The organism is Amycolatopsis sp. cmx-4-54 (assembly GCF_046548895.1).
Taxonomy (GTDB): domain Bacteria; phylum Actinomycetota; class Actinomycetes; order Mycobacteriales; family Pseudonocardiaceae; genus Amycolatopsis.
On the sequence record NZ_JAEBEJ010000015.1, the window covers coordinates 173,015 to 222,143 of the forward strand.

47 protein-coding genes, 4 tRNA genes and 1 pseudogene (1 of these 52 only partly in view) are annotated in these 49,129 nt (G+C 67.4%); 27 read left to right on the forward strand and 25 right to left on the reverse strand.

What is annotated here, in order from left to right; translation table 11 throughout:
• The 4 genes and pseudogenes from ACLJQ7_RS36915 to ACLJQ7_RS36930 all read right to left on the reverse strand — a co-directional run.
• On the reverse strand, positions 1-1,359 hold the start of the coding sequence (locus tag ACLJQ7_RS36915) for a type I polyketide synthase (RefSeq protein ID WP_410652812.1). The gene continues 4,890 nt to the left of window position 1, outside the view; the window shows 1,359 of its 6,249 coding nt (coding positions 1-1,359); its start codon is at positions 1,357-1,359; its stop codon lies off the left edge, out of view.
• 193 nt (positions 1,360-1,552) lie between these two features.
• Positions 1,553-1,993, reverse strand: a pseudogene (locus ACLJQ7_RS36920) (helix-turn-helix transcriptional regulator); the annotation flags it as partial.
• A gap of 369 nt (positions 1,994-2,362) precedes the next feature.
• Complete coding sequence (locus tag ACLJQ7_RS36925; RefSeq protein WP_410652813.1) at positions 2,363-2,914, reverse strand: hypothetical protein; 552 nt, start codon at positions 2,912-2,914, stop codon at positions 2,363-2,365.
• Between the two features lie 555 nt (positions 2,915-3,469).
• Complete coding sequence (locus ACLJQ7_RS36930) at positions 3,470-4,132, reverse strand: hypothetical protein (RefSeq protein WP_410652814.1); 663 nt, start codon at positions 4,130-4,132, stop codon at positions 3,470-3,472.
• A gap of 680 nt (positions 4,133-4,812) precedes the next feature.
• On the opposite strand from ACLJQ7_RS36930, the gene ACLJQ7_RS36935 reads away from it, so the two are divergent.
• Positions 4,813-5,031: a hypothetical protein gene (locus ACLJQ7_RS36935; RefSeq protein WP_410652815.1), complete on the forward strand. Its 219-nt coding sequence runs from the start codon at positions 4,813-4,815 to the stop codon at positions 5,029-5,031.
• An 869-nt stretch (positions 5,032-5,900) separates the two neighbouring features.
• Here the strand turns inward: ACLJQ7_RS36935 and ACLJQ7_RS36940 are convergent.
• The 5 genes from ACLJQ7_RS36940 to ACLJQ7_RS36960 form a co-directional block, all read right to left on the reverse strand.
• Positions 5,901-6,623 (reverse strand): ATP-binding protein, encoded by a 723-nt coding sequence (locus ACLJQ7_RS36940; RefSeq protein ID WP_410652854.1) that lies wholly within the window; start codon positions 6,621-6,623, stop codon positions 5,901-5,903.
• Positions 6,581-7,036: a hypothetical protein gene (locus ACLJQ7_RS36945; protein WP_410652816.1), complete on the reverse strand. Its 456-nt coding sequence runs from the start codon at positions 7,034-7,036 to the stop codon at positions 6,581-6,583. The genes ACLJQ7_RS36940 and ACLJQ7_RS36945 overlap by 43 nt, the downstream gene beginning before the upstream one ends.
• The gene (locus ACLJQ7_RS36950) at positions 6,969-7,661 is read right to left on the reverse strand and encodes a hypothetical protein (protein WP_410652817.1); all 693 of its coding nucleotides are present in this window, start codon (positions 7,659-7,661) and stop codon (positions 6,969-6,971) included. The genes ACLJQ7_RS36945 and ACLJQ7_RS36950 overlap by 68 nt, the downstream gene beginning before the upstream one ends.
• A 194-nt stretch (positions 7,662-7,855) precedes the next feature.
• Positions 7,856-8,344 (reverse strand): ANTAR domain-containing protein, encoded by a 489-nt coding sequence (locus ACLJQ7_RS36955; protein WP_410652818.1) that lies wholly within the window; start codon positions 8,342-8,344, stop codon positions 7,856-7,858.
• Positions 8,345-9,064: 720 nt separating this feature from the next.
• The gene (locus tag ACLJQ7_RS36960; RefSeq protein WP_410652819.1) at positions 9,065-9,712 is read right to left on the reverse strand and encodes a helix-turn-helix domain-containing protein; all 648 of its coding nucleotides are present in this window, start codon (positions 9,710-9,712) and stop codon (positions 9,065-9,067) included.
• Between ACLJQ7_RS36960 and ACLJQ7_RS36965 the strand changes: the two genes are divergently transcribed.
• Together ACLJQ7_RS36965 and ACLJQ7_RS36970 are read left to right on the forward strand one after the other, a co-directional pair.
• The gene (locus tag ACLJQ7_RS36965) at positions 9,711-10,103 is read left to right on the forward strand and encodes a hypothetical protein (RefSeq protein WP_410652820.1); all 393 of its coding nucleotides are present in this window, start codon (positions 9,711-9,713) and stop codon (positions 10,101-10,103) included. The genes ACLJQ7_RS36960 and ACLJQ7_RS36965 overlap by 2 nt on opposite strands.
• Entirely contained in the window at positions 10,100-10,462 is a 363-nt protein-coding gene (locus ACLJQ7_RS36970) for a DUF4345 family protein (protein ID WP_410652821.1), read from the forward strand. Before ACLJQ7_RS36965 ends, ACLJQ7_RS36970 begins: the two co-directional genes overlap by 4 nt.
• 472 nt (positions 10,463-10,934) lie before the next feature.
• On the opposite strand, the gene ACLJQ7_RS36975 is transcribed toward ACLJQ7_RS36970, so the two are convergent.
• The 4 genes from ACLJQ7_RS36975 to ACLJQ7_RS36990 all read right to left on the reverse strand — a co-directional run bounded on the left by ACLJQ7_RS36975 (position 10,935) and on the right by ACLJQ7_RS36990 (position 15,021).
• Positions 10,935-11,096 (reverse strand): hypothetical protein, encoded by a 162-nt coding sequence (locus ACLJQ7_RS36975; RefSeq protein ID WP_410652822.1) that lies wholly within the window; start codon positions 11,094-11,096, stop codon positions 10,935-10,937.
• Between the two features lie 466 nt (positions 11,097-11,562).
• Positions 11,563-12,768 (reverse strand): FAD-dependent monooxygenase, encoded by a 1,206-nt coding sequence (locus tag ACLJQ7_RS36980; protein ID WP_410652823.1) that lies wholly within the window; start codon positions 12,766-12,768, stop codon positions 11,563-11,565.
• A 67-nt stretch (positions 12,769-12,835) separates the two neighbouring features.
• Positions 12,836-14,359 (reverse strand): MFS transporter, encoded by a 1,524-nt coding sequence (locus ACLJQ7_RS36985; protein WP_410652824.1) that lies wholly within the window; start codon positions 14,357-14,359, stop codon positions 12,836-12,838.
• 125 nt (positions 14,360-14,484) lie between these two features.
• Positions 14,485-15,021: a MarR family winged helix-turn-helix transcriptional regulator gene (locus ACLJQ7_RS36990; protein ID WP_410652826.1), complete on the reverse strand. Its 537-nt coding sequence runs from the start codon at positions 15,019-15,021 to the stop codon at positions 14,485-14,487.
• 111 nt (positions 15,022-15,132) lie between these two features.
• On the opposite strand from ACLJQ7_RS36990, the gene ACLJQ7_RS36995 reads away from it, so the two are divergent.
• The 3 genes from ACLJQ7_RS36995 to ACLJQ7_RS37005 all read left to right on the forward strand — a co-directional run bounded on the left by ACLJQ7_RS36995 (position 15,133) and on the right by ACLJQ7_RS37005 (position 16,941).
• The gene (locus ACLJQ7_RS36995; protein WP_410652827.1) at positions 15,133-15,567 is read left to right on the forward strand and encodes a VOC family protein; all 435 of its coding nucleotides are present in this window, start codon (positions 15,133-15,135) and stop codon (positions 15,565-15,567) included.
• Between the two features lie 331 nt (positions 15,568-15,898).
• Positions 15,899-16,192 carry a hypothetical protein gene (locus ACLJQ7_RS37000; protein WP_410652828.1) on the forward strand — a complete coding sequence of 98 codons (294 nt, stop codon included), beginning with the start codon at positions 15,899-15,901 and terminating at the stop codon, positions 16,190-16,192.
• A 440-nt stretch (positions 16,193-16,632) separates the two neighbouring features.
• Positions 16,633-16,941 carry an Imm53 family immunity protein gene (locus ACLJQ7_RS37005; RefSeq protein ID WP_410652829.1) on the forward strand — a complete coding sequence of 103 codons (309 nt, stop codon included), beginning with the start codon at positions 16,633-16,635 and terminating at the stop codon, positions 16,939-16,941.
• A gap of 224 nt (positions 16,942-17,165) precedes the next feature.
• On the opposite strand, the gene ACLJQ7_RS37010 is transcribed toward ACLJQ7_RS37005, so the two are convergent.
• Positions 17,166-17,360: a hypothetical protein gene (locus ACLJQ7_RS37010; RefSeq protein ID WP_410652830.1), complete on the reverse strand. Its 195-nt coding sequence runs from the start codon at positions 17,358-17,360 to the stop codon at positions 17,166-17,168.
• On the opposite strand from ACLJQ7_RS37010, the gene ACLJQ7_RS37015 reads away from it, so the two are divergent.
• Positions 17,360-17,620: a hypothetical protein gene (locus tag ACLJQ7_RS37015; RefSeq protein WP_410652832.1), complete on the forward strand. Its 261-nt coding sequence runs from the start codon at positions 17,360-17,362 to the stop codon at positions 17,618-17,620. The two genes, ACLJQ7_RS37010 and ACLJQ7_RS37015, sit on opposite strands and share 1 nt — an antisense overlap.
• Positions 17,621-17,628: 8 nt before the next feature.
• Positions 17,629-17,772, forward strand: a complete 144-nt coding sequence (locus ACLJQ7_RS37020; RefSeq protein WP_410652833.1) for a hypothetical protein — start codon at positions 17,629-17,631, stop codon at positions 17,770-17,772.
• A 49-nt stretch (positions 17,773-17,821) separates the two neighbouring features.
• On the opposite strand, the gene ACLJQ7_RS37025 is transcribed toward ACLJQ7_RS37020, so the two are convergent.
• The 4 genes from ACLJQ7_RS37025 to ACLJQ7_RS37040 all read right to left on the reverse strand — a co-directional run bounded on the left by ACLJQ7_RS37025 (position 17,822) and on the right by ACLJQ7_RS37040 (position 18,627).
• Positions 17,822-17,896, reverse strand: a tRNA-Val gene (locus ACLJQ7_RS37025).
• A gap of 1 nt (position 17,897) precedes the next feature.
• Positions 17,898-17,968 (reverse strand) — tRNA-Cys (locus ACLJQ7_RS37030).
• A gap of 25 nt (positions 17,969-17,993) precedes the next feature.
• Positions 17,994-18,066: transfer RNA gene (locus ACLJQ7_RS37035), tRNA-Gly, on the reverse strand.
• 135 nt (positions 18,067-18,201) lie between these two features.
• On the reverse strand, positions 18,202-18,627 hold the full coding sequence (locus tag ACLJQ7_RS37040; RefSeq protein ID WP_005159130.1) for an SsgA family sporulation/cell division regulator: 426 nt from the start codon (positions 18,625-18,627) through the stop codon (positions 18,202-18,204).
• A gap of 400 nt (positions 18,628-19,027) precedes the next feature.
• On the opposite strand from ACLJQ7_RS37040, the gene ACLJQ7_RS37045 reads away from it, so the two are divergent.
• The 5 genes from ACLJQ7_RS37045 to ACLJQ7_RS37065 all read left to right on the forward strand — a co-directional run bounded on the left by ACLJQ7_RS37045 (position 19,028) and on the right by ACLJQ7_RS37065 (position 24,991).
• Positions 19,028-19,099 (forward strand) — tRNA-Val (locus tag ACLJQ7_RS37045).
• A gap of 892 nt (positions 19,100-19,991) precedes the next feature.
• Positions 19,992-21,518 (forward strand): sugar transferase, encoded by a 1,527-nt coding sequence (locus ACLJQ7_RS37050; RefSeq protein WP_410652834.1) that lies wholly within the window; start codon positions 19,992-19,994, stop codon positions 21,516-21,518.
• A gap of 108 nt (positions 21,519-21,626) precedes the next feature.
• The gene (locus ACLJQ7_RS37055; protein ID WP_410652835.1) at positions 21,627-22,241 is read left to right on the forward strand and encodes a malonic semialdehyde reductase; all 615 of its coding nucleotides are present in this window, start codon (positions 21,627-21,629) and stop codon (positions 22,239-22,241) included.
• Between the two features lie 138 nt (positions 22,242-22,379).
• On the forward strand, positions 22,380-24,458 hold the full coding sequence (gene thrS / locus ACLJQ7_RS37060; protein WP_410652836.1) for a threonine--tRNA ligase: 2,079 nt from the start codon (positions 22,380-22,382) through the stop codon (positions 24,456-24,458).
• Entirely contained in the window at positions 24,455-24,991 is a 537-nt protein-coding gene (locus ACLJQ7_RS37065; RefSeq protein ID WP_219151431.1) for an HIT family protein, read from the forward strand. The genes thrS and ACLJQ7_RS37065 overlap by 4 nt, the downstream gene beginning before the upstream one ends.
• Positions 24,992-25,377: 386 nt before the next feature.
• On the opposite strand, the gene ACLJQ7_RS37070 is transcribed toward ACLJQ7_RS37065, so the two are convergent.
• The gene (locus ACLJQ7_RS37070) at positions 25,378-25,920 is read right to left on the reverse strand and encodes a YceI family protein (RefSeq protein WP_034307837.1); all 543 of its coding nucleotides are present in this window, start codon (positions 25,918-25,920) and stop codon (positions 25,378-25,380) included.
• A gap of 116 nt (positions 25,921-26,036) precedes the next feature.
• On the opposite strand from ACLJQ7_RS37070, the gene ACLJQ7_RS37075 reads away from it, so the two are divergent.
• From ACLJQ7_RS37075 to ACLJQ7_RS37100, 6 genes are all read left to right on the forward strand, one after another.
• Positions 26,037-26,579, forward strand: a complete 543-nt coding sequence (locus tag ACLJQ7_RS37075; protein WP_410652837.1) for a MarR family winged helix-turn-helix transcriptional regulator — start codon at positions 26,037-26,039, stop codon at positions 26,577-26,579.
• Positions 26,580-26,681: 102 nt separating this feature from the next.
• Positions 26,682-27,323 (forward strand): phosphatidylinositol phosphate synthase, encoded by a 642-nt coding sequence (gene pgsA, locus ACLJQ7_RS37080; RefSeq protein WP_410652838.1) that lies wholly within the window; start codon positions 26,682-26,684, stop codon positions 27,321-27,323.
• A complete protein-coding gene (locus ACLJQ7_RS37085) occupies positions 27,320-28,237 on the forward strand; it encodes a phosphatidylinositol mannoside acyltransferase (protein WP_410652839.1) in 918 nt (305 codons plus the stop codon). Before pgsA ends, ACLJQ7_RS37085 begins: the two co-directional genes overlap by 4 nt.
• 22 nt (positions 28,238-28,259) lie before the next feature.
• Entirely contained in the window at positions 28,260-29,405 is a 1,146-nt protein-coding gene (locus ACLJQ7_RS37090; protein ID WP_410652840.1) for a glycosyltransferase family 4 protein, read from the forward strand.
• Positions 29,402-29,884 (forward strand): NUDIX hydrolase, encoded by a 483-nt coding sequence (locus ACLJQ7_RS37095; protein ID WP_410652841.1) that lies wholly within the window; start codon positions 29,402-29,404, stop codon positions 29,882-29,884. Before ACLJQ7_RS37090 ends, ACLJQ7_RS37095 begins: the two co-directional genes overlap by 4 nt.
• A gap of 12 nt (positions 29,885-29,896) precedes the next feature.
• Positions 29,897-30,370 (forward strand): XdhC family protein, encoded by a 474-nt coding sequence (locus tag ACLJQ7_RS37100; RefSeq protein ID WP_410652842.1) that lies wholly within the window; start codon positions 29,897-29,899, stop codon positions 30,368-30,370.
• A gap of 58 nt (positions 30,371-30,428) precedes the next feature.
• Here the strand turns inward: ACLJQ7_RS37100 and ACLJQ7_RS37105 are convergent, their stop codons facing one another.
• Positions 30,429-32,537: an elongation factor G-like protein EF-G2 gene (locus ACLJQ7_RS37105; RefSeq protein WP_410652843.1), complete on the reverse strand. Its 2,109-nt coding sequence runs from the start codon at positions 32,535-32,537 to the stop codon at positions 30,429-30,431.
• Between the two features lie 164 nt (positions 32,538-32,701).
• On the opposite strand from ACLJQ7_RS37105, the gene ACLJQ7_RS37110 reads away from it, so the two are divergent.
• Both ACLJQ7_RS37110 and pdxS read left to right on the forward strand, forming a co-directional pair.
• Entirely contained in the window at positions 32,702-34,120 is a 1,419-nt protein-coding gene (locus ACLJQ7_RS37110) for an FAD-binding oxidoreductase (RefSeq protein ID WP_410652844.1), read from the forward strand.
• A gap of 193 nt (positions 34,121-34,313) precedes the next feature.
• Positions 34,314-35,228 (forward strand): pyridoxal 5'-phosphate synthase lyase subunit PdxS, encoded by a 915-nt coding sequence (gene pdxS / locus ACLJQ7_RS37115; RefSeq protein ID WP_034307818.1) that lies wholly within the window; start codon positions 34,314-34,316, stop codon positions 35,226-35,228.
• Between the two features lie 98 nt (positions 35,229-35,326).
• Here pdxS and ACLJQ7_RS37120 read toward each other — a convergent pair whose 3' ends face one another.
• Complete coding sequence (locus ACLJQ7_RS37120; protein ID WP_410652845.1) at positions 35,327-40,222, reverse strand: RHS repeat-associated core domain-containing protein; 4,896 nt, start codon at positions 40,220-40,222, stop codon at positions 35,327-35,329.
• 356 nt (positions 40,223-40,578) lie between these two features.
• On the opposite strand from ACLJQ7_RS37120, the gene ACLJQ7_RS37125 reads away from it, so the two are divergent.
• Entirely contained in the window at positions 40,579-40,800 is a 222-nt protein-coding gene (locus tag ACLJQ7_RS37125) for a hypothetical protein (RefSeq protein ID WP_410652846.1), read from the forward strand.
• 341 nt (positions 40,801-41,141) lie between these two features.
• On the opposite strand, the gene ACLJQ7_RS37130 is transcribed toward ACLJQ7_RS37125, so the two are convergent.
• The 3 genes from ACLJQ7_RS37130 to ACLJQ7_RS37140 form a co-directional block, all read right to left on the reverse strand.
• Positions 41,142-42,395 carry a DUF222 domain-containing protein gene (locus ACLJQ7_RS37130; RefSeq protein ID WP_410652847.1) on the reverse strand — a complete coding sequence of 418 codons (1,254 nt, stop codon included), beginning with the start codon at positions 42,393-42,395 and terminating at the stop codon, positions 41,142-41,144.
• Positions 42,396-42,608: 213 nt separating this feature from the next.
• Positions 42,609-43,676, reverse strand: coding sequence for a P1 family peptidase (locus tag ACLJQ7_RS37135; RefSeq protein ID WP_410652848.1), 1,068 nt, complete (start codon positions 43,674-43,676; stop codon positions 42,609-42,611).
• On the reverse strand, positions 43,673-44,284 hold the full coding sequence (locus ACLJQ7_RS37140; protein WP_410652849.1) for a TetR/AcrR family transcriptional regulator: 612 nt from the start codon (positions 44,282-44,284) through the stop codon (positions 43,673-43,675). Before ACLJQ7_RS37140 ends, ACLJQ7_RS37135 begins: the two co-directional genes overlap by 4 nt.
• A 142-nt stretch (positions 44,285-44,426) precedes the next feature.
• On the opposite strand from ACLJQ7_RS37140, the gene ACLJQ7_RS37145 reads away from it, so the two are divergent.
• Positions 44,427-45,803 carry an APC family permease gene (locus tag ACLJQ7_RS37145; RefSeq protein WP_410652851.1) on the forward strand — a complete coding sequence of 459 codons (1,377 nt, stop codon included), beginning with the start codon at positions 44,427-44,429 and terminating at the stop codon, positions 45,801-45,803.
• On the opposite strand, the gene ACLJQ7_RS37150 is transcribed toward ACLJQ7_RS37145, so the two are convergent.
• Positions 45,804-46,370 carry a helix-turn-helix domain-containing protein gene (locus ACLJQ7_RS37150; RefSeq protein ID WP_410652852.1) on the reverse strand — a complete coding sequence of 189 codons (567 nt, stop codon included), beginning with the start codon at positions 46,368-46,370 and terminating at the stop codon, positions 45,804-45,806.
• Positions 46,371-46,438: 68 nt separating this feature from the next.
• Between ACLJQ7_RS37150 and ACLJQ7_RS37155 the strand changes: the two genes are divergently transcribed.
• From ACLJQ7_RS37155 to ACLJQ7_RS37170, 4 genes are read left to right on the forward strand one after another with little or no spacing between them, the layout of a single operon-like run.
• Entirely contained in the window at positions 46,439-47,152 is a 714-nt protein-coding gene (locus tag ACLJQ7_RS37155; RefSeq protein ID WP_148106601.1) for an AzlC family ABC transporter permease, read from the forward strand.
• Positions 47,152-47,472, forward strand: coding sequence for an AzlD domain-containing protein (locus ACLJQ7_RS37160; RefSeq protein WP_007034928.1), 321 nt, complete (start codon positions 47,152-47,154; stop codon positions 47,470-47,472). The genes ACLJQ7_RS37155 and ACLJQ7_RS37160 overlap by 1 nt, the downstream gene beginning before the upstream one ends.
• Positions 47,473-47,526: 54 nt before the next feature.
• Positions 47,527-48,156, forward strand: coding sequence for a pyridoxal 5'-phosphate synthase glutaminase subunit PdxT (pdxT, locus tag ACLJQ7_RS37165; RefSeq protein WP_410652853.1), 630 nt, complete (start codon positions 47,527-47,529; stop codon positions 48,154-48,156).
• Between the two features lie 50 nt (positions 48,157-48,206).
• Entirely contained in the window at positions 48,207-48,956 is a 750-nt protein-coding gene (locus ACLJQ7_RS37170; RefSeq protein WP_016334762.1) for a YebC/PmpR family DNA-binding transcriptional regulator, read from the forward strand.
• The last annotated feature ends 173 nt before the right edge of the window (positions 48,957-49,129 follow it).

Genomic DNA, 49,129 nt, shown 5'->3' on the forward strand with positions numbered 1-49,129 from the left:
CAGGGCGACCGGCTCCGTTGAGCGCGGACGGGGCCGCCGAGGGGTCCTTTCCCGGGTTTCCTCCACGATCACATGGGCGTTGGTGCCGCTGATTCCGTAGGCGAGCGCCCCGCCCCGGCGGACACGCGATCCCCTCGACCACGCACGCGACCGCTGAACCAGCCTCATCGGGCCGTCAACGCCATCGATTTCCGGTGTGGGGACTTCCGCATGGAGTGTTCTCGGCATTTTCTCGTGCTGGAGCGCGAGAATTACTTTGATCAACCCGGCGAGCCCGGCGGCCGCCTGGGTGTGCCCGATGTTCGATTTGGCCGAGCCGACCCACACCGGCAGTTCAGCGGGTCGTGATGACCCGTAGACGGTCTGGATGGACCGCGCTTCGATCGGATCACCGACCTTCGTGCCGGTGCCGTGCGCCTCGATCAGATCGACCTGCTGTGACGCCAGCCCCGCGTCCTTCAGCGCCGCCTGCATCAGGTCACACTGAGCCGAGCCACGTGGCACGGTCAGCCCTTCACCGGTCCCGTCGTTGTTCACCGCGCTGCCCCGCACAAGGGCCAACACTGGTCGCCCGGTGGCCACTGCTCGTTCCAGCGGCATCATCACCAGCGTCACGACACCTTCAGAGGGTGCGAACCCATCGGCGTCGGCCGCGAACGCCTTGCACCGGCCATCGGCGGCGAGAGCGCCGGCACGGCCGAGTCCCACCAGCACGCCCGGGGTGGCCATCACACAAGCGCCTCCCACGATCGCCGTTTCGCAATCACCCGCACGAAGCGCCCGCAGCGCCAAGTGAGCTGCGACCAGTCCCGAAGAACAGGCCGTGTCCACGGTGAAAGCCGGACCGCGCAGGTCGAGCAGATAGGAGATCCGGCCGGAGGCCACGCTGTCGGATCCACCGGTCGCGATGAAGACGTCCGCCTCAGAGAACTTGGCCGCCAGCTCTACTGGCGGCAGGTAACTGGAGTGGCTCATCCCGATGTACACACCCGTCCGCGATCCCCGCAACGAATGTGGCGACACGCGCGCTCTTTCCAGCGCTGCCCACGAGCTCTCCAGCAACAACCGCTGCTGGGGATCCATGAGCGCCGCTTCGCGGGGACCCACGCCGAAAAACTCGGCATCGAACCCACTGACATCCTCGAAGAACCCGCCACACAGGATGCTGAACTGACCGGTCGCCCGTGCCATCGGATCCCGCAACCAAGCCAAGTCCCAACCTCGGTTCGCTGGAAGCGGCGCTGAGAAGTGTCGCCCGGAAATCAACATCTCCCAGTACTTCTCCGGCGAATCCACCCCGCCGGGAAAACGGCAATCCATACCGACAATGGCGACAAGCCCCGAACCGTCAGTGGTCATCTGCAGCTCCTCGAAGGCCGATCAGGCTTTCCGGTCTCAGCGCGGTCCAGGGATCCGTGCGCCACACCATTAAGCAAGCCGACCTCAGGGACCGGTCCGCCGCCGCGCGTGCTGACACCGGGCAGGGATGGGCATTCGGCGGAATCGGAGTTCGTGCGTTCTCGATGGCCGCTCTCGTGCGAGCCCGGCATCCGGCGATGAGGTCGGTCAACGCCCGGTCCTCCGGATGCGCGGCCACGCGGCGCGCAGGTGGGTGATCCCGTCCCGCACGACGCGTTCGCGTTCGACGTAGAACTCCCGTATCTCCGGATGCATCAGACACAACCACATCGCATTGCGCTGCGACGGCGGCAGGGCTCGAAATCCAGTAGCAGCCTCGCCATTTGGTTGTTCCAGGCCAAGATGTCGGAGCGGTGGTTCATCAGCATGGCCGGCGACAGGTCGGCGACCAGCTGGGCCGGCGGCGGCGCTGCAGTGGTGGCGAGCTTGTCGGCGTCGCGGGGGCGTTGCCGGGCCAGGCCGAAGAGGTAGGCGCGTTCGTCGGGGTCAGGCGCAGCGCCCGAGCCAGAGCCTCCACCACGTCCGCTGAGGGCCGCAGCCCGCGGGCCTGTTCCAGTCGCACTATGTAGTCGACCCACCCGGGCACCAGGGAGAAGCTGTCACGGTGCGGCTTACACGCCATTCCGCGCCTCCCACGCCCCAGAGGCGACGGGGTTCCGCCGCATGCACATCGGCCCGCAAGCGCGCATTGCCAACGTCCTCGAGTCCCTGAGCGGATCTCGTTGTTCCGACCAGCGTGCGTAACGGCTCAGATGCAGAGCAATTTCGGGCCTGACTGAATGGCCTACTCGTCCGAAGCAGACCAATCAACTGGCCGACATTTCGGCCTGCGTCGTTGGTGCCGATGCCTGACCAGTTCAAGGAGCGCGGGAGTTCGCTGGTCGTCAGGCTGCCTCTCTCTGCCTGTAAGACACGGGCAGAGAGAGGCAGTCCACACGGATTCTTAGGCGTGTGCCTTGGTCAGTCCGACGTTGTTGTCCCATTGGCCCAGGTAGGCACCTTCGGCTCCGAAGTCGATGTTGAAGTCATGCGCCGAGTTCAGTGCGCGGTTGGTGACGTGCGCGTAGTTGCAGTTGTTGTCGCCGAGAATCGACGACATGTTCGCTTTCCAGTACGAGTCGGGTTCGACGCGGTAGCCGGCCGAGTCGCACGGTCCCGCGTTTCCGTAGATCGTGGTCATGCTGCCCGCGGCGTTGCGGTTGTAGTTCCCGTTCAAGTACCAGTACATCAGGGGAGTGGCCGCGGCGATCGCCGAGATGGCGTGCCTGTCACTCTGGGGCGCCAGTCCGGCCGCGGCCGCGGCCGGTGATACGTCGGAGCACGACTTCGCCAAGACGGGGGACACGTCGTCGTTCTGGGCCGGCCCGACCACCCAGGCGCAGTAGCGTCCCGCCGAGTCCTCGCTCGCGGTGACCGCCGAAGCGGAGGTGCCGCTCAGCGACGCGAGCGCAAGCGTCGCCACACCAATGGTCAGCATCTTCGATACGCGTTTCATTTCAACCCTCTCGACATACCTCAATTGGATGCAACCCTCGAAATCGAACGCATAGCGCCCCTGGCAGGCTTCCACATTCCCCGGCAGGCACACTGAACGTGACGAAGGGAAGAAGCCAGGGGGTTGCTGGCGGCTCAAGAGCTAAAGAGAAGACTGCCACAATAACAGTAGCTCAAACTGGCTCAGCATTGTCAGTGGCAGTTCAGTGCGAGTATGAGCTGAAGTGCACTCAGAACGCAGATGCACCTTGCATTGGAGCCCTCCCCAGTAGAACCGCTTCGTGCTAAAAATTGCGCTCAATTAACCCTGCCACTAGATCAAAATGTCCGAACACCACCGAACGAGTGTGACCGGGGCCACTGAACGATATTTGTCATTTTCTTATGATTGATGAGTGCTGTCGCTGATTCGTCACGGATTCCTCTAGTCCTGACTCGATGGACTGAGTTTCTCGGACATTCTAGGATCCAACATGTCGAATCACGACAAGGGGAGTGGGGTTTCGTGGCCCGGGCTTGGCGGTCGTCGACGAGGCTTCCTGGCGCGGAAGGAATGCTAGTGCTCCAGTCTGATCAGGACTTCCTCGAGGATGTCCGGTGCCGATACGGCAATGAAGCCGAGACCTCCCAGCGGGATTGCGCAGGCTGCAACCTGGATACCCTGGCGCACCGAGCGAATCCCTCGAAAACCCACGAAGCCGATCGCGACTACCGTCGCGAGCAGTAGGACGCCGATGCCTGAGCGGCCGGACTGCCGGACAACGTCAGCTGCCAACAGTCCGACTGCGGTGGCGGTCGCCACGGTGCCGCGGAGATCGGTTCGCCCGATCGCACTCAGCAGGAACCCGGCGAGCAGGCCTCCGGCGATCGCCAGCGCGCACCACAGCACTGTCGTCGACACGTCGATCTGGTACTGCATTCCCGCATATTTGACGCCATAGACCAGGGCCTTGCCCCAGTAGAAGGCGAGAACAGCCGCGATCAGCGCTCCAACCGCCCGAGTCGCCGCGCGCCGACGAGGTGCGCCGGCGGTCACCGCGACGACCAGCACGATCCAGATGGTGAAGCTATGCGCCAGGGGCCTCAGCATGTCGCTGTAGTAGGCGTAAGCACCTACCGCCCCCGATATCACACCGGCCAGGATCGCGCCGAGATCGGAGACACGAAAAAAGTCCGACCGCGGCGTTCGCGTCTCATCGTCCTCAGTCTCAACCGTCACATCTACCCCCAGCTAGTGCGTGTAGCGACTTGTTACGGCGTCCTGCAAGGAGCGACGAGTCGGACACCATCCGTAGTCGCCCGGGAAGCATACCGTCATGATCAAAAACTGGGCGTGACGTGGGCGGTCGCACGACGTCGCGTCGGCGAATTGGCGACAATGCCGGTAATGCGCGGTCATGCAGCGTGTCGCCGCCCGCCTGGCGAAGCTCGGGGAACCGGGTAGCAGGCGCGCACGTCGGAATTTGGCTCGTCAGTCGCTGGGTTGTCCGCCGGATATCGGCGTCGGAACCGATCGCCCGCTAACCGCACCGGCTGCGGTGCCGGTTCGAGAGTTTGCGGCCGTCGGTCATGGTGCCGGCTCGCGGGCTGCTTGTTGAGCTCGGGGATTGACGAGACACGGGGGTGAGATTCCCGCTCGGCCGGTTACGCTCGTGTAGTGATCGCGGGCTACGCGGTCGTGCCGTGGGGACGGCTGCGAGGGGTATGTCGGGTTCCCGAACCGGGCCGCGGATCGGTGACCGAGCATCGGGAGGACCCTGTCCGGCCGCCTGTACCCAGAGCTGGGACGGCAGCCGAGCCGCGCGCAGTTCGCCGAGATGCTGATGAGGTCGAGGAGGAGAGTTTCGATCAGCTCGACTTTCTGGATGCTGATCTCGAGGATGAGGGGCGGGGTCGCTGGTGAGCTACGAGGACGAGCTGTATCACCTTGCGCGAGAGATCGACGCGACGGTGGCCGCGGTCGAGCATGCCTCGGGGGCCGCGGCGCGGGATCGTGTCACGTGGGCGTTGCCCGGTGAGCTGGGGTCGGTGACGGTGACCAGGGCGGGCGAATTGGTCGACGTGCAGGTGGACGTGGCCGCGATGAAGGCTTACAGCGCGTCCAGGTTGTCTCGTTAGCTGCTGCTGGGGATCCAACAGGCCGAGGAGACCGCGGCCCGCCGGCGTCGAAGGCGAGCGATCAAAACTCGGCGGGGACCCAGGTGGGCCGATCCCTCAGCCTTACGCGTCAGCCCCGCTCCAATGCGTGTTGTCCGGTGAGAGTCCGTTCGCGCAGCAGGTGATGACGGGCGAAGTGCTGTTCGCTCCGGCCGGGAGCGAATTCGGCCAGCCAGTCTCCGTGTTGGCCGCTCCGGGCAAGGACAGGACGGCGGCTGCCACCGTCGCGGCGAGCACGGTTGCCGAAGCAACCCGACGAATCCGGGACATCTCTCGCTCCTAGGACTCGCGGCGATCAGGCCGCGTACTGGGCCCAGGCGTCTGCGGACACGAACACCACAGTGCTCGTGTCCAGCAGGTCGCCGCTACCCGTCTGCCCTTTAGGACACCGAGTTCTGGCCCAACAGTGATCTTCGAGTGGTGCGAGACAGACAGGGCCAGGTCGCCGATCAGGGACGCCTCTCCTTCGCGCAGCGGTCTTACTGTCCCCGCTGATCTGGGTGTTTGTACCGAGATCGCGAAGTGCAGGTTTCGTATGCGAGACCACCGTCGCGGTCTTTGTGCACGCGCTCCCTGGTGACGTTGACTCCCTGCCCAGATCAGAGGGTAGATTTGCCCGCGCGCCCAGCCCCAGCAGCCGAGCGCAAGGACTGAGACCTGTGCTGAGACACCTGTGGTTCGACCCAAATGCCGAATCTGTCGCGTGGCACGACGACTACGTGCGCATCCTCAACGCGGCTGGTACGAGCGCGGACCCGGATGATCTGGTGTACGACGTCGATGAGCTGACGGTTTTCGCCTTTCGATGGGGGCGACGCAGTGGGTGTCGCTCAGGGGGCCATGTTGGACAAGCTGGCCGTCCTTCCTGAGGTGCAGGGACGCGGCAGCTGGAGACCGGCGGGGTAGCGGCTGTCTCCGTCGTGCTGTCGGAGGTGAGCCTCTCGGTTGAGCAGCACCGCGCGCAGGGATTCCTGTGCGGAGGTGGCGAACTGGTCCAGGTCGGGGGCGAAGAGCACTCCGTGATGCGCTCGGCTGACCTGGCCCGGTTGGCGTCCGCCGATCAAGGACGCGAGCCGATCGCTGTGGTGGGGGACGGTCATCGGTGGTGTGGACACGAGGTGTAGTCCGCCCGCGTCGTGCGGCGTCTCGCACAGCAGGTGGTGCCCGCCGGCGGCGGCGACCGTGACCGCGCGCAGCACTTCCGGAGTGAGCGGGATGACGGGCCAAGGCTGGCGGGCTGCCACGGGCATGATTGGTGCGCTGGGACGGTGCAAGACGAAGTCATCGCCGCGCAGCCAGTCGGCGATTTCGGTGAGGGTGTGCGCGCCGAGCACATCCAGCCCGTCGACAACTGAGGCCTCGTCGAGGGTGGCGGCGGGCACGATGATCCGGTGGATGCCGAGCGCGCGGGCGGTCTGTGCGGCTCGGAGCACGCCGCGGATGGGCTGGAGACTGCCGTCGAAGCCAAGCTCGCCGAGTACCGCGGTGGGTGCGCTGGTTGGCCGGGTTTCTAGGTTCGTTGGGCGATCCGCGCGCAGGCTTCTCGTTGGAATGGAAGCCCGGCTCTATGGAATACCAGGGATGAACTGCCGTTGGTGTAGTCCCAGATGCCTGGGTTGGCGACCAGGGCGGCGAGAACGTCGCGTTGCTCCGTGGACGGGCTGGTCCGCTGGTTGTAGGGGGTGCGGAAGGCGGCCAGGAGCAGCGGGCCCCAGGTGGTATCGAACCCAGCCCAGCTCGCACTGCGCACGATCGTGGTTGCTGGTTCGGCGATGTGCCGGAAGTCGTCGACTCGGGTGGTGACGGCTTTGATGAGTTCACCAAGTGTGTAGAGGTCTGTGCTGCCGACGTCTCGCTCAAGGAGGAACTCGACCAGGGAATCGAGCGCTGTCCCGTGGTTACCGGCCGTGTTCTGCAGGTGGTCGGCTTCGCGCGACAGCGCGGCGATGATGATGTCGGTGGCCATGTCGTTGTCGCCGCCGCGCGGGTGCGAGCGCGGCGCAGACGCGCACCTTCGTGCTGGGGTCGGAGAGGAAGTGCTGGGTGTCGTCGCCGAGTTCGCCGAGACACCGCACCCAGAAGGCTCGGTCCTGTGATGGTTCATCGGCCCACGTGCGCAGGCGTGCGGTAAGGAGAGGCTTCTCGTCGGCCAGAACACGTGTATTGACGTGTGATATCGCGGCGCCGAGGGCTGTCTTCCGCACCGATGAGTCGCTGTTTTCGAGAAAGCTGAGCACCACGGGATATGACTGGTGGATTGCTTGTTCCAGACCTGGGAGGAGATTTTCCCAGAATCCCTCCCTCTCCTCTGCCATTGCGGTCGCGTTGGCGACCGCTCCGAGAAAGTCGATGAGTGCGTGATGGACCTCGGAGACAAGGTTGCCGTCAGCGAGCAGTTGAGTGACGACGCGGGCTGCCGGCGCCGTCGCTGACTCGGGGAATCCTTGGTGCAGCACCGCAACGTCCAAGTGATCAAGGGCAGCGCGCTGCGCGTCTGGGTCCGTGGAGGCGAGGGCCGCCAGATGTGTCGGGGTGTCGGTGGCGGGACCATAGGCATGGTCGAGCGATCCCCAGTCGATCCCGTCGAGCATCTGCGCATACTTTCATCCGGACCTGATGACGGGCGAACTTGATTTGTCATGTGTTTCCCCGAACTGGCGGGCTGCTATTGATGGAGATGACGGTCGCCTTGCGGCCCAGTTGGCCGCGGAGTGCGGTGTTCTCGTGGTGCAGGGTCGCGATGGCGGTGGCAGCGGCTTCGAGACGTCGGCGGAGTTCGGCGCATTCATCGGTCTTCTTGGCGAGGCTGGCGCGCAGAGAGTTGGTCTCGTTTGCGTGGCGGGCTTGTTGGTTGGTTCGTTTGCCGAGCCCGGGACTGGACACCTACGGGGACAGGGCGTTGTTCAGAGGAGAGCGGCGCTCTGGTCCCGCCGGTCCAGTGTTGTGTCCGGCGGGACGTAATCCTTATTCGCCGAAGGATGAGCCCAGTACGGATCTTCGGGTCTCGGTCAGCACGGCCCGCACCGCCTCGCGATCGGGCAGGGGACGGCTCGACGTGGCTGCCCGCGGCGACGATCACCGTCGCGACGTGGTGCAGCTTGACGTTAGTGTGCTGGGAGATCGTTTTTAGCGCCGTAAATGCCTGATCTGCTGACCAGCCGCGTAATAACATGAACATCCCTTTGGCCTGTTCGATCACCGGCAGGGTCTCCATCGCCCGGCGCAGCTGGTCCAGCTCGGCCGAGGGGTCCTTCAGCTCCTCGTGTGCCCTCATGATCTCTATTTCAGCGCACCACACGTGTGGGCGGGCTACCACCGTGCTAGTCGTCAGCCTCGACGGGCCGTCCCCCGTGTGAAAACTGGTAGTCGATCGCGCCGATCTCGGCCTCGCTGCGGTAGATCCGGTGGGCGTGGAAGGTGCCGTCTTGCCGTGGTACCGGGGCTGAGACGGGCTGAGCCAGACCTCGTCGCGAGATCGACCCTGCGGGTGGCCGGGTATACGGACCAGGCGGCCTTGTCCACGCCCCCAGCGTCCGTTACGCCGATCAGTACTGTCCACTCAGGACATCGACCAGGTGATGCCGCTGGCGACGGCGGCATGGGGGGAGTGCGCCCGGGAACCGGCCACAACGGCCACGCGGCACGAACGAGGGGGAGTGGCATGCCGCGGCCCTGGTGGTCCCCGTCCTGGGACCCCTTGCTGGTCTACCCGCCTCCGAGGACGGAAAGCCGCTCTTTCAAGCGGCGCACGTGCCCCAGTGCCACGCCACGGGCATGACGGCGATCAAGGCCTCGACGTCGGCGACGATGGCCTCGGCCTCTTCGGCCGGGAGCCAGAGCTCGCGAACCCGGGCCGCTCGCGAGCAACGCTGTGTACCCCGCCCGAGACGGGAATTCGGACGGGAGTCGTCGACGGAGCACACGGCGATTCGAGTCCTGCCGGTTCGGCAACGTGCAGGCAGGACCCACGACTAGCTGGTTCGTTCGATGTGGTCTATGCCGTTGGAGCGCCGCCCGGCCTCGGGTCGAGGACGATTCGGGTGTTTGTCGCGAGGACCGTGCTCGCAGTCAGTCCGAACATGTCGTGGAAGGCGTCGCTGAAGTGGCTGGGGGAGGCGAATCCGGCTTCCGCCGACGCCCTGGTGAGGTCCGCGCCTTCCACCGCGGCAGCCGCGACGCGCAGCATCCGCGCCCACAGCCGGTAGCGGCGGAAGCTCGTGCCGGTCTGCGCCGAGAACAGGTGCAGGAACCGCGACGTCGACAGGCTGATCTCGGCGGCGACTTGCGGCGCGCTCAGGCACGGGTGCGCGCGGAGCAGGCCCAGCGCGGTTCGGATCCGCTCGTCGGCGAGGTCCGGCTCCAGGTAGAGGTACAGCATCCGGCCATGGGAGACGACTTGGTGCCGCGTCCTGGCCGGGATCATCGCGCTGCGGACTTTCTGCTCGTTGTCACCGATGCGCAGCAGGAACGGGGCGTCGACGCCGACCGCGAAGCAGTGCACGGAGCCGAAGTGGGGGTGGAGGTCGAGCGATGGGCCGAGGTAGGCGGCGTGGCCGGGCCAGATCCAGATCGTGGCCCGGTCCTGCGGGCAGCACGTTTCTGGAAGCGCGGCGTAGTCCATGCACCCGATGATTCCACGCATGCAGAGCAGACGAAAAAGACTGGGGCAGGCGTTGCTCGTGGCGGTGGGGCTGATCAACGTCGTGCCTGGGGCGGGAGCGGTGTCGCCGGGGGCGATGCGATCGGCCTACGGCGTCGAGATCGGGAGTGCGGACCTGGAGGTGTTGCTGCGGCACCGGGCGGTTCTGCTCGCCCTGGCAGGAGCGTTCGTGATCGTGTCGGCGTTCCGCCCGGCACTGCGCCGTGCCGCGATCACCGGCGGCGCCGTCAGCATGGGTTCGTTCCTGCTCTTGGCGCTGACCACGACGCCGGTGAACGAGCAGGTGCTCCGGGTTGCGCAGGTTGACGCCGCGGCGCTGCTGCTCCTGGCCGTGGGAGCGGTGCTGGTGCGGACGTCCGGGGAGGGCGCATGACGACGGCCATTATCGTCCTCACCGCGGTGTTCTTCCTCGGCATGGGCCTCTACGCGCTCGCCATGCCAGCAGCAATCGGCAAGCCGTTCCGCATCGTCGTCGAGGCGCCGGAGAGCCGTTCGGAGATCCGGGCCGTCTACGGTGGTTTCGGGCTGGCGATGGCCGCCGTGCTCATCACAGCGCTGTTCCTCGACGGCCTGCGTACCGGCGTGGTCGTCACGGTCGCGGCCGCCCTTGCCGGGATGGCCCTGGGCCGGGTCATATCCCGGCTCGTCGACGCCCCCACGCGGTTCTACCCGGTCTGGTTCTACTTCGGAGTGGAGGCGGTCGCGGCCGCGTTGCTTTTCGCCGTGGCGTGAGGTGCAACCGCTCGGTCGCAGGAGCTATATGCGTGCCGCCCTCGTGGTCGAGTGCGTTCAGCGTTCGAGTTCGCCGGAATCATCCTGCCGGGCGCCCTATAAGAGGTATTTGGCGCTGAGCCTGCACCGGCGCCGGATGCCGGACGAGGGCTACGCAGAGACGCCCGGAGACGATCAGGCACCGTGGCGAGTTCGCTCGGGTAGCACCGAGTCGAGGTGCGCGGCCAGCTCCGCGGGAGACGGGACATCGACGACGCCATCGACCACGGAACCTTCAAGCCCGAGCAGGGGCCCGCGACATGCGAGTGAAAACGGCAATGCGCTCCTGAAACGGTGCGTCGCTGACCTTTACTTGTAGTAGAAAGTCTGGGAGCAATCGAACTCGACGACCGACGGGCCTCGGTAGTACACAGCTGCCTTCAAGGTCTCCTCCTCGCCGGGGGTGATGCGCCGGAAGTGCGCTAGCACATCATCAGCCCGCACCACATCGATGGAGCTGGGATTGCCCTGCCCTCGCCCATAACGAGTACCGGCCCTTGGCCCCGATACTCCAGCTCAACGGCGCGATCTCCTCCGGTTTCACCATCGACTGTCCGCCCTTCGCGTAGTCGGGCAACGGCTTGTTTTCGACCATGTTTCCCACCTTCAGCCACGCACGACCCAGGAGGTCGTGAGCACCGTCAGGAGCTGTCTGGGCCGCGAAAGCACCAGCAGGCTGAAACCACCCAAGCGTGGGTACGCCTTGCCGGGTCTCCACATCCAACGTGGTCAGCCATAGCGACCTCGGCCACGACATGCCAACTAACGCTGGGAGATGCCAACTAGCGCCTGTCATCACATTGCTGTGACTGTGAGCGGTACCTGTCACATGTAAACGATGGTGAGCTGGAGGGGGACCGCGCGTAGTGAAGGGTTTCTGTCACTAGTTGTGAGCGTTAGTTGTCAGTAGTGCGTACATGGGTTGCTTTTGTGGGTGACGGGGCGTCGAAGGGCTCCTGGGCCGAGGGGAGTCACATCGGTCACGTGGCGCAGTGATGCTGTGCCACCGGTACTTTGGTGGGGGCGTGGCGCCGTCCTGTATGGGGTGGGTCGTGCGCTGTTCAGGGCGGGGTCGGCTGGGTCTGGGGGTAGGTGGGGAGGTCGATGGCGTCTGAGGGTGGGTTGGTGAATCGGGTGGCGAGGCGGCTGATTTTGGGGTTGGTGGCGAGGCTTGCGATGGTGTTGAGGAGCCGGATGCCGGTGCGGGTTTTCGGGGAGGCCAGCCGGGGTGCGATCCAATTGACTTTCTGTGCTTGTGCGACGTAGGGCCGCATGATGGTTTCGTAGGCGCGGAAGGCGTCGCTGTGGTCGGTGTGTCGGCTGAGTTCGCCGGCGAGGACGTAGGCGCCGACGAGAGCGAGGCTGGTGCCCATGCCGCTGAGCGGGGAGGCGCAGTAGGCGGCGTCGCCGACGGCTGCGGTGCGGCCGCGTGACCAGTGCTTGAGGTGCATCTGGCCGATGGATTCGAAGTAGAAGTCCGGGGAGTCGGCCATGGTGTCGAGCACGCGTGGGGTTTCCCAACCGGCGTCGGCGTAGTGGCGGCGCAAGAAGTCCTGCTGTGCAAGGGCTTGCAGCCGTTCGAGCCCGGGCTGCGGGTACAGGAAGGACAGTGACGCGCGGGTGGTGCCTTGGTTGTCGGGGCGCAGGAGGACGACGCGGCGGCCGGGGGCGTTGTACCAGCGGGCCCAGCGGCCGTCGGACGCGTCGCGCGGGATGGTGAAGTAGGCGGTGTAGAGGCCGAACGAGCGGGTGCGGGCGATGTCGGCGAAGACGAGGTCGCGGGTGCGGGATCGGAGGCCGTCGGCGAGGACGACGAGGTCGAATCGCCGGTCCGCACCGTTTCGGAAGGTGACGTCCACGCCGTCGCCGGTGTCGGTCAGCCCGGTGATCTCGTCACCGAAGACGTAGTCGACATCGTCTCGGGTGTGCTGGTGAAGCAGGCCGGCGAGTTCACCGCGCAGGAGTTCCAGTTCGATGACGAACCCATCGCCATCAAGGGAATCGGTGCCGAACGACGCGCGGATCCGGTTGCGGTCGTCGACGAAATGCATTCCCTCCTCGTGGGTGACGCGGTCGCGGGCGGCCTGTTCGAGGCCCATCCGTTCGATGACGGTGCGGCCGGCGCCGCGCAGGTCGACGGTCTGCCCGCCAGGGCGTAGTTCCGGTGCGCGTTCGATCACGGTCGCGGTCATGCCGTGCTGGTGGAGCCAGTAGGCGAGTGCGGGCCCAGCGATGCTGGCGCCGGAGATCAGGACGGTGCGGGACATGGGTGTCCTCCTCGCGGAGTGGTGGCGGGCCTGATCATGGGCACCGGGTGGTGACCGGTGCCCATGATCAGCGGGAGCCGTCGGCGGTCCGGGACGCTGGCGCGGCGCTCGCCAGCGTGGTGTCCGCGTCCACGATGTCCGCCGGTGTCGTGGTGTCGGTATCGGCGGCGAGATCCGCGTCTTCGGGGCGGGCGCGACGGGGGAACAGCGGTGAGATGAGCAGGAACAGTCCGATGACGATCGCCTGGACCACGAGGGCGTCACGGAAGCTCTCGGTCACCGCGCCGCTGAGGGCGCCGGCGAAGAACACGGTGCTGAACACCGCGACACCGACCGAGCCGCCGATCGACTGGACCGCGGACAGGACGCCGGAGGCGGAGCCGACCTCATCGTCATCGACGGCGCCGAGCACGGTGTTGAACACCGCGGCGATCACGATGCCCGCGCCGATGCCGGCGACAGCGCTGCCGGGCACGATCTGCCAGATCGTGAAGTCCGTGGTGTCGGCCAGGGCGAGCCACAGCCAGGCGACACCGGCGAACTGGACGATGGCCCCGGCTTGCAGCACCCTGCGGCCGAGTTTGGCGGCGAGCAGGCCTCCGCTGATGCCGCCGCCGACGGCGGTTCCCAGTGCGACCGGGAGGTTGCCCAGCCCGGCCTGTCCTGCGGTGAACCCCTGGCCGATCTGCAGGAAGAACGTCAGCACCAGCTGGGTGCCGATCAGGCCGCCGAAGAACAAGGCGACCGCGACCAGCCCGACGGTGAACGCGGGTTTGCCGAACAGGGCCGGGGTGACCAGCGGATCGCGGTCCAGGCGCACGACCCGGCGCTGCCACAGCGCGAATCCGACGTAGCCGAGCGCGGCGGCGGACAGCGAAAGCCACGTCCACAACGGCCATCCCGCGGCCTGTCCCTCGTTGAGCGGAAGGACCAGCAGCGCGGACGCGGCAGCGACAATCACGGCTCCGACGACGTCCACACGCAGCGTCCTGGTCCCGCCGCCGCGGGGCACCAGCCGCCAGGCGAACACCAATGCCACTAGACCGACCGGGACGTTGACCAGGAACACCAGCCGCCAGCCGAGACCGAACAGGTCCCAGTCGACCAGCGCGCCACCCAGTACCGGGCCCAGGACACCGCCGAGCCCCAGCACCGGCCCGAAGATCGCGAGGGCCTTGGTGAGGTCGCGGGGAGCCAGGTTGTCGCGCAGGACGCCGAGGCCCTGCGGCAGCATTATCGCCCCCGCCACGCCCTGGACCAGCCGGAAGGTGATCAGCAGGCCGACGCTCGGCGCGATCGCGCACAGCAGCGACGCGATGGTGAAGGTCACGAGGCCGAACAGGAACATCGGGCGGCGGCCGTAGCGATCGCCGAGCCGCCCGCCGAGCACGAGGCCCGCGCCGAGGGTCAGGGCGTAGCCGCCGATCACCCACTGCAAACCGACCGGACTCGAATCCAGTGACTTTTCCAGCGACGGGCCCGCCACGTTGACGATCGTCGAGTCGAGCAGATCCATCAGCTCGACGACGAGCACCGTGGCCAGCAGCCACCACACCGCCCTCGGCGATATCTTCTTCTCTGATACAGCCATGATTTTCTCCGGATTCTGGTGGTAGCGCCCGTTTTCAGGGCGCATTCGTACGCCGGAGGACATCCGCGCGGAACGAACGCGCCCCCGCTGGGTAGGTGTGGCGGCTTGCCGGCCGCAGCGAGATGTCAGCCCTGGGGGAAGGAATCCGCCGTGTCCGTGTAGATCTGCACGACTCCGGCCAGGAAGGCCTCCACGACATCCCTGTCGCGGGGAGCCAGCGCTTCGACGAGGCCCTCCACGCCGCGCAGCAGCGGATGCAGATGACCGAAGAGCCGGTCCATCGACTCCGCGACCGGCTCGACCATCACCTTGCGGCGATCGGTCGGGTGCGGGCGGCGGACGATGTGCCCGGCCTTCTCGAGCCGGTCGACGATGTGCGTGCTCGCCGCGGTCGAGACCCGCAGCCTGTCTGCGAGGTCCTTGGCGGTCAGCGGTCCGTCGGTCGTGAGGTGCTCCATCGCCGCCAGGTCGGTGGCGTTGATCCCCAGTGCGCCGCTCAGCCGCTGCTCGACCACCCGCGTCAGCACTCCTACCTCTTGCAGACGCTCCATCACCGCGTTGCCCACGCCAGGGGACTCGACCGGTCGCCGGCCAGACAAGTGGTCCGGCCCGGTGGCGGGCGGCATGTCGGCGCGACGAGACGCGCGAGCAGAGGAAGTCATGACAGATAGACTACTAGATAAGTCACTAACTAGCTTAGTGAAATTGTGTGACGGTTGCCACCAGGTCAAGGTCTTCCCCGCAGTGGAGTCGCCTCGTAGCGTCTGGTCCTCATGACGACAAGCAACACGGCCGGGCTCACCCCGGCTGGCCCCCAGATCTGGCCCACCCTGCGATGCCGTGACCTTCGCACTTTGATCGGCTTCTACGAAGCGGCATTCGGTTTCCGGGCCGGGGTCGCCTATCCCGACCACACCGGGCAACTCGTTCACGCCGAACTCGCCGGTCCTCGCGGTGGTGGCATCATGCTGGGCTTGGACGGTAACGACTACGTCGATCCACGACAGCGGATGCCCGTGGCGCCGATTCGGTGCTACGTCGTCGAACCGGACCCCGACGCGCTCTTCTCCCGTGCCATCGCCGCCGGAGCCGACGTGGTCCGCGAGCCCTACGACACCCCGCATGGCACCCGCGACTGCGAACTCCAAGACCCAGAAGGAAACCGCTGGCTGTTCGGCACCTCACCCGGTGAACTACCCGCCCCTTGACCTCCTTGGCGCCGTGGGCATTCACCTGCAAGACCACAAGAACCCGGTCACAGCCGAAGTGTGAGCGTTTGCGGTCACCCACTGCGTGCTGGGGCGTGGGGTTGCGCTTGGATATCGCGGTGGCTGTCGAGCTTGGGCGGGTGTTCTGGTCGCATGTGTGTCGCTGGCCGGATCTCGCCCTGGCCGAGACGGGGTTCGCTCATAGTCGGAGCCACCTGAGTTTGGGGAGCGGCTGGTCTCGAAGCTGGAGTGCGTCTGCGTCATTCAGGGGGACCAAGTCGTCGTCCCAGTGCGAGATCTGGCGTCGTTGCCGTTGGTAGGCAGAGAGCCGATGCGGCGGTTTTCCTGGAGCCGGGCGCAGCGGCATCGTCCTGGCCTGGAGTTCCTGGTAAGCACCGGCCGCTTGCACGGCTTCGAGTCGCTGGCCGAGTCACGGTTGTTACTGATGCTGGACTTCGCCGGTGAGCTGAACGACGTCTTGTCGCAGCCGATGAAACTGCAGTTCCAGACCTCTGACGGCCCTCGGGAGCATATCCCGGATTTCTATGCTGACACGCGGTCAGGACGATGGCTGATCGACGTTCGCCGGCCTGCCGCTTGTGTGCGGCCAGCAGACTGGAAGTGACCACGTCGGTTGGCCGGTCGATTTCATCCGGTACTGGGTGGTCCAGATCTTCTACTTCCGGGTCTGGATTCAGCCGTGGTTGCCGCAGGTCCCGTCTGCAACCTCACCGTCGATGCCAATCACGCCTACTATGTGGCCGGAAAGGATGTTCCGGTCCTTGTGTATAACGCGCGCCCGCCGCGGCAAAACCTCACCCCGATGCAGAAGGGTCACACGCCACGATCATGTACGGTGGCAATGGTGAGGTTAAGAAGTACGCCGAGCGGGGTCCTCCTCGGATCCGCGCAACCCGCACCCGTACGTGCTGCAGAAGCGGTTTGACCGCTACGGGCCAGCGCACACGAACCCAGACAAACAGTGATCGGTACGCCGCATATCAACTTGCCAGACGGGACGGCTCGAAATGTCCAGCCATGGGAAATGCCAGTAGGTGGATGTCCATGAGTAACGAGATTGAAAGCTCTTTTGAATTTCTTCAATCCTGGTATGCGGACCAATGTAATGGGGACTGGGAACACGAGTTCGGGATCAAGATCTCCACTCTTGATAATCCCGGTTGGCATGTCGTCGTTGATATCCTCGAGACCGACCTGGAAGGGCGAAAAGTCGAACGCTCCGAGTCTGAACCTGGTGCGGAAGGATGGATCTGGTCGCGGTCGGATGGGGAGAAGTACACCTCTGCCTGTGATCCCACTTCTCTGGCGAAGGCATTGTTCTGGTTTCGTAAATTTGTTGAACGAGACGGCTGATCTGATTCCCTCGTAGTGCGGAGTCCTCTGCGTTGTGAGGAGGCCAGGTTGACGTCAAGGAAAGGCCGGCTGCTTGGCCGGAACGAGGTCTTCTCTGCAGCAGCTGATCGAGATCGGCGGCTGGTCATGTGCTAGCGCTGCGGCCAAATGTTGTAAACCGTGTGCGTGGGCATCTTCGGTCTCCGTTCATGAGATGAGCGATCGGTCTCTGTTTGAATAGTGGATCAATTAATACATCGGCCAGTGTCGAGTTTGGTGGCGGAGAGGAACCAGAACGGGATCTTGAACAGGATGTAGAGCAGCCCGAGGACGGCGAAGAGCATCATCAGCCCGCCGCCGATGGAGGAGAACAGGCGCGTACTGCCGTTGAGGAAGGTGTTGACCGCGACGAGCAGGGTGAGCGACTGCGCGACCCTCAATGCCGAGCGTGGCGGCGAGCGCCCGCCAGCCCCAGCGGGCGAACTTCCGCAACCGCTATTGGCGCCCGGTCTGGGACGGCAGTGACGCTGAACACACGCGATCGGCGGAAGTGGTGCAGCCGATCCTCCCGACGTTCACCTTCCACGAGGGGCGGCACAGCCACAGCACCTGGCTGGCCGAGGACGGCATCCCCGAGTTCGCCCGTCGGGCGCGGCTGGGACAGAAGATGAGGGCATCGCGAGGGTCTACGACCACGTGACTCCGCTGATGCGCCGCCAGATCCTGCAAGCGCTCGAGACCCGGTGGATCGGGTCCCTCGTCGCGCTCACCCCGAGTGAGCGGACGAAGCTGGGGGAGCGGTACCCGCATCTGCATGCCACGTTCGGTGACATGCGGCTCCAGAACGACTGAAGCCCCGCCCCTCCGAGGAGGAGCAGGGCTTCAGACCTGCGAAAACAGATGGTGCGCGATACTGGGATTGAACCAGTGACCTCTTCCGTGTCAGGGAAGCGCTCTCCCGCTGAGCTAATCGCGCGAGGTGGAGACGGGATTCGAACCCGTGTACACGGCTTTGCAGGCCGTTGCCTCGCCTCTCGGCCACTCCACCGTGTCAGGCCCGAGAAGGCCTTCCGAGCGGATGACGGGATTCGAACCCGCGACCCTCACCTTGGCAAGGTGATGCGCTACCAGCTGCGCTACATCCGCACATCCTCGGTTCGGCTGAAGCTCAAAACCTCGCGGTTTTGTTCCTCACCCCGTCGCCGTGGTGTGTGTGAACACTATCCGATCCCGAAAACGGCCATGCAACCGGGGTGCCACTTGCTGTTCGCAAGGCCGTCATCAGGCCAGATCGTTGGGGATCAGGTGGGTCAGGGCGTCGTCGACGTCGACCCAGAGGTGCTCGTTGCCCGGGAGGACGACGTCGTAGGTCCGGTCGAGGAAGTCGGCCAGCTCCTGAGCGGACGCCTCGAACATGGCGTGCCCGGACGGCGAGTTCAGTTCGATGAGGACGGACTCGGGATCCTCGACGGAGGGGCGGATGCGTACGTCGCCGTCGCCTGCGTCGGCCAGGAGGCCGTCCGCGAGGAGGTCGCGCGCGTAGACCCACTCGACCCAGCCGGCGCGGCCGGTGCGGAAGGCGGCCACGACCGCGTACGGGTCGCGTGTGTCGTATCGCAGTTCCACCTTGACCGGAACCGCGGGGGTCCGCGGCGCCAGGAGGTCGAACACCGCCGTCGAGCGGAGCGTCACGTGATCGTTGCGCATCGTCCTACCCTTCGTCTCCTTCCCGGCCCGGTCGAACCGAGTGGCGATGATGTGACGTGTCGGCCGGCCGATCGGAACGCGGTTTTGCCGCAGATCACCCGGACGGGGTCATCGGACCCCGGGTCCATCCTTCGTCACCCCATCATCACCCGCGCGACGCGCAGCCCTCCATGCGCCCTGCAGGCAGTCCACATGTACATACTGCGCGGTTTAGTCGTCACGCGATAGCACCGTCGCACGAATGTCGAAACGCGTCGCGGGCGCCCCCCGGCCCGGATGGCCCCGGCTAGCTCGTGGTTGTTCGCTCCGTATTTGCTGGTGAGCGGAGTGTGGTCGGACGGAACCACCCGTTTGCAGGCCCCCTAAAGTCGTGGGGTAGAGTTTGCCGGACACCGCGAGCGGGCGATTAGCTCAGCGGGAGAGCGCTTCGTTCACACCGAAGAGGTCACTGGTTCGATCCCAGTATCGCCCACCGGATGAAGGCCCTGGACCGATGGTCCGGGGCCTTGATTCATTCTCGGGCAGTGGCGGCGGTGAGCTGTCCGGCGGCATTCGATCCCCAGGTCGGACGCGGGTTATGTGGGGGCGGTACTTCTGCCGTCCCGGGCGGACACGGTGGCGCGGCCGAATTCGCCGACGTGGCCGTGGGTCGCGGGGACGCCACCGTTCGAAGATCCCCGCAGGCCATCGTTCCGGCCGGTGTGGACACTCGTCGGTCATCTCGCGTCACGCCACGAAAATGTCGCATGCTCCGACGATCGAGACGTCTTTGTGATTCTCGACACGAAACGTCCGTCGAAAGGTCCAGACCACAAGGAAGGTGATGTGGGCCATGGGCGGAGCGCTCACCCTTCGGCTCCGTCGGCGGCGCTCGCCGTGATGCTGACGTGATGTGACGAAACGCCACTCCGGTGACCGATTGACAAGGTAGGTCGGCTCACGGTGGGGCCGTCCACCGGGCGGCCGTCCACGGCGCGCGTGGGATCCACAGTGGACCGACCGGAGATCGACACGCGCGAACCGTCCACTGTGGAGTTTTCGCGGTTGTTGGGCCGATCGGGGACGCGGTGCTCCAAGTGGCCGGAAAGCAGGGGAATTCGTGACTACTTTGAGTAGTTGTTCGGCGGATACGGTCTATTACGCATCGTCATCATGTTGTTATCAACACGGCATTCATTTGCCGAATGCCCGCCAAGGGTGTGGCTGGAAATCCTTGTAACGATGGCCGGAGAGTGGCCGATACCTTGGCGTGTGTCGCCCCATCGGCCGCTGAGAGAGTTCGAGAAACGATCACTCTTCGAGATCACTCTCATTTACTCAGCGTGTTGATCCGGCGTTCGGGAATCCCCACTCCGGGAGGTCTGATGGAAGAGTCGGTGCGGCCGTCGTCCACCGTCAACGGGACGCCGCAGCACATCGACCTCCAGTCGATTCCGCTTCCCCCGCAACGGGGTACGGGCAACGCCGCCGCGGTCGACACGACTCCGGCGCGGCCGCCTTACGCGGCTTGGGAATCGCGCTACCGCGCCTGGGTCATCGGTAGTGACGTTTTCACCGCTTTCGCGCTCATCGTGATGAGCGCCTTCTTGATCGATCGATCCGATCCGCACGACATGCACGCGCTCGGTACCGCCGTGGCCTTCCTGTTCGGGTTGTCGGTCTGCCGCGCCTGGAGTCCGCGTGTGCTGGGCGAGGGCGCGGAGGAATATCGGACGCTGGGGCGCGGCTTGGTGACGACCGCCGTTCTGGTGGCGTTGGGCGGCCTGCTCTTCGGCGCGCTCGCCGTGCAGCCGTGGGTCTTCATCGTGGTGCCGATGATCTCCGTCTTCATGTTCCTGCAGCGATACGCGCTGAGACAGGTGCTCCATCGGCGCAGGCGGCTCGGTGAATGCCTGCTGCCGGTGCTCGCGGCCGGAAGCCCCGACACGGTCGCCGACCTCATCGCGCGCACCAAGGCCGATCCTCATGTCGGCTGGCGTGTGGAAGCCGTCTGCACGTATTCCGGCGTCGGTGTGGAACGGGGGAGCGGCGAGGTGGAAGGCGTCCCGATCGTCGGAAAGCTCGACGATCTCGCGGGCCACGTCCGCCGCGGCGGCTACCGGGTGGTCGCCGTCACCGCCGATCAGCACTGGAACCCGAAACGCCTTCAGCGGCTCGCCTGGGATCTCGAAGGCACGTCGGCCGAGATGGTGGTCGCGCCGATGCTGATGGAGGTGGCCGGTCCCCGGTTGAACGTCTCCGGCGTGCTCGGCATGCCCCTGTTGCGGGTCACCGCGCCGATGTTCACCGGCGGCCGCCGTCTGGTGAAGGAGGCGCTCGACCGGTTCGGTTCCGCTCTGCTCCTCACTCTCGTTTCCCCGGTGCTGCTGGCGATCGCGGTCGCGATCAGGCTCGACGACCGCGGCCCGGTGATCTACCGGCAGCGTCGCGTCGGACGCGACGGCCACACCTTCACGATGCTGAAGTTCCGCACGATGGTCACGGACGCCGACAAGCTGAAGCAGGAGCTCCAGTCGGACAACGAAGGCGCGGGCCCGTTGTTCAAGATGCGGAAGGACCCGAGGGTCACCCGGGTCGGCGGTCTCCTTCGCCGCTATTCCCTCGACGAACTGCCACAGCTGTTCAACGTCGTGAGCGGGCGCATGTCGCTCGTCGGCCCTCGCCCGCCGTTGCCCGAGGAGACCGCGAAGTACGCCCCGGACGCGCGCCGCCGTCTCCTGGTCAAGCCGGGGCTGACCGGGCTGTGGCAGGTCAGCGGCCGCAGTGACCTCAGCTGGGCCGAGAGCATCCGGCTCGACCTGCGCTACGTCGAGGACTGGTCGCTCGCTCTCGACCTCGTGATTCTCTGGAAGACCTTCCGTGCGGTGGTGCAGGGGCGGGGCGCCTACTGACGCTTTCCTGTGATCGGGCCCACACGCAGAGATAGTTGAGCGAGAAATAGTTCAGCGCTCAACTAGGTTGGGACCGGTACAGGACGCGTACGGAAGGAAGAGCCACCCATGACCACCAGCGTTGAGCCGACCGAAGCCTTGAACCTCCCGCAGGACGTTCAGGACCTGTTGTTCCGCGAGGCCCGCACCGCGAACAACTTCAGCGACGAGCCGGTGACCGACGAGCAGATCCGCGCCATCTACGAACTGGTCAAGTGGGCCCCGACGTCGATGAACAACCAGCCGCTGCGCGCGCTGGTGATCCGCACCGAAGAGGGCAAGAAGCGCCTCGCGCCGCTGATGTCCGAGGGCAACCGCGCCAAGACCGAGGCCGCGCCCGTGACCGTCGTGCTGGCCGCCGACACCGAGTTCCACGAGAACCTGCCGCGGACGTTCCCGCACTTCCCGGGCGCCAAGGACCTGTTCGCCGACGAGGCGGGCCGGGTCGAGACCGCCAAGCTCAACGCGCTGCTGCAGGTCGGCTACTTCATCATCGGTGTCCGGGCCGCCGGGCTGGCCGCCGGCCCGATGACCGGCTTCGACGCCGAGGGCATCGACAAGGAGTTCTTCGCGGGCAAGCCGTGGAAGTCCCTCGTCGTGATCAACGTCGGCAAGCCGGGCGACAACCCCTGGTTCGACCGCCTGCCGCGGCTGGACTTCGACGAGGTCGTCGAGACCGCCTGACCTCGTCCCTCGATACGCGAAGGCCTTCTTCCGATGGGAAGGAGGCCTTCGCGGTGCTTGGGGTAATGCGCGTGAGCCGCGCGGTGGGTGACGACTAACATCACACGAAACATCCGCCTTCATCGCGAGGAGTCCATCGTGTCCCAGCCGTCGTCAGTAGCAGCCGTAACCGCCTCGCGCGTGGTGGTACCGGCGGGCACTACGGCGGGCACCGCGGTCCGCGAGGCCGGGCTGCCGACCAAGGGACCGGACACGATCGTCGTCGTGCGCGACGCCGAGGGCAACCTCCGTGATCTCTCGTGGGCCCCGGAAACCGAGGTCGAGGTCGAAGCCGTCGCGGCGAACACCGAAGACGGCCGCAGCGTCATCCGTCACTCGGCCGCCCACGTGCTCGCCCAGGCCGTGCAGCAGCAGTTCCCGCAGGCCAAGCTCGGCATCGGACCGCCGGTCAAGGACGGTTTCTACTACGACTTCGCCGTCGACACCCCGTTCACCCCGGAAGACCTGCAGGCGCTCGAAAAGCGGATGAAGCAGATCGTGAAGGGCGCGCAGCAGTTCTCCCGCCGCGTCTTCGACTCGGTCGACGAGGCCAAGAAGGAACTGGCCGACGAGCCGTTCAAACTCGAACTGGTCGACATCAAGTCCGATGTGGACGCAGTGGACACCTCCGAGGTGATGGAGGTCGACAGTGATCCTTCTGCCGAGCTGACCATCTACGACAACCTCGACCCGCGCACCAAGGAGCGCGTGTGGAGCGACCTCTGCCGCGGCCCGCACGTGCCGACCACCAAATTCATCCCGGCGTTCAAGCTCACCCGGGTCGCCGCCGCGTACTGGCGCGGTGACGACAAGAACCCGCAGCTGCAGCGGATCTACGGCACCGCGTGGGAGTCCGCCGAGGCGCAGGACGTCTACCTGGAGCGCCTGGCCGAGGCCGAACGGCGTGACCACCGCAAGCTCGGGGTCGAGCTGGACCTGTTCTCCTTCCCCGACGAGATCGGCTCGGGGCTGCCGGTGTTCCATCCGAAGGGCGGGATCATCCGGCAGGAGATGGAGAACTACTCGCGCCAGCGGCACGTCGAAGCCGGGTACGACTTCGTCTACTCGCCGCACATCACCAAGGGCGCGCTGTTCGAGACCTCCGGTCACCTCGACTGGTACCGCGACGGCATGTACCCGGCGATGCACCTCGACGCCGAGCACAACGAGGACGGTTCGGTCCGCAAACCCGGCCAGGACTACTACCTCAAGCCGATGAACTGCCCGTTCCACGACCTGATCTTCCGTTCGCGTGGGCGTTCCTACCGCGAACTGCCGCTGCGGATGTTCGAGTTCGGTTCCGTGTACCGCTACGAGAAGTCCGGCGTGATCCACGGCCTGACCCGTGTGCGCGGCATGACGCAGGACGACGCGCACATCTTCTGCACCCTGGAGCAGGTCCCCGGTGAGCTGAAGTCCCTTTTGGACTTCGTGCTGAACCTGTTGCGCGACTACGGTCTCGATGATTTCTACCTCGAACTGTCCACTCGGAACGAGGAGAAGTACATCGGCTCCGAAGAGGTCTGGGCCGAGGCGACCGAGGTGTTGCGCACCGCCGCGGTGGACTCCGGGCTGGAGCTGGTGCCCGATCCGGGTGGCGCCGCGTTCTACGGGCCGAAGATCTCCGTGCAGGCGAAGGACGCGCTGGGCCGCACCTGGCAGATGTCGACCATCCAGCTGGACTTCATGCTGCCCGAGAAGTTCGAACTGGAGTACACCGCGGGCGACGGCAGCCGTCAGCGTCCGGTGATGATCCACCGCGCGCTGTTCGGTTCGATCGAGCGGTTCTTCGGCGTGCTGACCGAGCACTACGCGGGCGCGTTCCCGGCGTGGCTTTCGCCCGTCCAGGTGGTCGGCATCCCGATCACCGAAGACCAGGTCGAGCACCTGCGCGGGGTCGAGAAGGCACTGCGGGCCAAGGGGATCCGGGTCAACGTCGACGCGAGCGACGACCGGATGCAGAAGAAGATCCGCACCCACACCACGCAGAAGGTGCCCTTCATGCTCCTGGCGGGCGCGAAGGACGTCGAAGCGGGCGCCGTGTCGTTCCGGTTCCGCGACGGCGGCCAGATCAACGGTGTCCCGGCGGCCGACGCGGTCGAGGCGATCGCCGGCTGGGTCCAGCGCCGCGAGAACGCTTCGCCGACCGTGGCGGGCTTGGAGGCGGTACTCCGGTGACGGGCCCCGATGGCCCTGAAGTCGTCGGACAGGACGGTGTGGGGGTCCCGGACGCGTTGCAGCGCCTGTGGACCCCGCATCGGCTCGCTTACGTGCAGGGTTCCAAGAAACCCGACGAGGGCTGCCCGTTCTGCCATCTCCCCGAGAAGAACGACGAGGACGCGCTGATCATCGCGCGCGGGAAGACCGTGTACGTGGTGCTGAACCTGTATCCGTACAACCCCGGTCACCTGATGGCCGTGCCGTACCGCCATGTCGCGGACTACACGGATCTGACGGCGGAAGAGACCGTCGAGGTGGCGGAGTTCACCCAGCACGCGATGCGGGTGATCCGGGAGGTTTCGTCGGCGCACGGGTTCAACATCGGGATGAACCAGGGCGTGATCGCCGGCGCCGGGATCGCCGCGCATCTGCACCAGCACGTGGTGCCGAGGTGGGGCGGCGACGCGAATTTCATGCCGGTGATCGGGCATACGAAGGTGCTGCCGCAGTTGCTGGGGGAGACGCGGCAACTGCTTGCGGATGCCTGGTAGCACCGGCCTTTCCTGAGGGCGTGAAGTCCTCCTTGCCTACCTTGAGGGTCAGGGGTCCGGCAAAGTCCACAAGGGACGCATTCTGGGGGTCGTGAGTGGTAAAGGTCGTTAGAACGACCCAAAACACTCACGACCCCCGCAAATCGCCCGAATCCAGGTCTCGGCTGAGCCGCTCCTGCGAACCTCGCCACGACACGCCTCCGCACCACCATCGCAGTGGCGCATGTCAGCAGCTATGCGACTTCGCCGACCCCCTGACGCAATGAAGGGGCCCTTCACGTACTTGCCCACGCTATGAAAGGTCCTTTCCTTGCAAATTTCGCAAGGAAAGGACCTTTCATAGCGTGCGCCGGGAGGGTCCCCGGCACCAAAAAGCCGGAACTCGCTCAGGCGTTGAGCGCGGCCTGCAGCTCGATGTCGATCTTGACCTTCTCGGACAGGAAGGCGTTGCCCTCCGGGCCGATGCCGAAGTCGCGGCGGTTCACGGTCGCGGTGGCCGAGACGCCGAGGGTGGTGGCGTTGTCGTTGGCCGGGTTGGTGCCGATGCCGTTGAACTCGGCCTCGAGCGAGACCGGGACGGTCTTGCCGCGCCAGGTGAGCTCGCCGTCGATGACGTAGTCGCCGCCGTCCTCGCGGATGCCGGTCGAGCGGAACGTGATGACCGGGTGCTCGTCGACGTGGAAGAAATCCTCGGACTTGAGGTGCGTGTCGCGTCCGTCGACGCCGCTGGCGACCGACGAGGCGTCGATCTCGACGGTGACCGACGAGTCGAGGATGTTGTCGGCGGTGACGACCTCACCGGTGAAGGCGGTGAAGTTGCCCCGGGACTTGGCCAGGCCGAGGTGCTTCACGGTGTAGGCGATGTCGGAGTGGGCGGTGTCGATCGTCCACTTGCCTGCGACGTAGCCCGGGATCTCGGTGGTGGTCATGAGAGTCGATCTCCAAAGTCTGTTTGCGTCTGTGGTGAACCCTCAGCTGGTTGAGCGCTCAACCGTGACTGTAGCGCAATTTGGTTGAGCGTTCAACCAGGGGTAGAATGGGTGGCATGTCCGAACCCCGATGGCTCTCCGACGAGGAGCAAAAAGTCTGGCGCGACTTCTCCGCGGCCACGCGAATGCTGCATGCGCACCTGGAGGGCCAGCTTCAACACGAGGCGGGCATGCCCCACACGTACTACGAAGTGCTCGTCGCCCTCTCCGAGGCGCCGGGCCGGCGGCTGCGGATGAGCGAACTGGCCGACGCGCGCAAGGCGTCGCGCAGCAGGCTCTCGCACGCGGTCGCGCGGCTCGAGGCGAACGGCTGGGTGCGCCGTGAGTCGTGTCCCACCGACAAACGCGGTTCCTGGGCGGTGCTCACCCCCGAGGGTTTCGCGGCACTGGAGGAGGCCGCGCCCGGGCACGTCGAGGCCGTCCGCGAGAGCCTCTTCGACCCGCTGACCCCCGAACAGGTGAAGGCGCTCGGCGAGATCAGCGCCGCCGTCCTGGGGCGGCTGTCGCCGAAATGCGCCGCCGCCGAGGCGGAACTGGCGCTGCGGGAAGAGACCCTCGCGGACCTCGAGGACCCGGCCGAACTGGCCAAAGCGGACTGACCGGAACCCGGTCCGGGGGCGGGCGCGTCACTGCTGTCGGTGCGGGTGGATAGGCTTCGGGCGGCCACCCGACCCTGCTGCTTAGGTGCACCTGAAGAACCGATGCTCAACATTTTCGCGCGCGCCTCCGTTTCCCGCGTCACCGACCCGATGGGGAAGGTGCTCGTGCGCGCCGGGCTGACCCCGAACGCGATGACCGTCATCGGCACGGCTGGAGCGGTGCTGTGCGCGCTCGGGTTCTTTCCGAACGACATGCTGCTGTGGGGCACCTTCACCGTCTGGGGCTTCGCGATGCTGGACCTGCTCGACGGCGCGATGGCCCGCGCCCGCGGGTACGGCACGGCGTTCGGGGCTGTCCTCGACGCGACCTGCGACAGACTGGTCGACGGCGCGTTGTTCGCCGCGATCGCGTGGTGGTGCTTCGTCCACGACGACAACCGTCCGGCCGCGGCCGCCGCGCTGATCTGCCTGGTGCTCGCCCAGGTCATCTCCTATGTCAAGGCCCGCGCCGAGGCGTCCGGGCTGGAGGCCGACGGCGGCCTCGTCGAACGCGCGGAACGCCTGATCATCGCCCTCGTGGGAACCGGACTGCACGGTCTTGGCGTTCCGTACACCGTGGACATCTCGCTCTGGCTCCTCGCGGTGCTTTCGGTCATCACCCTGCTGCAGCGGACGGCCGCGGTGGCCAAGGCGGCGAGGTCCGCCAAGGCGGCCGGGCCACCCGCCGCGGAGGGCGGGGCATGAGCGGGTTCTCCCAGCGGCTCGGCGACTTCGGCTACGCGGCGGGCTGGCGGCTCGCGCGCTGGCTGCCGGAGTCCGCCGGCGCGGTGACCTTCGGGCTCGGCGCCGACCTCGCCGTCCGGCGGGACGGCGGCGGGGTGCGCCAGTTGCGGCGCAATCTCGCCAGGGTGGTTCCGCAGGCCGACGGCGTCGAACTCGACGAGCTGACCCGCCGCGCGATGCGGTCCTACGCGCGCTATTGGCACGAGATGTTCCGGCTGCCCTCGATGGACCACAAGGAGGTCAGCCGCAAGGTCGCCCAGTCGATCACCGGCGTGGAGAACCTCGACGCCGCCCTCGCCGAGGGCAACGGAGCGGTGATGGCGCTGCCCCACAGCGGGAACTGGGACGCGGCGGGCGTCTGGCTCGCGGATTATCTCGGCGGGTTCACCACGGTCGCGGAGCGGCTGAAACCGGAATCGCTGTACCAGCGGTTCGTGTCCTACCGGGAATCACTCGGCTTCGAGATCGTCCCGCTGACCGGCGACAGCTCCGCCATGCGCGTACTGCTCAAGCGGCTGCGGGAGAACAAGGCGATCTGCCTGGTGGGGGACAGGGATCTGACGAATTCCGGCGTACCGGTGAAGTTCTTCGGCGAGCAGACCCGGATGCCGGGCGGGCCTGCCCGGCTGGCCGCCACCACCGGCGCCGCGCTGATCCCGGCGGGGTGCTGGTTCACCGAGGACGGCTGGCAGATCAGGCTGCACCCCCGGATCCGGGTGACGAACCGCTCCGAGGTGCCGGCGGCCACCCAGGCGCTGGCGGACATCTTCGCCGGTGACATCGCCGCGCATCCGGCCGACTGGCACATGATGCAGAAGTTCTGGCTCTCCGACCTCGAAGCCGGGGAACAGGCCGCCCTCGGCGAAGCGAGTTGAGCCGATGGCTCAGGCGCGGGTCATGAAGATCGGGATCGTCTGCCCGTACTCGTTCGACGTGCCGGGCGGCGTGCAGGGCCACGTCATCGATCTGGCGAAGGCGTTGCTGGCACGCGGGCATCAGGTCTCCGTTCTCGCGCCGGCGGACGAGGACTCCGACGTCCCGGATTTCGTCGTCCCCGCCGGAAAGGCGCTCGGCATCCCGTACAACGGCTCCGTCGCGCGGTTGCAGTTCGGCCCGGTGTCCTATGCCCGGGTGCGGCGGTGGATCCGCGACGGGGACTTCGACGTCCTGCACCTGCACGAGCCGGCCGCGCCGAGTCTTTCCCTCTTGGCGCTGAAGGTCGCGGACGGGCCGATCGTGGCGACCTTCCACACCGCGACGACGCGTTCGCGCACACTGGCGGCGTTTCAACCGGTGCTGCGGCCGCTGCTGGAGAAGATCACCGCGCGGATCGCGGTTTCGGCGCTGGCCCGCCGGGTCCAGGTCGAACACGCCGGCGGCGACGCGGTCGAGGTGCCCAACGGCGTCGACGTCGACTTCTTCTCCCGCGCGCTCCCGCTGGACGGCTATCCGCGCGCGGGCGGCACGGTCGGGTTCGTCGGGCGGTACACCGAGTCCCGCAAGGGAATGGGAGTGCTGCTGGAGGCGTTGCGGATGCTGTTGCCGGAGTTCGAGGAGCTGCGGCTGCTGGTCGTCGGCCGTGGCGACGCCGATCAGCTCCGCCGCGAGGCCGGGCCGGAGCTGGCACCGCATATCGACCTGCTCGGCCAGGTCGACGACGAGACGAAGGCGCGGGCGCTGCGCAGCGTCGACGTCTACTGCGCGCCGAACACGGGCGGCGAGAGTTTCGGGATGATCCTCACCGAGGCGATGGCGGCGGGCACACCGGTGCTGGCGAGCGGGCTGGACTCGTTCCGGCGGGTGCTCGACGACGGCAAGGCCGGGATGCTGACCGAAACCGGCGACGCCGCGGCACTGGCCGACGGCCTCCGCGAACTGCTCGGTGACCCGGCCCAACGGGTGTCGCTGGCGGCGGCCGCGGGGGAGCGCGTCGCGATGTTCGACTGGTCCGTGGTCACCACGCAGGTGCTGCGGGTCTACGAGACCGCGATCGCCGCCGATCCCCGGCGTGTCGGCGCGGGCGAGCGTGAGTTCAGCCGATGACGACCTGGATGTGGATCGGCGGTCTCGTGGCCGCGATCGTGGTGCTGGGCGGGCTTTTCCTGCTCGCGACGGCGAACAGGCTGGACAGGCTGCACGTCCGCACGGACGCGGGCTGGGCGGCGCTCGACGCGGCCCTCGCACGGCGCGCCGTCGTCGCCAGGGCGGCCGCGGCGATCCTGGACGACGAGGAACTGCGCACGCTGGCCGAGCGTGCTGAGCGGGCGCCGAGGCCGGATCGCGAAGGCGAGGAAAGCGAACTGACGTTGCGGCTGGCGCGCGTCGACCGGACGGCCCTGCCGGCGCCGCTGGCCGAAGAACTGACCGACGCCGAGCATCGCGTCGTCATCGCGCGGCGCGTGCACAACGACGCCGTCCGGGACACGCTGCATCTGCGGCGGCGGCGGAAGGTCCGGTACTTCGGCCTCGCGGGGACCGCCCGGCTTCCGGAATACTTCGAGATCGCCGAACCCGAACTGTAGGAGGAAGAACCGATGAGCGAGCGGCTGCTGGTGGCGGTGTTCGCGACGCCCGTGGCGTCGTTTCTCCTGCGGTACGGCAAGGATCTCGGCTACAAGGCGGTGCTGTTCGAGCCGGACGGCGCACGGGTGACCGACGTCGAGGACGGCTTGGCGGCCCTCACGACGGTGCCGGACCTCGGGCCCGACACCGACGTCGTCGTCACCGATCACGATCGGCCCGAACTCGGTGACGTCCTCAAGGCAGTGCTGGGTCACCCGACCAGGTGGGTCGGGGTACTCGGCAATCCGCGCCACGCCGGCCCGCACGTCGCCGCGCTCAAGGCCTTGGACGTTCCCGACACCGAGATCGCCCGGGTCCATCGACCGGTCGGGCTGAACATCGGCTCACGCACGCCGCCCGAGATCGCCGTCGCCACCCTGGCCGGTCTGCTGGCCGACCGGAACGGCCGCCCGGGCGGCTTCGAGTTCCCGCCACCCCGCGTTTAGTCCTCTGGATGCGGTACTTGCGCGCGCAACTACCGCATCCAGAGGACCAAACGCGGGCTCAGTAAGCGACCGCCCCCTCCGGCATCGGCTCGAACCGGGCGTGCCTGCGGGTGAACGTCGCCGTGCCCGAAGTCAGCGAACGCAGGTCGATGGCGTAGCGCAGGAGCTCGACCGCGGGGACCTCGGCACGGATGACCGTGCGGCCGCCTTCACCCGATTCGGTACCGAGCACGCGGCCGCGCCGGGACGAGAGATCGCCCAGCACGGTGCCCAGGTGCTCGTCCGGAAGCCGCACCGCCACCTCTTCGAGCGGTTCGAGCAGCGCGATCTTGCCCGCCGCGGCGGCCTCCTTCAGCGCCAGCGCGCCCGCCGTCTGGAACGCGGCGTCGGACGAGTCGACGCTGTGCGCCTTCCCGTCGACCAGGGTCACGCGGATGTCGATCAGCGGATGGCCGTCGACGATCCCTCGCTGAGCTTGGGCCCGGACCCCTTTTTCGACGCTCGGGATGAACTGGTGCGGCACCGAGCCGCCGACGACCTTGTCCACGAACTCGAAGCCCGACCCTCTCGGCAGCGGCTGGACCTCGATGTCGCAGACGGCGAACTGCCCGTGCCCACCGGACTGCTTGACGTGCCGTCCGTGCCCGCGGCCCGGTCCGGCGAAGGTCGAGCGCAGGCTGATCCGGACGGGCTCGGTGTCCACGTCGGCGCCTCCCGCGCGCAGCCGCGACAGCACGACGTCGGCATGGGCCTCGCCCATGCACCACAGGACGAGCTGATTGGTCTCGGCGTTGCGGTCCAGCCGGAGCGTCGGATCGCCCGCGACGAGCCGGGAAAGGTTGCGCGCCAAGGTGTCCTCGTCGCTGCGCGTCTTCGCGACGACGGCGACCGGCAGCAGCGGTTCCGGCATCGCCCACGGCTTCATGATCAGCGGATCGTCCGGTGAGGAAACGGTGTCGCCCGTTTCCGCCGAGCCGACCTTGGTGAGCGCGCACAGGTCACCCGCGACGCAGTACGGGACTTCGCGCAGGTTCGCCCCGAGCGGTGAGTACAGATGCGCGACCCGTTCGTCGGCGTCGTGATCCTCGTGCCCTCGTTCGGCCAGGCCGTGGCCCGAGACGTGCACCGGTCGTTCGGGGCGAAGCGTCCCGGAGAACACCCGCACCAGTGACACCCTCCCGACGTAGGAGTCGACAGCGGTCCGGACCACCTCGGCCGCCAGCGGGCCGTCGGGATCGGCCCGGAGCCCGGCGTGCGGTTCGCCGGTGGGGGAGGTGACCTCCGGCGGCACGTGCTCCAGCGGCGAGGGGAAGGCGCGCACGATCCCGTCGAGGATTTCGGCGAGCCCCACCCCGGTCGTCGCGCACACCGGGATCACCGGATGGAAGGACCCGCCGGCGACGGCTGTTTCGAGGTCGGCGATCAGCGTGTCCTCGGCGATCTCCTCGCCGGCGAGGTACCGGTCCATCAGGGACTCGTCCTCGCTCTCGGCGATGACCCCTTCGATCAGTTCGTTGCGGGCCTCGGTCATCCTGGCGAGATCGGCCTCGGCCGGCTCGCCGACCTCGGGCGGGAAGCCGTTCGAATAGTCGAAGTAGCGGCGCGTGATGAGCCCGACGAGCCCGTCACGCGCGGGTAGGTACAGCGGCAGGACTCCGGCGCCGAAAGCCTCCTGACAGGCCGCGATCTCGCCTTCGAGGTCGGCGCGGTGATGGTCCAGCCGGGAGACGACCACCGCCCTCGGCATGCCGACGGCGGCGCATTCCTCCCAGACCGCGATCGTGGCCGCGTCGACGCCTTCCGCCGCGCAGGCCACGAACAGCGCCGCGTCGGCGGCGCGAAGGCCGGCCCGCAGTTCGCCGACGAAATCGGCGTATCCGGGGGTGTCGATGAGGTTGATCTTGTGGCCCTGATGCAGCACCGGTGCGACCGAGAGGCCGACCGACCGCTGCTGCCGGACCGCCGCGGGGTCGTGGTCGCACACCGTGGTGCCCTCGACGACCGAGCCCGCCCGGGTCACCGTGCCGGACGCGGCGAGCAGCGCTTCGGCGAGTGTCGTCTTGCCTGATCCCGACGGGCCGACCAGGACGACGTTGCGGACCTTCGCCGGATCGTCCACAGCGACGGCGGCCCCGGAGTCTCCGTTCTTGCTCTGTTTGTCGGCCATGCCGGTCTCCTCACCACACGATGCCGCGTACAGGTGTGTCCTCGATCACACACCCGCGACGGGCGTCGCGGCAAGGTGACCGGCGAGGGAACCCCCGAATGTCGACGCGCCGTTATGCTCGATGGCGGACACCCGGAGGCGGATCCGACGGTGGGGGATGAGCGATGGAGCTCGACAGGCGAACGGTGTTGCGGCTGGCGGGGGCGGTCCCGGTGATGGCGGCGGTGCCCGCGGAGTCCCCCGGGGGCGGTGGTCCGTGGACACGGTTGCGCGCCCGGCTGGCGGGGGAGCTGTTCCGGCCCGGCGACCCGGGATACGACGAAAAGAGGCTCGGGTTCTTCAGTCTCTACGACCATCGGCTGCCCGCCGGTGTCGCGGTCTGCGCGAACGAGGACGACGTGCGGCACTGCGTCGATTTCGCGGCCAGGCAGCGGATTCCGGTCGCGGCCCGCTCCGGCGGGCACAGCTACGCCGGTTATTCCATTGTGGACGAAGGGCTGGTCGTCGACCTCTCCCGGCTGAACGCGGTCGAGACCCTGCCCGGCGGCCGGGCGGCGATCGGGGCGGGAGCCCGGCTCGGCCCGGTGTACGAGGCCTTGGCCGCGGCGGGCCGAGCGCTGCCCGCCGGCAGTTGTCCCCAGGTCGGCATCGCCGGGCTGACCCTCGGCGGCGGGATCGGCGTCTTGGCCCGCAAGTATGGACTGACCTGCGACAACGTGGAATCCGTTCGCTTCGTCGGCGCGGACGGGGAGGCGCGCCTGGTGTCGGAGGAGACCGCGCCGGACCTGCTGTGGGCGTTGCGCGGCGGTGGCGGCGGCAACTTCGGCATCGTCACGTCGTTCACCTTCCGCACGGCGGCGGCCAGGACGCTGACGAACTTCAACCTGGTCTTCCCGCCGGCGGTGCTGGCCGCGCTGGTCGCGGCCTGGCAGGAGTGGCAGCCCGCGATGCCGGACGAGCTGTGGTCCGGGATGGGCCTCGGCGCGACGGCCGCGAACTGCGGTGGCTGTTTCGTGGGCACCGCCGCGCAGGTGAACCCGCTGCTGGACGATCTGGTCCGCCGGGTCGGCACCGAGCCGACCGAACGCGAGGTGATCGAGCAGGGGCACCTGGCCTCGATGCGCGCCCTCGCTCAGGAGGCCGCGTTCCCCGCCGCGGTCGCGCAGCGCGGGGAGTATGTGGCCACTTCGAGGATGCTGACGCATCCGGTGCCCGACCCTGGCGCGCTCGCGACGTTGCTGAGCAGCGATCCTCATCTGTACTCGATCGTGGACGCGTACGGCGGCGCGATCGCGCGGGTGCCGTCGAGCGAGTCGTGTTTCCCGCACCGGTCCGCGCTGGGCAGTGTCCAGATCATCCGCAGCCTGGAGGGCGGCGAGGCGTACGCGCGCCAGGTGATCGGCCGGGTCCGGGACGAACTCGGCCGCGAATACGGGCAGGCCGGGTACGTCAACTACATCGACCCGGAGATGCCCGAGTGGGCGAAGGCGTACTACGGCAAAAGCCTGCCGCGCCTGCGCCGGGTGGCGCGGAAGTACGACCCGGATGGCCTCTTCGCCTTCGACCAAGGCCTGGCTCGCTAGGCCCCCTTTCGCATTTCGTCCTCTGGATGCGGTCCTTGCACGCGCAACTACCGCCTCCAGAGGACCAAATGCGGGCCAGATCACCCAGTGGACTGCTGAAATCGCCGCGAACTGGCCTGCTTCAGAGGTCCAAAAGCGGCCTACGCTCGGAGGCGTCACCCCCCACCTCGCGCGCTTTCCGAAAGGTCCAGCAGTGTCTGACGACTCCACGAACACGGCCACCACCTCGCTCACCGGCACCGCCCGGGTCAAGCGCGGGATGGCGGAGATGCTCAAGGGCGGTGTGATCATGGACGTGGTCACCGCCGAACAGGCGAAGATCGCCGAGGACGCCGGCGCCGTCGCCGTGATGGCGCTCGAGCGGGTTCCGGCGGACATCCGCGCGCAGGGCGGCGTCGCCCGGATGAGTGACCCGGACCTGATCGACGGCATCATCGAGGCCGTTTCGATCCCCGTCATGGCGAAGGCCCGCATCGGCCACTTCGTCGAGGCCCAGCTGCTTCAGTCGCTCGGCGTCGACTACATCGACGAGTCCGAGGTGCTGACCCCGGCCGACTACGAGAACCACATCGACAAGTGGGCCTTCACCGTGCCCTTCGTCTGTGGTGCGACCAACCTCGGCGAGGCACTGCGGCGCATCAACGAGGGCGCGGCGATGATCCGCTCCAAGGGCGAGGCCGGAACCGGCGACGTCTCGAACGCGACCACGCACATGCGCAAGATCCGCGCGGAGCTGCGTCGCCTTTCCTCGCTGCCCGAGGACGAGCTTTACGTTGCGGCGAAGGAACTTCAGGCCCCGTACGACCTCGTCAAGGAGGTCGCGGAGAAGGGCAAGCTGCCCGTCGTGCTGTTCACCGCCGGCGGTATCGCGACCCCGGCCGACGCCGCGATGATGATGCAGCTCGGTGCCGAAGGCGTGTTCGTCGGCTCCGGCATCTTCAAGTCCGGCAACCCGGCGCAGCGCGCCGAGGCGATTGTGAAGGCCACCACGTTCTACGACGACCCGGACGTCATCGCGAAGGTTTCGCGCGGTCTCGGCGAAGCGATGGTCGGGATCAACGTCGACGACGTCCCCGAGCCGCACCGCCTTTCCGAGCGCGGCTGGTAACGCCGACTCGGCTCCTGTGCGGGACGGCCCGGAAACTCCTCACGGAGTTGCCGGGCCGTTTCGGGCTCAGATTGGCCCGAACGAGACCACCCGGGCGCTCAGAGCCTCGGCCGCTTGGCCGGCGGTCCCGTCGGGGACCCGGGCGGCGAGTGGACCGGGGGGAAGTCCCTCGGCGGCCGTTCGCTGGTCGGCGCTTGAGGCAGAGGAGTGCCGTCTTTGGGGTCGATGGCATTCGAGCTCGGTGGCAGGCCGTTGGGCGCCTTGGGATAGGAAGGCCATGGACCGCCGGTGTAGCCCGGCGCCGCGGGGTCGGTGAAGGTCTTGCCGGAACCCCGGTCGGGACGAGGCGCGAGGTACGGGTCCTCGTGTGCGCCGGTGCCCGCCGAAGTCTTCGATTCCTCGACCTGGCCGTAACTGCTGCGTTGCGAGTTGTAGTGCCTGTTCGACGGAACGTCCAGCGTGTGACCGGTCTCGCTGAAGTAGGTGCCCGCCGACTTGTTGTGTCCCATGATGGCCTGCGCCTTGGGGACGATCGAGTTCGGCGTGCCGTCCTGGTTCAGGGTCTGGAACCGGCCATGGTTCTTCAGCCATTCGTTGTAGGCCTTGCCCTTGAGGCCGGGCGGCATCTGGTTCTTGTTGACCAGTGCGTCCTCGAACATAGGCTTCAGGTTGCTGTGCGTCCAGTCCGGGTTCTTCATCCCGGCCGCCACCCGGTTCGTCTTGTTTTTGTACTTCCCCGCCGGTCCCGCTTGCTTGTACCAGGCACCGCCCGGGGATTGGCTGTACTTGCCACCGTTCGGCGACTGCATCATCGGGTTCGGCCCGACGTTCGTGTTGATCGTCAGCTTGGGCTTGCCACCGCAGCTCGGGGCCAGGCCCAGCGGATCGATCTGCCCGAACGGGTTGTCCACGTAGGCGTAGGGATTGGGATCCGCCGTCAGGCCGATCGGGTCGAGGCTGAGATAGCGCGCGGTCACCGGGTCGTAGTACCGCTGGGCGTTGTAGTGCAACCCGGTCTCGGCGTCGAAGTACTGTCCGGGGAAACGCAGGGGAGTCACCACCGTGGGACCCGCCCCGGCTGGCGCGCCGTACACGTTCGTCCGCTCGCATCCGGTGATCCGGCCGTGGTCATCGACGAACTCCGCGGGACTGCCCGCCAGATCGGCGACGATGGCGTGGAACCGGGTGTCCACCCAGTCCTGCCCCGGCCGGGCCACCCGGCTCCGTTGCGCGACCGGACGGAAGTCGTCGGGCTCGTAGTCCCACACCGTGGCCTGCACGCCTTCGGGCGTGTACCGCACCTCCTCGGCCAGCACCTGTCCATCCCAGGTGAAATCGACGCGTTCGAGCGTCGTCCTGCCGTCGACGGCCAGATGTTCCTTGGCGACGCGGCGGCCCAGCGCGTCGTAGGTGTAGCGCCAGCTGCTGCCGTCGGGCACCGCGACCGCGACGAGCCGGTCGTCGTCGGCCCAGGTGAACCGCCAGGTCAGCTTCGCGCCACCGGGCATCGTGCGTTCCCGGAGCACGACCCGCCCCCGCCGGTCGTGGCCGTAGCGTGTCCCGCCGGCGGCGGTGAGGAGCGGGCCCACGAAAGTCCGCTTGCCCACGAGATCCGTCTCGGGCGTCGGCCACGACGCGTCGGTGATGTTCCCCGCGGGGTCGTAGCGATAGGACTCGGAACCCCACGGCGACCGCACTTCGGTGATCCGGCCCAGCGGGTCGAGACCGAACTCGCGAGGGCCCGCGGCCTGGTCCGACAGCGCGACCAGCTCCCCGTCGGCCCGGTAGCCGTAGGAGCGCTGCTGGCGGGGGACATTCGCATGATCGGTGATCGCCTGGGACGCCAAACGCGAATTCGCGGTCCAGGTCTGCCGCAGAACGGCACCGGTGCCGAGGGTGCGGAGGACCTCCCGGCCCGCGGCGTCATGGGTGAACCGCAGATCCCGGCCGGCGAGCCGAGCGGCGACCGGCAGCCCGGCGGCGTCGTACTCCCAGGAGCTTTCCGCACCGGACGGGGTGATCCGGCGAACCCGGCGGCCCTCGGCGTCGTAGACGGAACGCACCGTGCGGCCGTTGACCGTCTCGGCGAGGACTCTGCCCAGCACGTCCCGCTCATAGCTCACCCGGGTAGTGCCGTCGTCGATCGACAACAGTTGCCCGGTGACACCGATCTCGAACCTGGTGGTACGCCCGTCGGTGACCTGTTCGACGAGGTTCCCGGCCAGGTCGTAGCGGAACGTCGTGTGCTGCCCGTCCGGCTGGACGCGTTCCACGAGCTGCCCCGCCGCGTCGTAGGCGAAGGTCGTCACGCCCCCGGTGAAATCCGTTTCCCGCACCAGGTTGCCTGCCGCGTCCCGTTCGTAACGCCACACCTGGCCCAGCTCGTTGGTCACCGTGTCCACCCGCAACTCGGCGTCGTAGGTGAACGAGATCCGGCTGCCGTCCGGGAGGGTCTGCGCCGCGATCAGATCGAAGCCGACATAGTCGTAGCGGGTGACCCCGCCGATCGCGCTGGTGTGCGTCCGGTTGTTGCCCTCGCCGTCGACGACCCACCGCTCCTGGCTTCCGTCGGGATCCTGGCGCCAGGCGAGCCTTCCGTCCACGGTGTAAACGGAGCGCTCCACGCCGCCGGCGGGGTCGACGACCGCGACGACGCGCCCGCACACGTCCCGTTCGAATCGGGTGACCCCGCCTCGCGCGTCGGTCACCGCGACCGGCAGCCCGGCCGTGTCGTTGACCACGGTGATCGTGGCGCCCGTCGCGTCGGTCCTCGCCACGAGGACGCCCTGCTCGTCGTAGCGGTACCGGGTGACCGAGCCGTCCGGGGCCATGACCGCGGTGACGTTTCCCCGCTCGTCGAACTCGTGGCGCGTCACGACACCGGGCGCGTCGTGCACCGCCACGGCCCGGCCCCGCGCATCACGTTCCCAGACGCGTTCGACCCCGTCCGGACGGATTTCGGCGACCAGGTTGCCGAGCTCGTCGTAGCGGTAGCGAGTGGTGCGGCCCAACGGATCCGTCGAGCTCAGCAGGTTGTCGCGGGCATCCCATTCCGAGAGCGTCGTCCGCCCGAGCGGGTCGATCTCACGGACCAGCTGCCCGGCTTCGTTGAAGCGGAACTCGGAGGTGTGGCCGAGCGCGTCGGTGTACCGGGTGACGCGGTTGACGCGGTTGTTCACGTCGTACTCGAGCGTACTGGTCATGAATCCGCCTGAGCCTTCGGTGCGCACCACGCGACCGGCGTGGTCGTAGTGGTAGCGATACCACTCGCCATTCCGGTCGGTCCAGCCCACGATGCGCCCCGCGCCGTCGTAGTCGTACCGCATCGCCTGGCCTGACGGATTGGTCACCGAAATGAGGTTCCGGCCGGAGTATCCGTAGCGGACCAGCTCGACCTCGCCGTCGCCGGCGACCGCGAACAGCGCGGTGACGAGTCCGCCGCTGGTCTCGAAGCGAACGCGGTGCCCGGCGGTGTGCCGGATCTCCAGCGGGCTGCCGTCCGCCGCGCGCACGACCTGGAAGGCGTTGCCATGGCGGTCGGTCACCGAAGTCAACAGCGCCCGGCCCGTCCCCGGCGCGAAATAGAGCAGCCGAGCGTTTTCGTGGTCCTCGACGAGGTACCCGCCGTCCGGCGCGCGCTTCAGCGGGCGTCGCGGACCGCGTTCGGCGACCACCCAGGTTTCCTCGTCCGGCAGTGGGTAACGCTGCAAGGTGCCGTCCTCGGCGGCGAAGCTGACGCCGTCCTCGTCGGCTTCGATCCGCTGGTCCACAGTGGACATCCAGCCGCCGCCGAGGAAGAGCCCCGCGCGGTAGCCGGAGAAATGCGTCCGCTGGAACACCAGGGGCAGGACCCCGAGGAGGGTGGCGTCCACCTCTTCCATGACCATCTGCCCCGTCGAGACGGCGATCGGGTCGGTCACGCAGCGCTCGGAGTTGATCGAACGGTTGTTTTCGCCTTGGCCACGGATTCCCTGCGGCTGGGTGCCCCCCTGACCGCCCCGGGATCCGCCACCCTGATCACTTTGCCCGCCACCGCTTTGCTGGTTCCCGCCGCCGTCCTGGTTCCTGTCCTGGGAGCCGGCGGAGTTGGGGTTGGTGTTGCCCTCACCACCGCTTCTGTTGTTGCCGCCGCCGGCACTCGAGGAATGGGTGGAACCGTCGTCGCCGTCCGGATTGCCCCTGTTCCGGTCGCCACCCGTGTTGTTGATGTCCTTGGGCTTGCCGGACGACTTGACCGTCCCGCCCTTGAGGTTCTTCAACGCCTTGGCCGCGTCGTCGAACAGGTCCCCTGCCTTCTTCAGCAGCGGCATCAGCGCCTTGAGCGCCTTCACCAGCTTCGTGGTGAGCCCGGCGATCTTCGAGGCGGTCTTCGCCACCGCCGCCACCACCTGCGGCACCACCCACGTCATCCCGATGCCGAGCGTGAACACCACCTGCAGCGCCCAGGAGATCAGGTGTCCGATGAGTTCGGCGATGATGTCCCGGACCAGCGTCCGGACCGCGGCGACGACCTCACCCGCCGTCTTCACTCCGCTGCCCGCGCCCTCGCTGCCCTTCTGCGCGCTCTGGATCAGCGTCGAGGTGTTCTGCGCCTGCTTGCGGTACGCGTCGGCCGCTTCCCCTTGCCAGCTGCCGAGATCCTTGTCGACCAGATCCACCAGCTCGACCGAAACGGTCCCGAGCTCGTTGGCGATATTCGTCCAGGTCTCCGCCTGTGCCGCGATCTCGTCCGCGTTGCCGGTGAGAGCGTTGAGGGCCTCCTTCAGCGGGCCCACGTGCTCGATCAACCAGCCGACCCCGGCCGCGAAGACCGCGCCGATCGGGTCCATCACCGCTGTCAGCGCGTCCAGCGCGGTGCCCACCGCGCCCATCGCCACCGACGCCCAGTCGCCACTCTCGATCGCCGACTTCAGATCGAGCGCGCCCTCCAGCAACGGCACGCCGGACACCGCCGTCGTCGAATCCTTCACCGGCGCGACCAGCGGGTTGCTCACCAAATCTCCCAACAGCACTATCCAAGATCATCTCGTCGACGTGGTCAGCTTAACGAGCCCCGAAATCGACCGCGTGCACGTTGCCTCAACGGGCAATCAGGAGTGCCCGGGATGCCGTACGCAACGCGTTCCGGGCACCGTGGCTCGCGCCCGGTCGGAGCATCGACACCACGGCGAGGGCGAGGCTGATCGGGATGTCCTGGACGGACCGGTCAAAGCGGGCGCGTGGATCTTTCGGCCCAGTACCGATTAGTGCGTTCGGCGCAACATCCCGGTGAGTACCGCCGGACCGGTTTCGCCGCCCGGAAGCCGGGGCATCACGGCCTCACCTCAACAGCTGATCAAGGAGTCGGGCAGTGGCGTCATACAAAGTGAAACCGTCCAAACCCTTCGCCGTCTTCGGTGCGCTGGTCGGGGTGGCGATGCTCGTGTTCGTTTTCGCGAAAGGGCTGGGGCGGGACAGCGGCTTCCTGTGGCTATGGGCCGCGGTGTGCGTCGGCATCGTCGGATTCAACCTCTGGGCCGCCTTCTCGAAACGGGGCGCCAGCGAGGTCGTCGAACGTCAGACCACCGAGTAGGAGAGTACGGGGCGCCGGCCCCTCCTTTGCCGTGCTTTCGTCCGTGAAGCTTTCGGTGACCGCCAGGATGGTGACCGTCGACCAAGGCGGGCATCTGGCGTACCTGATTCAAGGACAACAAGTGCGCGAACGACCTCGCGACGGAGTTCTGGTCGGCGGGGCGCGGCCGCGGCGCGACCGGGCTTGTTATGCGGGACCGTGTGGATCTTGGGGCGTTGGATGACCCGAAATCCACACGGTCATGCGTGATCGGTCCGGTCACGCGGGCTTGAGCCAGTGCAACCAGCCTGCGGGCATGCCGAGGGCCCGTCGCCGGTATGGCTGGCGGGGCTCCTCGGGGCTCAGACGTGATGCAGGGTGTTACGGCGGGGATGTCGGAGCGGATCCCGGTATTGAGGCGGGATGAACTCCGGTAAACCATCGGCCGCCATGCGGACTTCCCAATCGCCGTGATGGATCAGGCGGTGGTGGAAACCGCACAGCAGCACCAGATTCCGGAGATCGGTGGGTCCTCCGTCTGCCCAGTGGTGAATGTGGTGGGCGTGGCAGTTTTTGGGTTTCCGGTGGCAGCCGGGGAAGGCGCAGCCTCCGTCGCGGATGTTGAGGGCACGGCGTTGGCCTGGTGTGACGAACCGCCGCAGCCGCCCCACATCGAGGGGCTCCCCGGCGGCGCTCATCACCACGGGCAGCATGAGACAGTCGCAGGCGGCCAACCTGGCTTCGCGCGCGGTCATCGTCCCGACGAAGTCGAGGCACGCGGTGCCGAGGCCGGTTTTGAGTTCGTCGAGTCCGATGGTGACGTGCACCAACGTCCGGTAGCCGCTGGTGCCGGGCTGGTCTGGGCAGGCGATCGCCAGGTCGAGGATGTCGGCCCACGCGTCTCCGAGGCGTTCGCACTTCATCCGCAGGTCGGCTTGGCCGAATTCGTCGACCGGGCGTGGCTGGGCGTAGGCCTCGAGTGCGGCGTGGGTGCGGGCGCCGGTCTCGTCGTCGAGGAGGCCGGTCAGCTTCCAGAACCCGTCCTTCCGCCGCTCCAGCGTGATCTCCCGGCGCGGCTCTTTGGGCTCCGGGTCTTTGGGTTCGTTGCCGTCGGGGTCCAGCAACCCGAGCAGATTCGCTTCAGCCTTCGCCAGCTGCCGGGGACCAGCCTCGCGGACGAGAGTCGCGAGGATCTTCTCGGCATTGACGCGGTCCTCAGTTGAGGTGTCGGCCGGGAGCTTCTTCAAGAACTCCAGGATCTGATCGATCCGCTCGTCCCCGACCAAACCTTCAGCGGCGACAGCCGCGGTCGCGGGCGCGACAGGCGAAACCTCGGTCCCATCCAACGCTCGGGTCGGATTCAACGCCAGCGCCCGATTCACCACAGGCTGAGCCTCACCACGCGACAGTCCCGCCACATCGGCGAACCAGGCGGCCGTCGACCCATACCCGTACAAGCCTTTGACGCCCCGAGACTCGACCTCCGCCAGATATTGCCCCAACCCGGCGGTAGCCATCCGAATCACCCGCAAGGACTGCTGCACGCCATGGGCAAGCTCCAGCTTGCCAGCGCGCCACAGTTCTTGCGGCAACTCGGGAAGGAAGGTCTCGGACACCCCTCCATAATACCCCAAACTAATCGAACACATGTTCGTAATTTTAAGCAACAATGATCGAGCGCAGTTACCACTGAAGGGTGATTTGAGTGCCGGTCAAAAAGCAAGTAGTCGACTAATTGCGAAGGCGATCGCCCATGCGCTGTTCGGCCACGTCGCCGTTCGAAGGCGGCGAGCGATCTGCGCTCTCACCCCTGACCTTGTAAAGGACGCCTAGACCGCGCGCCAGCGCGCCGTCGGCAACGCGGGAACCCGATGACCGCGGTGGCCGGTCATCTCCTCGTTCGCGAACAGCGCGTTGAGCACCGCCTCTTCGGTCGCCTGCACCACGGCCTCGAAGAACGGGTCGAGCCTGCCCCACGGAATGAATCGAAGGCTTTCGTATTCGGCCTCCTCGGTCCGAGGGAACCGGCTGGTGAGTGCTCCCGGGTTCGCCGTGCTGAACGCGAGGAAGAGGTCGCCGGAGAAGTGGGAGCCGGCGGTGCCGGTCCGGGCGAGGCCGAGCGGGACGCGGCGGGCGAGGGAGGTGCACTGGCCGGGCAGCAGGGGAGCATCGGTACCGACGATCACGATCACCGATCCCGCGCCGGACGGCGCCGCCCAATTCTCTTTCATCGGGTTGTCGTCGCCTAGTTCGACGCCGACGTGCTCGCCCGCGACGGTGAGTTCGCGGCGTGAGCCGAAGTTGGCCTGTACCAACGTTCCCACGGTGTACTCGTCGTCCCCATAGGACACGACGCGGGAGGCCGTGCCGGTGCCGCCCTTGAAACCGTAACAAGTCATTCCGGTGCCACCGCCGACAGAACCCTCGTTGACCGGACCCGTTCGCGCGGCGTCGATCGCGGCGATGGCGTGTCCACTGTGGATGGTCGGGGCGGTGCTGTCGTTCAGATAGCCGTCCCAGGTCTCGGCGACCACCGGCAGCAGCCATTCGGCGGCCACGTCGGGCCGTTCGCGCACCACCCAGTCGATCGTGCCCCGATGGCACGCGCCGACGGCGTGCGTGGAGGTGATCAGGACCGGCAGCGTCAGCGAACCGGTCTCGGCCAGCCATGCGGTGCCGGTCATCTCGCCGTTGCCGTTGAGGGCGTACGTCCCCGCCGCGCACGGAAGGGCGAAGTCCTTTCGTCCGCGCGGCAGGACGGCGGTGACGCCGGTGCGCACCGATTCGCCTTCGACGAGGGTCGTGAAGCCGATCTCGACGCCGGGGATGTCGGTGAGCGCGTTGTGCTCGCCGGTCCGGCCGGGCAGCGGGACACCCAGGTCGCGGGCGCGGGTCATGGACGGTCCTCCAAGGGGTTCGAGGTGGCTGTGCGGGCGTAGGAGAGCAACATCGCTTCGGCGGTGGCGGTTTCCAGCGTCGGCACGGCCTGGGTGAGATGCAGGCCGTAGCCGTCTTCCAGTGCGACGAGGTTTCGCGCGATCGACACCGCGTCCGCGGTCAGCGTGAACTCGCCGGTGGCCGCGCCCGCTTCGAGGATGCCGGTGTAGATCCGGACCTGCTGCTCGTAGAGCGTGATGTGCCGGGCGGCGTACACGGGATCGCGACGGGCGATCGTGCCGAGTTCGTAGAGCAGCACGCAGAGTTCGTCGTCGGGGCCGGTGGGCAGGCCGCTGCGGATCATCGCCAGCAGGCGCCCGGACGGGGCCGTTTTCGTACTCGCGGCCTGCTCCCTCGCCGAACAGAACCGCGCCACCGCCTCGCGCTGTACCTCCTGGAGCAGGTCGGTGAGGGTGGGGAAGTAGTACAGGACCGAGCCCGACGACAGGCCCGCGCCCTCGGCGACGTCCCTCAGCCGCAGGTTCAGCACGCCACGCTCGAGGACGGCCAGTCTGGCCACCTCGATCAACTCGGTGCGCCGCTCCGCTGCCTTGCTCGGTCTCGCCATGCGCTCATTCTTCGAATCTTGTTCGAAAAACGCAAGAGGTGAACGCGATCAGCTCTTGACGTCACACGGCCGAAGGCCTTTGATGCGTGCTCAACGGTTTTTCGAAGGAGATTCAAGGAACCCACCTTGTAGGAGGTCGGCCGTGTCCACTCCCGCCCTGCGCCGCGGTCTGCGCACCCTCGGCACGCTGCTCATCACACTCTCCGCGATCAGCCCCGCCTCGTCGGTCTTCATCATCGCGCCGGGGGTGATCTCCGGAGCCGGGACGGGCGCCTTCTACAGCTTCGTGGCGGCCGCGGTCGTCGGTGTGTTCATGGCCTTCGTCTACGCCGAACTGGCGTCGGCGTTCCCGCTGGCGGGCGGCGAGTACGCGATCGTCACCCGCACTCTCGGCCGCTTGCCCGGCTTCGCCGTACTAGGGCTGATGATCATCACGCAGGTGCTCATCGTCGCGGTGATCGCGCTCGGCGTCGGCACCTACCTCGGCGTGCTCCTGCCCGGCGTGCCCGGTTCGGTCATCGCCGCGGTGACCTGCGTGGTCGCGGCCGTCGTCGGCATTTTCGACATCAAGCTCAACGCCTGGGTCACCGGGATCTTCCTGGCGATCGAGATCCTCGCGCTGATCGTGGTCAGCGCGCTCGGGCTGCTGAACCCGGCGCGGTCGTTCGCCGATCTGCTCGCGCATCCGGTCGCCTCGGACGGCGGTCCGGCCACGGTCGGCGCCATCGCGATCGCCACCTCGGTCGCGATCTTCGCCTACAACGGCTACGGCTCGGCGGTGTACTTCGGCGAGGAGACGCAGGACGCATCCCGCGGGATCGCCCGCGCGATCCTGTTGGCGCTCGGCATCACGGTGCTCGCGGAACTGATCCCGGTGACCGCGGTCCTGCTCGGCGCGCCCGATCTGAACGCGCTGTTCGCCTCGGAGAACATGCTGTCCTACTTCATCGATTCGCGCGGCGGCGGAACCCTCGACACGGTGCTCGGGCTGGCCGTCGCGCTCGCGATCGTCAACGCGGTGCTGGCGATCGTGCTGATCAGCTCGCGGATGCTGTTCAGCAGCGGCCGCGACCGCGCGTGGCCTCGGCCGGTCAACCGGGCGCTGGCCGCGGTGCACCCGAAGTTCGGGACGCCGTGGGTGGCCACCGTCGGCACCGGCCTGGTGGCCGCCCTGCTGTGCTTCGTCGACCCGAAACTGCTGCTGGTGGTGACGAGCACGTCGATCGTGGCGGTCTACGCCGCGCTCTGCCTCGGCGCGATCGTCGGCAGACGCACCGGCGCCACCGCGCACGCCGAGTACCGGATGCCGTGGTTCCCGGTCGCGCCGGTACTGGCGCTGGCGGTCCTGGTGTTCGTGGTCTACCAGAACCTGCTCGACCCGGCGGTGGGGCGGCCGAGCCTGATCGTCACGGCCTGCGTCGCCCTGCTGTCGATCGCGTACTACGTCCTGGTGTTGCGGCGGAAGGGCGGCTGGAAGCTCGCCGACGTCACCGAGGAGAAGGCCGAGGAGCCCGCCTGATCAGGTGTACTCGGCGATCTCCACGCCGTACGTGCCCGGTTCGAGCGCTTCGAAGATGTGCGGGATGTCGCCGGGGTAGCAGATGTAGTCACCGGGCAGCAGTTCGACCGGATCGTCCTGCGGTCCGACCCTTGCCCGCCCGGCGCTGAGGATCATGTGCTCGACGATGCCGCTCATATGCGGATCGGAGAGCCGCGGTTTCCCGGGCTCGGCGCGAATCAGATAGACGTCGCGCCGGGCTCCGGGCGGGCAGGAGCTGAGCAGCGTGCACGCGTAGTCGGCGTGTTCGGCGAACACCGTCGGCCCGCTGCCCGAGCGGATGACCTGCACACGGGGGCGTTCGGGCTCCACCACCCGGGAGAAGGGGACGTCGAGCGCGACACACAGCGCCCAGACCGTCTCGACGCTCGGGTTCCCCGCCCCGGACTCCAGCTGCGAGAGCGTGGATTTCGCGATGCCGGCGCGTTTGGCGACCTCGGTGAGGGACAGCCCGGTGCGGGCGCGTTCCCGGCGCAGGGACATGGCGATGACGTCCAGGGGTGCGCCGTCGGACGCGGTCGGGGACATGCGTTCGCTCCATCGGTCGTTGCGTTCGCCTTGACGAACACGGCTGCGTTCGTTCATTGTATGACGCTATGCGTTCGATATGGCGAACAACCACTCGTGTCCTGGGGCGCGATCTTCTCCGTGACATCGGGCTGGTCTGCCTCGCCGACACCATTGTCGGCATCTCCTACGGCGCGATCGCGGTGGGCTCCGGCTTCCCGATCTGGGCGCCCATGCTGCTTTCTGTGCTGGTCTTCGCGGGCGCGTCGCAGTTCATGTTCGTCGGCATCATCGCCGCCGGCGGCAGCCCGGTGGCGGCCGTCGCGGCGGGTCTGCTCGCCAACGCGCGGCATCTGCCGTTCGGCTTCGCGATCGGCGACGTCCTGGGGAAGCGGTGGTCGTCGAGGATCGTCGGCAGCCATCTGATGATCGACGAATCTGTCGCGTTCGCGCTGGCCCAGCGCGACGAAGAGCGGCGCAAGGCGGCGTACTGGGTCTGCGGGATCGGGCTGTTCGTCTGCTGGAACGTCGGCGTCCTCGCCGGGGCGTACGCCGGGACCGCGATCAGCGACACCGACGCCTTCGGCCTGGACGCGGCCTTCCCTGCGGTGCTGCTCGCGCTGGTCCTGCCGTCGCTGCGCGACCGTGCCGCCCGGCTGCCGGTGCTCGTCGGCGTCGCCGTCGCGCTGGCCACGACACCGTTCCTGCCCGCGGGGCTGCCGGTGCTGCTGGCGCTGGTCGGCGTGCTGGCCGGAGTGGCCGCGAAGGAACCCGCCGAACGTGAACCCGAGGGAGTGCGCTGATGGATCCGCTGGAACTGATCATCGCCGGCGGCGTGCTCGCGGCCGGGACCTTCGCCTTCCGGTTCGCCGGACCGGTGCTGAAGGCGCGGTTCACCGTGTCGCCCAAGGCCGAGAAACTGATGGCGCGTTCGGCGGTCGTGCTGCTGGCCGCGCTGGTCGCGGTCGCCGCGCTCACCGAGGGGCACGAGTTCGCCGGATACGCCCGGCCCGCGGGAGTCCTGGTCGGCGGCGTGCTCGCCTGGCGCAAGGCGCCGTTCGCGCTGGTCGTCGTGGCGGCCGCCGCGACCGCCGCCCTGCTGCGGCTGGCCGGGGTCCCCTGACCTGGCCGTTCCCCGAAGCGCCTAAGCTAAGGGGAAGGTCTTTCGGGAGGTCGGGTGGCGATCGCGACGGGGGCACGGCCGGTGGTCGGCGTGCTCGCACTGCAGGGCGACGTGCGGGAGCACGCCGCGATGGTGGAACGCGCCGGTGCGCGTGCGCTGCCGGTCCGCCGCGCGAGCGAACTGTCCGAAGTGGACGGTCTGGTGCTGCCGGGCGGCGAGTCGACCACCATGTCGAGGCTGCTGGAGACCTTCGAACTGCTGGAGCCGCTGCGCGAGCGCATCGCGGACGGGATGCCCGCGTTCGGCTCCTGCGCCGGGATGATCCTGCTCGCCCGCCAGGCCCTCGACGGACGGCCTGACCAGCGGCAACTCGGCGGTCTCGACGTCGTCGTCCGGCGCAACGCGTTCGGGCGGCAGGTGGACTCCTTCGAAGCCGACCTCGACTTCACCGGCGTCGAAGGCGGCCCGGTGCACGCTGTGTTCATCCGCGCCCCGTGGGTCGAAAAGGCGGGCGACGGGGTCGAGGTACTCGCCAGTGTTCCCGAAATGCCGGGCTCGGACGAGGCGGCCGCTAGGATCGTCGCGGTCCGGCAGGGGGCGGTACTCGCCACGTCGTTCCACCCCGAACTCACCGGGGACGAACGCGTGCACAGGCTGTTCGTCGACCTCGTGCGGCAGGCTTAGCAAAACCGACACTGTGCTCAGCGGCGGGCACAGGAGTAGATGGAGGAGAGATGAGCGGCCACTCCAAGTGGGCCACCACGAAGCACAAGAAGGCCAACCTGGACGCGAAGCGCGGCAAGCTCTTCGCCCGGTTGATCAAGAACATCGAGGTGGCGGCCCGGACCGGCGGTGGCGACCCGGACGGCAACCCGACGCTCTACGACGCCATCCAGAAGGCCAAGAAGAACTCGGTCCCGCAGGACAACATCGAGCGCGCCCGCAAACGCGGCGCCGGTGAAGAGGCCGGTGGCGCCGACTGGCAGACCATCACCTACGAAGGCTACGGCCCGAACGGTGTGGCCGTGCTGATCGAATGCCTCACCGACAACAAGAACCGCGCCGCCATGGAGGTCCGGACCGCGCTCACCCGGAACAACGGCTCGCTCGCCGACCCGGGTTCGGTCGCCTACATGTTCAACCGCAAGGGCGTCGTGATCATGCCCAAGGGTGACGCCGGCGAGGACGACGTCCTCATGGCCGTGCTCGACGCGGGCGCCGAAGAGGTCAACGACCTCGACGAGAACTTCGAGATCGTCTCCGAGGCCACCGACCTCGTCCCGGTCCGGAAAGCCTTGCAGGAAGCCGGTTTCGAGTACGAGTCCGCGGATCTCACGTTCCTGCCGTCGGTCAGTGTGCCGCTGGACGTCGAAGGCGCGAAGAAGGTCTTCAAACTCATCGACGCGCTCGAGGATTGCGACGACGTGCAGAACGTCTACGCGAACTTCGATGTGTCGGATGAGGTCATGGCCGAGGTCGGTTGATCGGTTGCTCGCGACGACGTGCAGAACGTCTACGCACTGTGCCGGATTCGATGTGTCGGATGAGGTCATGGCCGAGGTCGGTTGATCGGTTGCTCGCGACGACGTGCAGAACGTCTACGCACTGTGCCGGATTCGATGTGTCGGATGAGGTCATGGCCGAGGTCGGTTGATCG

Excerpts from the sequence above, each read along its gene's own strand:
- ACLJQ7_RS36925 (WP_410652813.1), bottom strand. The coding sequence starts at position 2,914 with ATGAAACGCGTATCGAAGATGCTGACCATTGGTGTGGCGACGCTTGCG.
- ACLJQ7_RS36945 (WP_410652816.1), bottom strand. The coding sequence starts at position 7,036 with ATGGCCACCGACATCATCATCGCCGCGCTGTCGCGCGAAGCCGACCAC.
- ACLJQ7_RS36950 (WP_410652817.1), bottom strand. The coding sequence starts at position 7,661 with ATGCTCGACGGGATCGACTGGGGATCGCTCGACCATGCCTATGGTCCC.
- ACLJQ7_RS36955 (WP_410652818.1), bottom strand. The coding sequence starts at position 8,344 with ATGAGGGCACACGAGGAGCTGAAGGACCCCTCGGCCGAGCTGGACCAG.
- ACLJQ7_RS36965 (WP_410652820.1), top strand. The coding sequence starts at position 9,711 with ATGCAGAGCAGACGAAAAAGACTGGGGCAGGCGTTGCTCGTGGCGGTG.
- ACLJQ7_RS36960 (WP_410652819.1), bottom strand. The coding sequence starts at position 9,712 with ATGCGTGGAATCATCGGGTGCATGGACTACGCCGCGCTTCCAGAAACG.
- ACLJQ7_RS36970 (WP_410652821.1), top strand. The coding sequence starts at position 10,100 with ATGACGACGGCCATTATCGTCCTCACCGCGGTGTTCTTCCTCGGCATG.
- ACLJQ7_RS36975 (WP_410652822.1), bottom strand. The coding sequence starts at position 11,096 with ATGGTCGAAAACAAGCCGTTGCCCGACTACGCGAAGGGCGGACAGTCG.
- ACLJQ7_RS36980 (WP_410652823.1), bottom strand. The coding sequence starts at position 12,768 with ATGTCCCGCACCGTCCTGATCTCCGGCGCCAGCATCGCTGGGCCCGCA.
- ACLJQ7_RS36985 (WP_410652824.1), bottom strand. The coding sequence starts at position 14,359 with ATGGCTGTATCAGAGAAGAAGATATCGCCGAGGGCGGTGTGGTGGCTG.
- ACLJQ7_RS36990 (WP_410652826.1), bottom strand. The coding sequence starts at position 15,021 with ATGACTTCCTCTGCTCGCGCGTCTCGTCGCGCCGACATGCCGCCCGCC.
- ACLJQ7_RS36995 (WP_410652827.1), top strand. The coding sequence starts at position 15,133 with ATGACGACAAGCAACACGGCCGGGCTCACCCCGGCTGGCCCCCAGATC.
- ACLJQ7_RS37000 (WP_410652828.1), top strand. The coding sequence starts at position 15,899 with ATGCGGCGGTTTTCCTGGAGCCGGGCGCAGCGGCATCGTCCTGGCCTG.
- ACLJQ7_RS37005 (WP_410652829.1), top strand. The coding sequence starts at position 16,633 with ATGAGTAACGAGATTGAAAGCTCTTTTGAATTTCTTCAATCCTGGTAT.
- ACLJQ7_RS37015 (WP_410652832.1), top strand. The coding sequence starts at position 17,360 with ATGCCGAGCGTGGCGGCGAGCGCCCGCCAGCCCCAGCGGGCGAACTTC.
- ACLJQ7_RS37020 (WP_410652833.1), top strand. The coding sequence starts at position 17,629 with ATGCGCCGCCAGATCCTGCAAGCGCTCGAGACCCGGTGGATCGGGTCC.
- ACLJQ7_RS37040 (WP_005159130.1), bottom strand. The coding sequence starts at position 18,627 with ATGCGCAACGATCACGTGACGCTCCGCTCGACGGCGGTGTTCGACCTC.
- ACLJQ7_RS37050 (WP_410652834.1), top strand. The coding sequence starts at position 19,992 with ATGGAAGAGTCGGTGCGGCCGTCGTCCACCGTCAACGGGACGCCGCAG.
- ACLJQ7_RS37055 (WP_410652835.1), top strand. The coding sequence starts at position 21,627 with ATGACCACCAGCGTTGAGCCGACCGAAGCCTTGAACCTCCCGCAGGAC.
- ACLJQ7_RS37070 (WP_034307837.1), bottom strand. The coding sequence starts at position 25,920 with ATGACCACCACCGAGATCCCGGGCTACGTCGCAGGCAAGTGGACGATC.
- ACLJQ7_RS37075 (WP_410652837.1), top strand. The coding sequence starts at position 26,037 with ATGTCCGAACCCCGATGGCTCTCCGACGAGGAGCAAAAAGTCTGGCGC.
- pgsA (WP_410652838.1), top strand. The coding sequence starts at position 26,682 with ATGCTCAACATTTTCGCGCGCGCCTCCGTTTCCCGCGTCACCGACCCG.
- ACLJQ7_RS37085 (WP_410652839.1), top strand. The coding sequence starts at position 27,320 with ATGAGCGGGTTCTCCCAGCGGCTCGGCGACTTCGGCTACGCGGCGGGC.
- ACLJQ7_RS37090 (WP_410652840.1), top strand. The coding sequence starts at position 28,260 with ATGAAGATCGGGATCGTCTGCCCGTACTCGTTCGACGTGCCGGGCGGC.
- ACLJQ7_RS37095 (WP_410652841.1), top strand. The coding sequence starts at position 29,402 with ATGACGACCTGGATGTGGATCGGCGGTCTCGTGGCCGCGATCGTGGTG.
- ACLJQ7_RS37100 (WP_410652842.1), top strand. The coding sequence starts at position 29,897 with ATGAGCGAGCGGCTGCTGGTGGCGGTGTTCGCGACGCCCGTGGCGTCG.
- ACLJQ7_RS37105 (WP_410652843.1), bottom strand. The coding sequence starts at position 32,537 with ATGGCCGACAAACAGAGCAAGAACGGAGACTCCGGGGCCGCCGTCGCT.
- ACLJQ7_RS37110 (WP_410652844.1), top strand. The coding sequence starts at position 32,702 with ATGGAGCTCGACAGGCGAACGGTGTTGCGGCTGGCGGGGGCGGTCCCG.
- ACLJQ7_RS37135 (WP_410652848.1), bottom strand. The coding sequence starts at position 43,676 with ATGACCCGCGCCCGCGACCTGGGTGTCCCGCTGCCCGGCCGGACCGGC.
- ACLJQ7_RS37140 (WP_410652849.1), bottom strand. The coding sequence starts at position 44,284 with ATGGCGAGACCGAGCAAGGCAGCGGAGCGGCGCACCGAGTTGATCGAG.
- ACLJQ7_RS37150 (WP_410652852.1), bottom strand. The coding sequence starts at position 46,370 with ATGTCCCCGACCGCGTCCGACGGCGCACCCCTGGACGTCATCGCCATG.
- ACLJQ7_RS37155 (WP_148106601.1), top strand. The coding sequence starts at position 46,439 with ATGCGTTCGATATGGCGAACAACCACTCGTGTCCTGGGGCGCGATCTT.
- ACLJQ7_RS37160 (WP_007034928.1), top strand. The coding sequence starts at position 47,152 with ATGGATCCGCTGGAACTGATCATCGCCGGCGGCGTGCTCGCGGCCGGG.
- ACLJQ7_RS37170 (WP_016334762.1), top strand. The coding sequence starts at position 48,207 with ATGAGCGGCCACTCCAAGTGGGCCACCACGAAGCACAAGAAGGCCAAC.